The sequence below is a fragment of the Haladaptatus sp. HS23 genome (assembly GCF_056892285.1).
In genome coordinates this window covers 56,658-112,116 of sequence record NZ_JBXGLH010000012.1, presented here as the reverse complement: position 1 = coordinate 112,116, position 55,459 = coordinate 56,658, and the positions used below count along the sequence as shown (strand labels likewise).

The window sequence follows — 55,459 nt, the reverse complement described above, 5'->3', positions numbered from 1 at the left end:
AGAGCGCATTGGTCGTGGAGTGGTTCGTCGTATGGAAATCGTTGCAGGAGTTTTTTGATATTCCCATTTCTCACGACCCAGATATCATGCCGAAGTCGATGATCAAGAAGTCCTTGTCCAACGCGATACTCCATCCCATCCTGTTCTAGGAAATGCGTGTTTTGGAGCTTGATGTCCTCCGGATTGAGAAAGGAGAGATCCTCGATCTTAGCCGGGGAGTTATCGGGGGACACAAGCTGTCTTTTGTTGGTATTGGGTCAAAGAGTTTTCCCAGTGGCGATAGAGATCAGGAGTTTCGAGCCATCTCTTCTACCGATAGGTGATCGGTACCATCGTCCCTACTACAAACTCGAAAGAAAAAGGCCTTTGTCGGGTGCGTAGTGATATCAGAGTGCCTTGGTAGCTCAGGCTGGCAGAGCAACTCCTTTGTAAGGAGTCGGTCGAGAGTTCAAATCTCTCCTGAGGCTTCTAACGAGTTCTGGTTGGCTATTGTAGGTGAGAAGTTTCACCGTGGGTGTCTGAAGTTAGTATTGGCTACTAACCAAACTCCATCTGAATTCCGATGCAAACACGATAGAAATGACTCGGACAAGAAGCAATACTTCGCAATAATCTTCCTCGTGTCTAATTCTCTATCGCGGAGATTGTCCATTGCTCTCCTCACAAATCACCTACCAGTTCGGCGAAATGAACCGTTTACAGTACTGTGAGGTGTCGAACGTATCCGTCCATCGGGTTAACGTTGTGCCGTGATCTGCGTCGCCGAATTCGTAGTACTACCAGGAAGTTTTGCTGCAATCTTATTACTCCGCAATTGCTTTGAGTAGAATCGGCAAGAAACAGCTCTGCGGCGTGATCGTTACTACTCACAAATTATTTCTGAATGGGGTGTTTATCCAAAAATATCGATGGTAAGCCGTGAAAATTGGATAACAATCGCCTTTGTCGTCGTAGCCCTCCCCGCAGCATACGCAGTCGAATTCTTACTGAAATCAAATGGCATCGCTCAAGATACGGCCTTCATGATCTCGTTTTTCGTACTGCTCGTAGTTGGCGTTGGCCTCCCAAGACTTGCAACACACAGTGGATGATCTCGGTCACGCACTGTCTGTACTTGACGACATCATGTAGTACTGTCTTCGTCGTCAGAATTACGTCGTATCTGTTAGTCGTGCATCCGCGCTTTCTGTGAGCGTTCGCTAGTCAGTAATCTCCGAGAACGTCAATTGGCGTGCCATGGATAAAAACAGCTGAAGTGGTGGGTTAGTTCGGCAGTTCTTTTCGTCCCGTTCTCACGCACGGCCAGCACGGGAAGTCACCGAGGCCATCACAGTCGCAGTCGTCTGGTTCGGTCTCGTTTTCGCCCTCCGAAGGGAAGGCCTCGAGCGCCCCGTCGTCGGTTGCGTGTTCGACGGCGGCCATGTGTTTGCAGTAAGCATTGCGATGGACGTGGTGCGGGCACGTGCAGGCCATCAGTTCCTCGGTCACGTTGCGATGGAGATGGTGTACTGTGGCCAAGGCTATTACCGTTGAGATTCTCGGAGGATAAGCGGGCCAATCGCAAGCGTTCGCTTGGCAACGGGTGCAATGCGAAGGATGTAGGAAGTAAACAAGAGGAAGGGAATGAGTGTCACAGTAAACGCTCCACTCACAACCCATGTGATAGTGGGAATTGCAAGGAATGTACCACTGAACGTCTCAGACCCAACGAAAGTCAGCATGCCGCCAGCTACGATGAGTGCTGGAACAGCCGCGTAGAGAATATATTGAGAGAGATCAACAAGCGCCCACTGGAAGTATAGCGTCTTAATGTGCTCTCGGGCTGGTCCAAACATGGCCAACGCTGTCTCTAGATCATCGAAGGCCATTTGTTGGTCGTCAGTCAGCGAATCAGAAAACTCGTCAACCATTCGTTCGACTTGGTAGATCTTCCATCCATAATTGAAATTTAACGCCGAAAATAGGACATCAAACGTCCCAAACTGGGATCCTTCGAGCTCGTCCTGGACTTCTTTGGCGTTTCCATGCAGACTGTCGACGAATTCGGAAACCTGCTGGATTAGTTCTTCATCGTCGCTTTCGTCGACAAGGCGATCAAGAACCTCTGCTCGCCGTTCAGTTTCATTCACGAGTTCTCCAAGGAATGCCGAGGGATCAGCTGGAACAACAGAGTTGAACAAGTCTTTGGTGTAGGTGCGAAAGTCCATCGCATCACTCATTCGTTTTCGTTGATCACCCAATGGGCCATTTTCCTGGGAGAGAACAAGTTGGCTGATAGTGACGACGAGTGTTGTTCCGGTGACAATGACACCAATCATTGCAGAAAAGATCGTCTCAATCGTGTCTGTCGATTTGATCTCGCTTGGTAGCGACGGGTCGAGCGTGAGACTGAAGACGAGAAATGAGAGCAAGACAAGAAGGGCAAGCAATCCAGTCAGGAGAAATCGATTCATCCGAAAGAGAACCCACATTTTGAGTCGGCTCTCTTCGGACCGTCCTCGCATCGTATTCGCAGTCCCGATGTCGCTTTCGTTGGTACTCATTCAGTCCTCCAGTTCGTTTTCTACGGGTCGTTTCAAAACGAGGTACTTCGTGCCACCGCCCTCGTACTCAATTGTACTGACAAACTCCCATCCATCAGCACCCAGTTCGTTGAGTTTGTCTGTTGGATCACTCGCTTCTTTTTGTGTCTCTTCACGTGGGGGTCTAAGACTGCGGTACTCCCATTGAGTAGCGTTTTGGGCACACATCAGCATACTCTTCGATCTTTTATCATATTAGCTTCATTCGGAAATCCCCATCATGAAGAAGACCATATTCAACAACGTAGGATAATATCATCAGATATATGTTTTATAAATTTCCCAATTTCTATAGTAAAAATGATAAAATTGCAAGAACAATAAAAACGATCACGAGCCATTTTGCCACCTCCATCGACAAGCCAGCAACACCTCTCGCTCCGAGGACACCGGCGATGATTGCGAGGACGAAAAACGCGATTGCGAGTTCTATGATTGCCATAGATAGTATATAAGATATCCAAGTAGTTAAACGTCTTGCCAAGACCGAGAACCAGCACCAATAGACAGTAGAATGTGTATCATTCCAGAGGAGAAAGTGAGGGAGTAACTCGGTGAGTCGGGAGCATAGAAGATAGATGAATACAGCAAGGACACTATGATTAGGTTCATATATTTGGGTTCTGGTAACGCAGGTAAAGCCAGTGAATAGCTTCTAGACGGACGTTATGGGGGAAGAAACAGACGAGTTCAAACCAGAGGGGGAAGAGGAACGCGAGGTGGCTGAAAAAGCTGCATACGATCGCTCTGAGCTGCTTTCGCTGCTCCAGCAGTACTATCGTGGCGAAATGTCTCAGTCAGCAACCTTTCTTGGCCGACTCGATTTGACTGTTGATTGGGCGATTGCGGTTGTGACAGCGATTCTTGCGTTATCATTCGAAAGCAGAGGTTCTTACTTGCTTCTGATTGGAATGGTTGCTCTCACAATGTTTCTGATTTTTGATGTCCGCCGATATCGTATGTACGATGCCTATCGGGCACGGGTCCGTCTGATCGAAGAAAACGTCCTTGCGAACGCATTTGACCCGGAGGAGGTACCACTCTCCAATTGGCGCGAAGAGATCGCTCACGATCTAAAACATCCCACGTATAAAGTATCATATGTAGAAACACTAGCCCGCCGGCTTAAACGGATTTATCTGCCATTGTTGGTACTGCTTGGTCTCGCCTGGCTCTTCCGTATCACCATCTTTGTGCCTGATGAGACCTGGAATGAAACAGCAACAATCCCTGGGATCCCCGGTGAAGTTGTCGTCAGTATCGTCGGAGTTTTTTATGTAGTTTTATTTGTGCTGACGTTCTGGCCACGTGAGCGGAAAGCGAAAGGCGAGTTCCATGGAAAAGCATCAGACACGTGGAAAGAAGCAGACTAACTCTTCTATTTCAGCATTTATATTAAATAGGTATGTGATATACTTTTTCTTGAAGGGAGAAGTCGCGTTCGTTGGTTCTGTATCCCCACGTTCCACGAGCATTGGCTGGTCGGTGATCTCCGAGACCATCAATTGGCGTGCTATGGAGAAAAAAGACTGACGCGGCGGTTAGTTCGGCAGTTCTTTTCGTCCCGTTCGTACGCACGGCCAGCACGGGAAGCCACCGAGGCCATCGCAGCCACAGTCTTCGGGTTCGGTCTCGTTGTCGTCCTCCGATAGGAACGTCTCAAGCGTCCCGTCGTCAGTTGCATGTTCGACGGCGGCCATGTGTTTGCAGTAGGCATTGCGGTGGACGTGGTGCGGACAGGTGCAAGCCATCAGGTCCTCGGTCACGTCGTCGATGGAGACTACAGAGTGGTGGGCTGCGGGGTTCTCGTGGCTTTCGTTGGTGACACCGATGAGTCCGGGGGCATCGACGTCGAAGGAAAATTGGTCGGCCTGTGCGCGTTTCTGTGACGTCTCGTCAGAACGAACAGAGACGACGCCGAGTCACATAAGAACGACAAGACGTTCAACTACGTCGAATCGAGTACTGGCAGACGGGACATTGCTGTTTTTTCCCATCAGTCGTACAATTCGTTGCATTTCCAGTCCATCCACATTCAGGACATTGAGCGATGTCAGTAGTCATCTCAGCTTAGGCTAAACACTCCTCCACCAACTACCTTGGTCTAAAGATACTACTAAGTAGCTGCTCCAGCCACTATTCCACCAATCTCTCGAGTAAACATTGACTGTCAGGACATTACTAGTACACCAATGTCACTATTCGTTGTGAGAATGCCGACATATGGTTACTGCTTGCTACTCTCCTCAACGCGAACCGAGTAGCTCACATTGGCCAGTCAGGGAGTGATGGTTGGCTATCCTGCCAGTGGGTCGATTCTAATGCAGTCGGGAGTTGCTGGAGTCGGTTATCGAGGACAGTAAGAGGATGTGCATCAAGAAACGCAGCCTCATGCCGATCAACCGCTGCCTCTTCGAAATTGAGTTGAATGTGGCATGGACCCAAATCAGGGTGATCTGCATCCTGATGGAATCCAATCATGAGGTTGCGTGTTGGTTCTATCCAGTTGATTCGATAGTACTCATGGTCGACACCGACTGGATACCAAAAGCGAAGTTCCAGCCGTGCGTTCTCAACTTCGTAGGATTCACCAAGGAACACCGCTGTATCAATATCTGCGATTACGTACCGAGGACGACGACCAGATGGCCGATATTGGATATCTTCGCAGCCAGCTTGTTTTGAAAGGCGGTTATGAGTTTCTCTGAGGAGTGTACGTTGGGTGTACCGGTCACGATTAGCGAGGAAGATCATGGATGAGACAGAGAAAGAAATTAGCTTGTCGCTCGATCAACTGCGTCAGTCATCTGTTCGCGAGCCGTTTCAACATCTGAATAGAGCTCCAGTGCGTGCTTGATGAGTTGGCGGTCTTGCTCGTTTTCGCGCCAGAACGCAATCACATCGCGTCGTTCGCGGAGCTCGGCACTCGATAGGTCGCTATCCGCGAGTGACTGTTCGAGTTCCTCCCATGTCTCAACTGCATACATTTCCTGCCACGCCTCAATTTCCTCGGTGATCGCTGTTAGTTCGCTACGGAGTTCCTCGCGAGCGTTCTCTTCGATCAGGGTGCGGATCTCGTCGAAGAGTAGCCGAGTATAGTCCGGTTGATAAAGCGTGGTGTCACCAACCTCAACGCGCCGCAAACGATCCTGGTCAACGAGGTCCTGTAGCTCTTGGTTCGTCGTGCTCCAAGCTGCATCGGCTTGCTCGCTTATCCAGTTAATCGACTGAGGCTCACGAAGCGTTTCAACTACCGAGCGAATACGCTCACGTGCACTCATCGTCTCGCTCCATGACGTGACACCGTCCTGTGGTGGGGTAGCCATCTTCTTCACCTTGCTACAGTATTCGGAGCGCAGTCTCATATATGTTTGTGTGTTCTTGAATAATCGAGAATAGATGAGTGTCGATGTACAAGTGTAACAATAAGCAGAGTGTCGGGCTTCACCCCCGCGTCCGGTGACGCGGGGAACTCGCCCTTGAGACCAGTTTAGAGTAGCTGTGGAGGCGATATGCAACAGAACCAGAGATGACAGAGAGTCATTCAAGCAGATTATCAAACCTCATCGAGAACGTTCGCTAGTTGGTGACAGCCGAGAGATAAAAGGGCTAAAGCGTGGATCAGTTCGGCAGTTCCTTCCGCCCCGTTCGCACGCATGACCAGCACGGGAAGCCACCGAGGCCGTCACAGTCGCACTCTTCTGGTTCGGTCTCGTCTTCACTATCCTTCGATGGGAAGGCATCGAGTGTACCGTCATCGGTTGCATTTTCGACGGCGGCCATGTGTTTGCAGACGGCGTTGCGGTGGACGTGATGCGGACACGTGCAGGCCATCAGTTCCTCAGTCACGTCGATGGAGACGGTGTACTGGTGGTCTGCGGGGTTGTCGTAGCTCTCATTGGTCACTTCAATGAGTCCGGGGGCATTTCGAAGGCGAATTGTTCGGCCTGTGCGCGTTTCTGTGCCGTCTCGTCAGCTTCAAGTTCACTAGGCGATTTCGTTGACATGGTCTTCTTGGCGTCATCACGGAAGACCGGTGCCGGGTGTTAGAGCACCCGGCGCGTTTCTACACACGCCCAAGGGCACCGTTCTTCCTACGCTAAACTATGCATTAATGCATAGTAAAGCTACCGACTTTGTATTAGTGCATAGAATTGAAGTAGGCAGAGGTGCATAGATTGAACTATGTTGAGTCAGAAATCGCTGGCAATGAGTCGATATCGAGCGATCATGACGGAGACCGATCGAGAGCATATTAGTGGTGAGAATGACCCCTCGAACCAACAACGAGATCAGGCCGTTTATCGGGTGAGTAAGCGAATTACCGAGGAACTCCCGAAAGACATTGCTGTGCTTGCCGAGCATCGACCCGACAAACTCGAAGAACTCCGGGAGATCGTTTGTGAGGAAGTCAACGAAGAATAAGTGATCATACTGGTTTGTGGGCCAGGCATACCTGTTACTACATCTGCTATCGTTGAGTTGCCGATTGAGTCCGAAGATACGCGATGACTCGAATCGGGATTGCTGTAATGAATGTTGCAATGGCGACAGCGGCGTCTATTACATACTCTCTCCAGAGACGGGTGCTGAATCATCTACGGTTGGTGTCCCATTCCTGTTACTGGGTGTATTCGGATTTATCGTCTCCTTTGTGAGATTCGTCCGTCACTAGCTGAATCTCTCAGTACAGTGTTCACGATAGATTTTTGCTCATCGTGTGGCATACATTCGAGTAACCCTTCCACGAAGGATAGCCAAAAAGAGTCCACTACAGTGATCGACTTTAAACTACGTGCTGAATCCGGACTAGCGATCATCGATACCACGGAGAACCGACGATACGATTTCGATACAGCGACGTCAGTCACTCCAATACCTGCCGATGAATCTCAGTTTTACTTTCCTGTTGATCGGGCAATCCGAATTTCAACGAATACGGTGACTCTCGATAACCGAGTTGATGTTTTTGTCCGCGATACAACAGGTAAATCTCTTCTCGAAGTTGGTTCTGCTGTCGACGAAGATTTCGGTCCCGGTACATACACTATCGAGCTTAATGCACCGATCAAAGTCTACCTCCGAGTCAACGGCCCACTCTCGGTTACAGCAGACATTAATAACGTGGTCTTTGAATTTGAGTCCCCTACTGTATACATTGGTGCTCGCTCATATCATCGTCATCCATCTGTGACAGTGACTACGACGGAGGAGCCAGAGGATATGATGGCAGCCCTATCCACACTCTCGTCGGCGTTAAAAACCACGACGTGTGAGCGGTCGTATCCAACGCTCAGAGGTCATCCTCCAATGATTGAATATGGTGACAAACTACACATCCCTGATGAAATAGCCCAGCCGGAAACTGGCATCCGACTCGAGTTACCACCATCATTGGAGAACATATACACTGCTGCACCACTGGCGTACTATCTCGGAGCCGAATTCGTTCCGGGCGATGAACCTCGTCTAGTTACAGAAGAGTTCGAACATCTTCTCAACGATCTCCCGCTTGAGCAGGAGATAGAACGGCTTCTCAAACAAATCTTCTTCCTTGATTGTCTCACACGGACTCATGGATACTATCAAATAGACTTGTACGAACGCGAGCAAGTCGATCTTAAGTTAGATTTCGAGGAATTGTATGACAGATCGATCGCCGAGCAACTCCCGGAATATTTATCAATCTCATTTGAGAAGGTCGAGCCCTTCGTGCCACGATGGCCGCTCACTGCACATATTTCACCAACTCCTCACCGAGTTTCCGCAATCCCGTTCGTTCTTCACGATATCGGACTTATCCGAACTGCTCGTGGGTCGCCTGTTCCGGCCGATAGCATCCCATCGTTCCTTTTGGAATCTTTCTTCGAAACGAGAGGGAACTCAGGCCAAGATCGGTCGTTTATCCGGGTGGAACCCAGCAACTCACTCGAACAAGCGTGGTTCGCGGACGGAATACCGGTAAACGCGACAAAGGCGATACCGAAGGCATTCGAAAACAAACTGGAGCAGGAACCCACGACCGATGCTATCGAGATCGCGGTCGTTTGTAACGACCCAAAGATGGGAGCACACGAAAACGTAGAAGAGGTGTATCGATCTCGTGAAGACCTTGCTCTCACCGCAACCACCTATAATGACCTGTCAACGTCTGAGTTGCGCCTTGTTCTCGAATCCAATGTCGATTTTCTCCACTATATCGGGCATATCGACGATGACGGATTCCGGTGTCAGGATGGCTGGCTCGATGCCAAAACACTGGCGGAGGTCTCGGTTCCGATCTTCTTGCTTAACGCGTGCCAATCGTACGACCAGGGAGCCGCACTTATTGAGGCTGGCGCTGTCGGGGGGATCGTAACGTTTAGTGACGTTGTAAATAATGGTGCTGCCCACATTGGATACACTGTCGCACGGTTACTCAATTTGGGATTTTCACTCCGAGCAGCCCTTACGATCACTCAGGGAGAGAGTATCGTTGGCGGTCACTATCTCATAATCGGTGATGGAAGTACGGATGTAGTACAGGTTGAGCAAGGAGTCCCGATGATCTGTGAGATCAAAGCCACTGACGAACCGATTGATGTAGCACTCCATTCGTATCCTTCACGAGAGGGCAAAATCGGGACGATGGTCTATCCGTATGTCGAACCGAACGATCAATATTTCCTCACGCCAGGATTACTCCGAACATTTCATTTGACGACTGAGATGATACAGCAATACCTCCTTTGGCACCAAGTACCCGTAAGAAAAGACGGTAACCTCATCTGGGATGAAATTTCCTTTTGATTACGGTCCGTACACTGCCACTCCACCCGCTGAAACGGCTCCCGTTTCTCCTAAAAGGAGAAGAATCATGAATAAGACGCCGATCATTCGAGGATTCTCTGCCAGATAGGATTGGGGTGTTTTCTCTCTCATCAAAACTTGTAGCGACGGGTAGTACCTTCGGTATGAGCCAGTTGATGCGAGATAATCTGCGCCTACTTCCTATGTCTTGATTAGAGTATTAGACAATTTTTCACGGTCTCCAGTACCTAAAAGCACAATTTGGGATGACTTTTCAATCTACATATTTAGATAAATACTACAAAAATCTTAATACTGGCTGAGTAGAGCTAAAAACTGCTCACGAATAAGAATCCAACGTCCTAATTCATTAAGTAAATATAATAAGTCATCTAGTATCGATGTAAGTGATATTCTTTAACGTTAACTAGATAGTGAATCAAAGGATAGACTAAGCTAATCAAGATGTATTAGAAGAAAAACAGCTGCTATGGATAAATGGGCAAACAATGGAAAGAAGCTACACAAATATACAGATCAGTCAGGGGAGCAACGTTCTCGTCGGTCAACCATCAAGCCAATCGGATGCACGAAATCCAGTATTTGAATTCATTTCTCCTGAGAGTGTAAACTCCGTTATTGCAGTCACATGTGGCCGATCTACAGATTCATTCCTCCAAGGATGGCACAACGAGATTGGCACGATACCGTCATTCGCACGAGTGATTACTGTTGGGCAGTCAATGCGTTCTACGAAGATACAAACAGGCACACAGAACGTCGTGCGACCGATAAAGCGTCCTGACGACTTGACAACAGTGCAATTGGAGATCGCATCCGCACTACAGGATGCGCCCGAAGGGACAGTATTCATATTAGATTCACTCACTCCTTTTTTCGAGCATGCTACACTAAACGAAATCTTATCGTTTGTTGAGACTGTCTCAAAATACATCGTGACGACAAAGGGGATCGGATACTTCTCGATCGACGCATCAGCTCACGACGAGACGACTATCATGGCTCTCCGATCCCGTTTCGAGCTAATGATCGAGCAGGACGAACCAGGATGGCTGATACGATCGTCCCGAGATTGGATCTCGGGAGACGAATCACTTAGTGTGTTGTTCGATATTCTTCGCTCGAGACAACGACGGGAAGTACTTCGATATCTTCTATTTTCTGCGGAGACCACCTCCCTTAGTGAACTCGCGACCGCACTGGCAAAGCGGGAAACACAGGAAAAAGTAGTAACTGACGAAACACGTGAGCAGTACATGGTCCGTCTTTCACAGATACACCTTCCAAAACTCGAAGACAAGAGGTACATTTTGTACGATTCCGATACGCAATCGGTTTCGTGTTGTAAGGCTACACAGCGAGCGAAACCGTTTCTCGCTTTAGCAGAAGAGTAGATGCTCGATTCCAAAAACAGGCATCACGACGGTACTCTTCATCAAATTGTATTAGCAGACTACCCACCCTGCTCAGATTGACGGCTTCGCTGCGGACGGGGCTTTCTGCTTCAAAACGCGTTTGCAGATATAGGTGTATTCACAGGGAGCGCAGTCTTCACGGGCAATGGATCGAAGTGAACCACGATTTCGACGAACGGAGGTGGAATCGAACCACCGGGGCCATAGAGTGGCCGCCATCAATACGGTGTCGATGGTGCTTCTACCAACAAGCAACCCGTTCTCGTGAAATGGTGCGTGGTCGTGCCGGTAGAACCACGCATGGGACGTCAGGCATCAGACGGGGCGTTTATTCGTTGACGATGCTCGAGCGTCGCAGGACATGACGACCTGACTGGTAGAGTGCGACGCTCGCGATTTTTCCTATTGGGTGCTTCGAGTATTGTTATGTGGTGCTTGACAATGGAGAAAGGACTAATGGAACTCAGCAATATTCACAGCTGTCTCAACTATTGAAACTGAAAATGAGCCATCGTGTAGGCAAGCACTGCATGCTGGAAACCTTCATTAGTTTTGAAGTCACCTCTTAATCCATGGGAAAGTTAGTAGCCATAACGACCGATAACAAGGAGATAGAATGTCACGATATAAGAGAAGGAGACAATGGGTTACAACTTCGTAACGAGGAGAAAAATCTTGTTGGATATATCCCCTATAACCGTTTGTGTTACGTCGAAACAACGTAAATAGAATCGGTATATTGCTGTCTCAAAATATAGACTATCACAGTACCTGAGAAGAGCCATCCACTGCGCTGTCGGAGCAAACAGTACAACGACTTCTCACGGCGATACGAGAAACAGATCCCCCGGCAGTGATTATTCAGAGTTGCAAACAATAGCCATTGACATAACAAATTAAAACACTACCTAAGAAAATTCTATCAATTGTTGCTTATAATGACAATCCATCCCATCCGCTATTTTTAGCATCCACTTACGATCAGTAATGCGGATAGAACAAAGAGAATGATTACCGTGTGAACTACTATGCCCACAGATGCTACTATGCTTGAGCAAGACCTTGATGAAACGATCTCCGCTCTTTTCGAAGATGCAGATTCCGTTCTCATTGTGAATCCAGCCCCGGGTGTCTTTCGGACATTGATGTTGACGGCATCGACGTTCGATGATAAACTGCCCGAGTTGCAGGTGCTTGCTACTCCTGATGTGCTGAAGTCTGCGAGCGACGATTTTATCCTTGCAAGTCAAATTTCAGATTTGATCGATCAAGAGACACTGGAACTTCGAACGACGACTGACATTGCGCGAAGCTCCTTTCTTGTTACTGATAATCAGGTCATAACGATCGTATCGTTAGATGACGGGGTGACAGGACTCCACTCGACGGATGGAGAGTTAGTGGATAAGGTACAGTCAACGTTTATGCGCGATTGGGAGGCGGGGGATGCCTTCGGTTTGCGAACGCCGCCTCTCTCACGAGTTCAAGAAACACTCAGGGAGGATTTCGGTGATGAAGTCGCAGACGACTTTATGATGATACTTGAGTCAATGGACACAGTTCCCCGCGAAGACGATGAACTCGACGAAGTTGCAATTGCATTGGTTGTCGCCGCGAACAATGAACTGCTGCTCTATGATATCAGCAAGTGGGGAGAGGATACTGGTGTTGCAAGTAAAGCGACGTTTTCGCGAATCAAAACCCGACTGGAGGATCGTGGTCTGATTGAGACGGAGAAGGTGCCAATCGATGTCGGTCGTCCACGACTTCGGTTGATCTTAGTCGCTGATGACTTAGACGATGTCGACAGTCTGGCCGAGCAGACGACTGTATAGCGTATACCGGACGGAAACCGATCGCGAGTAGATCACCGATGAGAGTGATCCCTCGAACCAACAGCGCGATCAGGCCGTCTATCGGGTGAGTAAGCGAATTACCGAGGGACTTCCAAAGGATATCGCTGTACTCGCCGAACATCGACCCGACAAACTCGAAGAACTCCGGGAGATCGTTTGTGAAGGAATCGACGAAGAGTAAACGATCATATTAGAATCCGAACCAGCATGACGAGCAGGGATATTTCGGGTGTAAGCGAGTGAGAATGAGATTCTCAACAGTAGCGTCAACAATATCATTTTGGACAATTTCCGACGGGAACGCCGTGAGCGTTCCCTCTTCGGTTGCGTTTTCGACGGCGTCCATGTGCTTGCAGAAGGCGTTCCGATGGACGTGATGCGGGCACGTGCAAGCCATCAGTTCGTGCGTCACGTTGTCGATGGAGACTGTGTACTGGTGGTCTGCGGGATTCTCGTGGCTCTCATTGGTGACTTCTATCTGTCCGGGGGCATCGACGTCGAAGGAGAACTGTTCGGCCTGTGCGCGGTTCTGTGCCGTCTCGTCAGCTTCAAGGGCTGCGGATGGGTTTGTACTCGTGGTCTTCCATGGATTGGAAGACCTGTACCGGGTGTTAGAGTACCCGGCGCGCACACAGGACGTGATGCTGCTCACTAGTGTTCCTTCTTGTTGACCTATGTATGCGGTATTGCTAAGGCTACTGCTTTGGGTGATCCTTCACCTGAAAAATGGAATAAAGTCACACAGCGTCGCCTGATGGCGACTACGTGAACCGTGTATTATGCGCGAACGACGTTCGTCGCGCGCGGGCCCTTGGGGGCCTGTTCGATTTCGAAGTCGATCTCCTGTCCCTCTTCGAGGTCAGCACCGCCAACGTCCTCCATGTGGAAGAATACGTCGTCGTCAGAGTCGTCCGTCGTGATAAAACCGTAGCCGCCAGTGTTGTTGAAGAAATCAACCTTACCGTTTGCCATTACAACTAAATACAGACCCAACACACGGTTAAGACTTGCGCATTCAATTTTTAATCTGAGGAAAATTTAGACATATATCCATAAAAGACAGAGTTCATTATTTACTCGACCAATTGAGTGCTTCTGCGGAGAAGACGTACCGGATTCACAAGAACGAACCGTTCCTTCTACCGAAGCCATACTTCTCGCTTTGCCGAAGTCGTTGTCTCCGGCCGCTCGGAGCCACAGCCCCCGTCCAACTGTAGCTCCTGTTGGTGTCGCTATCTGTGGTGATCCGAACACTGGTGACATTCTATGGCAACTCCCAGAAAACGATCAGTCGTTTTTGGTCAGTGATTATCGCCCTCCTCAACGTGAATTGACCCACCACATTTGCTACAGCGATACTGGTCAGGGTTACGTACCGTCTTCGAGCGTCGATACCGGGCAACCCGTCCGCCGCAGTCCTCGCAGACGAGCCACTACTTTGGCGCGGTGAAGCGTTCGCAATGCCGCGAGGTGTCGAGGCGATCCGTCCAGCGAGTGAACGTTGCGCCGTAATCCGCGTCACCGAACTCGTGGTACTGCCACGCGTGAATGAGTTCATGGCGGACAGTTTCGCTGAATTGCTCCCAGCCGTGTTGTTGGTAAGCCGTCCAGGTCAACGCAATCGTGATTGCCTCTGTTGTCGGGTCGTACTTCGTGACGCCTGCCTGTCGCTGAGTATGCTTTGAGGGGAAATTGGATTCTGGATCGAGGCCATAGTGTATGCCATGGGACGTTCCATTCGCCAAGCCGCGGAAGAGACGGATCGGGTCATAACACTAAGTGATGGGGTCATTGCAATCGCAATCACATTGTTAGTGCTCGAGATTACAGTCCCAACCGTTCCCGCAGGCAGTTCAGTTTCGGTACTCCCCAAGCTACTCCTTGAAGAGTGGCACGAATTCTTTGCCTATGTGCTGAGCTTCTTGATAATCGGGTTGTACTGGATACTTCATCGCCGTATATTCATTCATGTCGAACAGCACACTCGTGGGGTAATCTGGCTCAATCTCCTTTTCTTACTTATGGTCGCATTCGTCCCGTTCGCCACGAGTCTGTTCAGCACCTATCCCGGCCAGTTCGGAATTATGTTCTATGCGGGTGTGCTGGCGCTCACTGGGTTCAGTCTTGCACTCCTCTGGAGCTACGCCTCACGTGAAGATCTCATCGAAGAGGGTGTTACGTCACGCACCGCGTTAGTTCAGGCAACTCGATTTTTCGCGTCTCCACTGGTGTTTGTCTTCTCGATTATCGTTGCAATCTTCGATCCGACGTGGGCCATCCTCACTTGGTTACTTCTGATTCCGATAAATGCCGTTCTACAGTCGCGAGTCGTCGAGAGTCTAGAGGAATCGTAGTTACAGTACAGTGTTTCGTACTCTCAGCGAGTGTTCGCTGGGCGGTGAGATTCGAGACCGTCACTTGGCGAGACATGGATAAAAACAGCTGAAGTAGTGGTTAGTTCGGCAGTTCCTTCCGTCCTGTTCGCACGCACGGCCAGCACGGGAAGTCACCGAGACCAGCGCAATCACAGCCTATATTTTGAGTGGAGAACTTGCTACTAGGCAGGGTAGTTCCCGCAGCCCTATGATTTGAAATTGCCGAGTCGCAAATTTTTTCGAACGTACTGTAGCATTGAAACCATGGACTCATCAGAGACTGCTGCAGTAAATGAACTTGAAGAACAAGAGCTCTATGAGTTGGTTCACAGAGCAGTTGAAGATGCCATTTTAGGAATGGTTGGGACGCTCCTCTTAGTTGGAGTTGCTATAGTTCTGGTATGGACTGGAGTAACCATTGCCTTGTATGGTACCTCACTTGTTGGACTCGTGGCAGGGATTGCTGCCATTGTTTTCGGCCTCTATCTGGGATTAGCAACCCTAGAGATTATACCATCGGTACGGGAATGGTTTTGAGCAAAGTACTCAAAGCCCCTCCTTTTTCTGCAACTGTGAATACGAACACGGGATACAGATTCTACATGAGAAGAAACGTAGGCAACAAGAACATCAATCGCGGTACCACGGATAAAAACAGCTGAAGTGGTGGTTAATCCGGTAGTTCTTTCCGTCCCGTTCGCACACACGGCCAACACGGGAAGCCACCGAGACCGTCGCAGTCACAGTCTTCGGGTTCGGCATCGTTGTCGTCCTCCGAGGAGAAGGCGTCGAGCGTCCCGTCGTCGGTTGCGGTTTCGACGGCGGCCATGTGTTTGCAGACGGCGTTGCGGTGGACGTGGTGCGGGCACGTGCAGGCCATCAGTTCCTCAGTCACGTCGTTGATGGCAACTGTGTACTGGTGGTCTGCGGGGTTGTCGTGGCTCTCGTTGGTCACTTCGACCATTCCGGGGGCATCGACGTCGAAGGAAAATTGGTCGGCCTGTGCGCGTTTCTGTGCCGTCTCGTCAGCTTCAAGGGCTGCGGATAGGTGTGTCCTCGTTATCGATTCAGTTATTTATGAACTTGTGCACACCCCCGAGTCGGTATTGGAATTGCGATGGATAAGATAGCAATGGGGATCGTAATTGGGCTGGTTCGGGGAGTTGCAATGAGATCGGCATGGCGGTGAAATTGACCTCTGTTCAGCGAAGTGAAAACGGAAGGCTGAAAAGCTGATTAGCGGAAACAAACAACTAAGCTGTGCGCCCATTTCGAGCAGAAGAGTCGACCTACGAGCGATCCATTGTGATCGATGCGAGTACCGTAGGAAACGTTACAGTCACAGTTGCTGCGTATGCAGAACGAACGGACGAAATTGCGGTTCTCGATAGTCTGTATACCGCTGCTGATGGACACTCCTTCTTCCCGTTCCGAGACAAATCCCACAATCTCAACCACGAAGACAGTATCGACCTTTTTGAAAACGCTATCGTTGCTAATGGGCATCGATTGAAGGCAACAGCTCATCTGGGACATGACGGCTCAGATCAGGAGCGAGTAGAAGCCGTCCAATCGGCAATTCTCGTCACAGAACTGCAAACACCAGAAGCGATAGTGATTCTCGATGGCAACGAAGATAAAGCGAATCGATTTGGTAACGCCATTCGCGGGATCTCATCTACCATACCACCGATTGCCACCTGCATTCAATCTGAACTCTACTATCCGACAGCCCTCCTTGCTGATCTGTGTGCCAGCCATCTCGCACACACAATTGAACACCCCCGTCATTGCGTTACTGTAGAACCACCTGCACCAATCTCGAAAGAAGTGTATCACAACTACTGGGGCAAAGCATACAACTCGATGGTGAACTCATCACATCGGGTTACGACAGAATGTCTTGAACAGCGTCGCGCAGATACCGTTAGTCAACGCGTTCGTTGCTGGTTTGAAGGCTACATGGGTGGCGGAGAGCCATATTCGTTTGAGCAATCGCTACAACCGATTATTCGGTATGTGCGCGAGAACGGGTATGAAGAGCTGGCGATGCAACTCTCTGAAATTTAGAGACAGGTGCATTTCCTGTGCCCACGTCCGTCGTCAACGCCCATCGGCTTGCGCCTCCGGGCTTCCGGGGCATGGTCACACAGGCTCCACGCAGCACCTCCGCGCTCGTATATACACAGGAACTGATGGCATATAGACGTTTGGATGAACGACGGTATGATCGTGGACTCAAACGAGAGACGAGCCGAGCGGGGTTAGTTCGGTAGTTCTTTTCGTCCCGTTCGCACACATGACCAGCACGGGAAACTACTGAGGCCGTCACAATCGCAGTCTTCTGATTCGGCATTTTCGTCCTCGGACGGGAAGGTGTCGAGCGTCCCGTCGTCGATTGCGTTTTCGACGGCGGTCATGTGCTTGCAGTAGGCATTGCGGTGGACGTGATGCGGGCACGTGCAAGCCATCAGTTCGTGAGTCACGTCGTTGATGGAGACGGTGTACTGGTGGGCTGCGGGGTTCTCGTGGCTCTCGTTGGTGACGTCGACCATTCCGGGGGCATCGACGTCAAAGGAAAATTGACCCCATTGTGCGCGTTTCTGTGCCGTCTCGATACTATTGGCTACCAAAGCAGATCATCCTCTTATCGTCCAGCGTCGCTTGCCAGAAATTTCATCGTCGCAGTTAGATTGCAGCACAGTGACGAGCCCATCAAACTTGCACGTGATCGCTCGACCGAGGCTCCGAACGACAAGACGATGAAGCAGCGACTGCGGTTGGTCAACGAGAAAGAGGTGGCCACAATCATACTGCTGAGCAGCGGTGAGTAGGCGATCAGTTTCGCGACCAACCATCCCAACGGCTGTGTAGTCGATGCCAAGCGGTTCGAGCGCTTGTCGCCCAAGCTTGAGGGCGTTTTGTCGGCATGATTCTTCTGCCTGGCGTATACTGTACGTCGGAAGATGAGCGATCGGAGCGTACGCTCGCTGTCGCTCCATAAATTCACCCGTGGCCATTATGCTCACCAGTACGAGTTTACCACCCGTGCCGACGACGTACGTTCCTGCTTCACGAATGAGGCGCTGATCGATCCCGGTATCAGTGAGATGTACTATTACATTTCGTGAACGATCGTCGATCGTAACTGTGTCGTCAAACGCCTCGACAGTGACTGTTGCCGGTGATTTGGCCATATACCATAATCACTTGGAAGCTCCATAATCGCGAGCCATACCCAGAGTGAAAGTGGTTTCGTCTCTCTTCAAGAGACAGTATATCGAACGGCAGAGCAGCTGATGAGCCACTTTCACTGACGGTTTTCGGGAGTGTGCTCCGAATATACTTCAACCCAACAAGGATCCTTCTGGAACTAGCGTGTTTCGACACGTCCGAGGGTACTGTTCTCCCTTCCACGTACTATGTGATACTTGGCAATAAAGCTACCGAGGTACTACGTAGTGTATGGGATTAAGATGGTGGAAAATGAACTGACGGCTACGATGACAGACGAGAGAGAGCACGATACTCGTGGTCAATTTACAGAGGAAACGGCTGACGACGATATTCTGACGGCAATGCGCGAGTCAGAGTTTCCGGCAGTGACCGCTCGGTGGGTGGCCGATACGCTTGAGATCGAGCGGCCGTCCGCGCATCGACGGCTTGAGGGGTTACATGAGGATGGGAAGGTAGAGCGTGGGAAGTTGAGTCCGCGGGTTGTTATCTGGTGGATTCCGGAGAAGTAGGATGTAGTAGGAGATAGTCGTCGTACACTTCACAACCAATTCGTTTGTGAAATGGAGGTCAATCACGTTTGCGATCAATGTCAAACATAATCTCTTCCGAATTGTTTTTCTACCAATAGATGAAAGAAAGATATATGGTGACCATTCTCAGCTATACTCTGGGTATCGCAATTGTGCTTGCCTGCATGTTTGCCGTGACCTTCGTTGCGGACAAACTGTTCACTGATATCGGGATCGTTCACTCAACACCAGCACGCATCGCGACAGATTTGATCGGAGGCGGTGTTGGTTTTGTTATAGGTGTCTCGCTTATGACTGTTGTTTCGATATAAGTTCGGCTGAAACAAGAAAGTCAATAAGGCACGTGCTATTCCAATTATTTGGTCACAATTGGAGTCTACTATAATTCTTCACTTCTGGATTCTAATATAGAGTATATTGAACCGAGAACTCTATTCGACCTTCTCCCTGTCCGGTAGTATTTTCAACATCTGCAGAGAACTAGTGAGTATGGCGACACGTACTGAATCTCGGGGTGGCCATTCAAATGGCGAACGCCCCGATACGCTCTATGCGTTCGTCGCTGGTCTCTACGTTGCCATCCTCCTTACTCCGATAGCCATTTTCGGGATTTCAACAGTTAGTACGGATGGTGCCACCCTGTACATCAGTTTTCTTGTTTCTATTACTCTCTTAGGGATCATTGCTGGGTGGCTTATTTCTCACACATCTGGACTCGCAGTTCGGCTTGGTCGCCACGACCTGATTTGGCTACTCGTCGCCATTCCGTTTGTCCCATTCGTCGGTGTTTTTGCAGCATCAGGAATCGGAATTTCACCACCCGGTATTGCAGTTGTACTTGCTATGGTGACGATGATCAGTGGGATGTTTACGGGTCTTCCTCTTGTCACGATGAGCCGGAATAGATACACCACTGCTGCGCTTGCAGGAACAACTGAAATTACAGAATGGGAGGGACGGTGGCCACAACGATGGCGATGGATCTCGTATGGCGCGATGATAATCGCAATGGTCGGTGGCGCTGTTGGAATGGTCGCTCAAGTTGTGTTTGGAGTTGACTGGGCGGGAGACCTCTACTTGCTGCTTTTTGTCTGGGCACCGCTTGCAGGCGCAGCGAACCCACGGACGTTTCGCGTTACCGAGGCTGGTCTCGTTGTTGATCGACCGATGCTGCATCGATTCCGATCGTGGACAGCGTTCACAGGCTATTCACTCCGTGACGATGCGCTGGTGATTCACCGAAAAAGATGGTGGCGTCAGAACCTCCGATGTGATCGAGACGATATCGAGGATGTTGATGCAGTCACAGCAGCACTCGAGACGGTGATGGCTGACCGCACTGGTTCATTCTCAAAAAATATGTGACTGTCTTATTTTTTAACAATAACACAAAGCATTTACCGAACCCCGCAAAGGATCAGTTGTGATGTGGTTGCCTCTGACACCCTGAATGGGTCCACACTGTGGGTCTGGCGCCATCACTCCTGATCCACACGTCCTTTCCCTCACCACCCCCTCCTCCCTGCTCGCACGCGTGCCATGGCGTGCCTCCGAGGATATACAACTGATCCAGTCATGTCTCTATTACCCAGTTCGACGCCGGAGATTGATACTGAGCAAGCTGGTGATATCCAAATTCTTGGTATTGATGAGAAGGATACAGATGCGGTCTTTGAGACGCTGTCGTCTGCCACGGCTCGTAACCTTCTCGTGACAATCAATGACGAGCCAGGAACACCGTCTGAACTCGCCGATCGCCTTGATGCATCGATTCAAACCATTTCCTATCATCTTGATGCACTCCTCGAGGCGGAGTTGATCCGAGTCGCGGATACACGATACTCCGAGAAAGGTCGTGAGATGAAGATCTATGCACCTGGCGAGAATCCGGTCGTGCTTGTCGTTGGGACTGAAGAACGCACGCAAGGGATTCGATCGTTACTCAAACGATTTCTTGGCGCAATTGGTGCCCTTGCACTCCTCAGTCTTATCGTTCAAATTTACGTGGAGGGGTTCCCGTTTACGGCTTTGACTGCAGGCGGTGGCCAACCAGGGCCAACCGGGTGGCCGACAGGAATGGCGTTCTTTGTCGGTGGTCTTGTGGTCCTATTACTCGTCTTTTGGTGGCAAGCATCCAGATACTGAGCAATCTTCGGTGCAGTACTTTGGATGGTAAGCGATGCGGCTAGATCTGGTCACGATACTATATGTGGAGTCGTTGTATTCCACGGCCAAGGACAAACCCGAGCCCAGCAGCGAGCCCGATAGTGATTGCCATGAACGGGAGTGTTGTATGGAGGAGCATGGTAGTAGTTGGTTGAAATATGGGTGACGTATACAGCGAACTCCCAAGAAACGCACCAACGAGTGGACTCGCAGCGAGGACAATGCTAATGAGAAGACCGTCGTTCACAGACGCATTGAGTGCTGCGGGGATAAGCATGAAGACAAAGAGGATTGGAAAATTAACGCCGAATCCAGTGGGAATTCCATACGAGGCGAGTTCGCTGGCAGTGGGTGGTGCATGGAGGACAAAGAGACAGACGAAAAGGACGACCGCAAGGACAAGAAACCACAGTGATCTATGGGAGGATTGGCCGAGCCAGAGCGACAATCGGCGGTGATGGAATGTCATAGTCAAGTAGTTGAAAGAGAAGTAGTAATCCGTTTGGATGGTTCAAAATTGATTTTGAGTCTCCGCTATCGCTTTATGATGAACCAAGAATAACCTCTGTATGTCACCTCTTTCGAGGCGTCTCACCGGTCTCTTACTTGTCCCTATTGGAGTGGGACTGATGCCATTGACGTTGTTTGCTGGAGCGAGTACAGTACGAGGGTGTGAGGGTTTCAGTCCGGATTTTTTAGGCGTTGAGTTCAGTCGTGCCGAGATTACAGGCATTGATTTGCAAGCGATGACGGTCTCGTGGTACGACGGATGTAACTGGCACAATGGCTCTTTGCTTCTATTTGCGATTACGCTTTGTCTAGTTGTTGTAGGGTTGCTTCTGGTTGTTGAGCCAATGGTACGCCAGACGAAGTGAGAAGATCAAAGAGACGTTCAAGATCAGGAGGCTAATCGAAGTTAGTATTATATACTAATCTCGGCATCAATACCGTGGTTAGAGGAGTCACCAAGAACGGGATGAAGATTATTTGAAGACATCAATGAGTGGGTGCGAGGAAAGATCTTAACAGTATTCTCTTTGTCGCACACAGGATTATCTCCGTGTTAAATAGAAAGGAGAATACAACGAGAAGGCCAGATCTCAAGGATCTTCTAGGCGATATTCTACTTCGACACCAACCGAGACTTCGATCGGGCCACTTTCAGGACTTCCCGAGGCACCGGTATCCATCGCCAATGCCTGACCGGCCCGCAAATGATGAGGACGCGAGCCGGAATCAGTCACGATCGATTGCACACTCCCAACGTTCAGAATCTCAGCGGCGGCTGCAGCAGTGGCGTTCTTTCGCGCTGTGTTGACTGCGTCCGCGATTGCTTCCTGCTGGAGGTCTCGTTGGGTTTCTGATTGGAACGTAAACGCAACCTCGTTGATCTCGACGCCAGCGTCGTCAACAGCAGCCGAGAGTACATTGCTGAGACGATCAAGCTCGAAGAGAACGACAGTGATGATCTCGGTTGCTCGATACGGTTGGGCCTCTGGATCGGACTCTGATGGTCTCCTATGATCTGGTGGACGCTGGCGGATTCGGAACTGACTCGTCCGGATTCGCTCGTCGGGAATCCCCATGGCTTCGAGTTCCTGTCGAAGCGCTAGTGCTTGATCTGCCACTGCGCGACGAGCAGTCGTGACATCCGGGTCGGTAGCACGGGCTTCAAACTGGAGGTCAACTTCATCAGGTGAGGCACTTGTTCGGCCAGTGGCAGTGATTGTAATTGTCTGGTCGGTCATACTCGCATATTGGATTACGGTTGTGAAATCTGTTATCGTGGTTGTTGCAGAAGGGGTGTTGACCCATTCTCGCGATCATACCCGGAGAGTTTGAGTTATTGGAGAGTCTGGGAACCCATCACTACTGACCGGACACAACTAACAAGGCGTCTTCGAACTTGCCACATTCTGTACCGATTGTCAGCGGCGCTATCTTTTTCACAGCACATGAATTAAATGAAAATATGATTGCACCAGACGATGCGTTCAGAGAATTTGCAGAAGAATTCTTCGAGAAAGAATACAAGGATGTGGTGATCTACGGCGATTTTGACGAAGACGAAGTACTCCACGAAGGGCCGATACGCATCCAGGCAAACGGCTGGATTGAACTACCGGCAGGTCGGCTCATATCGCCAACGGCAATTCACCATCTGAATATTATCGAGAAGTGAGTTAGCAACCAATCAGTGGTTTGAAGACGTGAGATCGGAAGAACAGATTCAGTATGTTCTCCAACTGAAAACGAGACTGGACGACGAGCAGGGACGATATGGTGAGAAAGCAAGTAATGATGGAGCTCTCAACAGTCGCATCAAAACATCATTCGGGGCAATTTGTCGTAGAGAAAATCGCAAGGTGAGGGTTTTCTAAATCACTACCGGGATCACCGATTTGAACGTCTAGACCAACACATTCGGCATCCTGTTCAGAGAAATCAAAACTTCGTGCATCCTCCTGTGCTTGGTTATCTTTCCAGGCATGGACGAGATACGGAGCCGGTTTCAACGGATAGCCTTCGAACATGATTCCAGTTGCACCATTTGAGGGAGCAGCTTTCATTTGCTTTGAGGCTTGCCAGACTGCTTTTCCATCTTTTTCAATCAGTACATGGACTGTATGTGGTTTGTCGTCGAGATTCAGTGCTTTGAGTTCGCCAAGTCGCGGGAGAGTCGCCTGGGATTGTTGTCCAAAGCTTGCACAGCCAGCAAGACCAGTGAGACAAAGCGTACTAGTGTACTTAAGAAATACTCGTCGTGTTCGGGAACTCATCTTCAGTGGGTTACATAGAGTACAGTGAGCATATCCTTTCTGTACTCTTAGGGATGAAAGTCAGCTCTCTTCGGTGGTTTTCTCTATTTTCTCGAATCGATACGGTCGAGGTTGACATAGAAGAGGTAGATGATAACAGACTGAGCGATGAGCAGGGATGATTTGTGGAGCAAACGAGTGATGGCGATATCTGTGGGATGATCTATATCCCAATGAGCTGGGAGTTGGCTCTGAGGGTCGAAACATAGAGGAGAGCGAGTAGAGAGTCAACCAATCGCGAAAGACTGTTTTTTGAGCAACTGTAAATCTAAATTTCTTACATCATCAAACATTTTATACTCTTGCAAAGAGAATGATGATTATGGCTACTAGAAATCAGAGATCACCGTACAAAATTGGTCTTATCGTGGTTGCTCTCGTCACACTCCTGTACAGCGTATTTCTGCTCGGTGCACCACTACTTTGGGCGGGAGTAGCCACGTTAGTATTCACGTTCTATCTCGTCTGGCGGGCAGTCCGTGCGCTGGAACGGATTGCGTCGGCAACAGAACGGCTTGATGCACAACTCGGTGATGTTGGCGGTAGAAGGGAACGATAACTCCACGTAGACAGAGAACGAAAGTGAGCGCGACGAGCAGGGACGATTTGCGGAGCAAACAAGTGATGACGATATTCTTCGAGTAGTTCGTGAGTCAGAGTTTCCGGCAGTGACCGCTCGGTGGGTCGCAGATACGGTCGAGATGGAACGGCGGCCAGTGCATCAGCGGCTCGAGGAGTTGTACGAGCGAGGTGAGTTAGAACGTGGGAAATTGAGTCCACGGGTGGTTATCTGGTGGATTCCCAAAAGCGAAAGAACTGCTTGCGGAGATTGAGACTAACTATGCCGCCACGGATCGCGGGATGAGCGACAGACACATCCGACAAGTAGAATATTTGTTATTTTGTCTTGAGACCGTGCTAGCCGATATCATTATTATATCCGCCATAAGAGTTGTCCAAGTGGTGTGTGAGGATGTGGGCAACAACGACACTCGAAAGACGTTCCGATGGGGGTATAACACCAGTCCATGAAACCGTCATCAAAGCCCTCGAACAACACGACGGAATTGACGTAGACTCGGGAGAGTGGACACTTTACGATTACATCGATCCTGACTCCCTTGACGACCTCTTCAGCAAGGAAGGAAATACCGTTACATCAGTGAAATTCACGGTTAAGGGGGCGATCGTTACAGTCTGGCAAGATGGCGAGGTTCACGCGAAGGTGGAGTAGGAGACCCCCTACCGTCTACGATGACAGACGAGAGAGAGCGCGATACTCGCGGGCAGTTTACAGAGGAAACGACTGACGGCAATGCGCGAGTCAGAGTTTCCGGCAGTGACCGCTCGGTGGGTGGCGGATACGCTTGAAATTGAGCGGCCCTCTGCGCATCGACGGCTAGAGGAACTGCACGAGAATGGAGAGGTAAAGCGGGGGAAGTTGAGTCCACGGGTGGTTATCTGATGGCTTCCGGAGAAAGAGTGAATAGATTCCCCGATTCACGAATTACGTCGAAATACGTAGTGGCAGACAGGACACTGTCGTTCGAGTTCATCGATCACGCAATCACGTGTCTTCCCGGTCCATCCACAGTCAGGACATTGAGTGAGGCCAGTACTCATTTCATTTCACAAGGGCCCCCTGTACCAACTACTTTGGGAACGCAAGAGATGTCATGATTCGACGACCGGATCGACGGGTATGTCCCCGAAGGCACAAGTATGTGATAGTATATTAATAGAAGGTTAATAATTGAGATCTAAGGCTGGATACAGGTGTTCTATTCCGTGATACTACCTACGTGAGCCCATATCAATCCGCAAACCTAAGGTTGGAATAGTAACATTAATAGAGATAACATGGTAAGTCCAGTTTTCAGTCGTTTGAAGCCGTGAAAAGTTACATTTATGATTTCAATCCAGCCTTAGGATTCTAAGGCTGGATTTTATGGCCGGAAACCAGCCCTAAGAAATTCTATTCAATTTTAAAGCCGTCAAATGCCAATCTGTACCTCCAAATTTGTCCAAAGTAATAGGGGGGTACGAACAAATGGAACGAGGATCGACACTGATGGGAATATCATGAGGGCAAGACCGTTTTGAACAGATGTATTTTCACTATTTGAGAACAGCGACTGGCCAGTAAGTAACTGATGACAATCGTTAGTCGATGTATCTGTATCTTCCCCCCGGCCTCGCTAACATACGGGAATGGGGTGAATCACACCGTATTATCGGAGCTCACTCATATATCCCCTGTTCCAACAGCCCGAAATGTTTTGTCACTAGTATATCAACCCGAGTATGGATGAAGATCTCGATTGAGTTGCAAGACGGTCACGAGTTGGAGCTCACAGATGTGGGAATTGAAACGCACGAACAATCCAATACAATAGCGCTGAGCGTCGATGCCCTCATTAAAGGACTTGACGATGAAACGCTCGGCGCATTCGAAGACCAGAAACTCCATCCACTCTCCCTGGTCTTCGTGAGCGAGGACGAACTCCCAATTGATGACGATGATCGCCCCGGTAGAAAATAAAGCACACCAGAACCCTTCCTTGCGAGTTCGATGGTGGGCATCATTTGATCGCTTTACAGTCAATTCCGTCAGCGTTCATTGATTGTAGAGGTCGAGAGTGTCGCGGCCAGACATCGATACCGAGTAAACAAGTATGATATATGCATATAAACTCTATTTTAATTGCACAAATATACAGCCAAAAAACTGATTCAAGCGGGAGGAATAGCACCGTTTGTCGGACCCTTCATCCCATGGGTGTGATTGAAGTGGTTAGCTCCTTTCCGACACCCGTGAGAAGCCTTCCTGTGCACCCAATGGCTCCTCATGGTTTTCGATACTGACATCCTCTATGACGAGTGAAATCGCGGAGGAAGTCGGGTGGTCACGGCGGAAGACGTATATGGTTTTGAACGGGCTTGCAGAAGAGGTCGAGATTCGCAAGAAGAAGCCAAAAGCGCGTCATGTAATCTGGATTCGACCAGAATAGCACTCGTTCGTTGGTACAGGTGATCGTGATATAGCGGGAGGGTAGCACTCTTAAACACAAGAAGCATTCAGAGCGTGATCTGCGTACGCGCTCGATTGAGTAACGTCATTCGAACTCATCGTTGAGACGCGCATAGAGCAATTCGCTCACAGGTCCACCGATACTGCCGACTGTCAGAACCGCCGTGCAAGATGTAGAGGATGAGGTCAGCACACCACTAACTACTGGACATCCTTATCGTGGTGTGGTACCTCATTAGGGTATGGTTTATTCGCTCCAACGAGCGGTGGTCGGGGACTACAAGAAATGGAAAGCAGTTGTGGAGGAGTTAGAGGATCTGCGTGCTGAACACGGATCTCAGGGGGGGCGTGTCTTTAGATCACCAGCGAATCAGAACGAGGTCGTCGTTCTCTTTAAGTGGAACTCTGAAGAGGAGGCTCGTGAGTTTATGGATGAGGTCATCCCTGCGAAACAATGGGACAGCGCTCGTATCTACTCGTATGAAATGCAGTTCCTAGAGCACGTCGAGGACCTTGATGCCTGAGTAGCAGTCTCCCTCACTCCACAACTCGGATATGATTGTCACCGGTTTCCCTGGAGGCGAGAGCGCAAGATACGCGCCCTGTATTCATCACGCAGATTCATTCGAGTCCGAGAGCTGGTACGATGGAAAGTGCAAAGACTTCCGCAAATTACTATGAGAAGACGATCCTCGTTGACTTCGAGTGCATCTCTGATCTGTGGCCACGTTGGTTTGCGTTCGTTATCGCCCATTGCAGTGGAGTATCGGTGATTAGTTACTGTGATACCGGTACCAAGTCACGATGCCGGAACCAGACATCGATTTCCTCACCATCGGTTTCGATGCGGTAGCTGTAGGAGTCTAGTTCGCGCCCAGTCTCGTCTCCGAGAGTGTCCTGCAGGACGTCCGTGATGGTGCCTTCTTTCCCGTGGTGTTAAAGAGTATGTGTGTACTTTCGATCCCCCTCTTGGAACGTACAAGGAATGACGGCGTCTAACTGTTCTTTGAGTGTGATGTCGTCGTCCTCGGGTAAGAAACTCGGACGTAACAGGAGTGATGACATATATTATAATTTTTAATTAGGATGAAAAAGTATTTCTTTCACGCTCACGCACAACATGAAGCGTTCTCCAAAGGGGTACGATCTACAGTCGCTCTGGTTAGCTAGAATTTATAACATTCTCAGATAGAGATTCATGTTATGCCGTTCATCGCTCGGAAAGGGAACACGATCGTCATTCCAGAGGGAGTGAGCGATGGCGTTTCAGTCGAATGTACCTCTTGTGGGGAGGAGATGCGTGCCCGCGGACCATTCAAAGATGGTCGAGCGCGACACTTCTACCATATCTCCACAAACAGAGCGGGTCAGAACTGTGGCGGGACCGGGGAATCTGACGCCCACCGAAAGATGAAATCGATGGCGGTGTCAGGACTCAGCCAACTGTCCAACTCGTACAAACAGTGTGAGCCCGAGGTAACACTTGATGTCACCCAGACAGAAACCGCCCCAGACGTCCGAAGGGCCGACGCTCTCATAGAGTTCGAAGGGTCGGATGCCAACTACGGGAAAGGCATTATCGTCGAGGCCCAGTACCGGAATGAGAATAAAGATATTCGAGCGACAACTCACGACTATCTCAAACTGGGCTACAGCGTATATTGGGCCACTGAAGACGATTTTACGACCGACCGCTTCTTGATCGACCGTCTCACGAAAGCTTTTCGCGAACAGAACGAACCAATCGCGTACTCGCCATCGTATTCACGTCCTCCAGCCTTAGCGCCGTGGACTACACCTCGGGAGACACCATCAGACCCAAAGGGTCGTTGGACACCGATTGATCCGGCTCCAGCGTGCCCCCATGAGTTCATTCATCGAGAGGAGGGCGGGAATCGGTGTCTTCGATGTGGTTTGCGTGCTGAAAGTCTCCTTTATGATGAAGAACAGAACCGATACCGCCCTTCGAGTCCACTTGTTAGGTCGCCGGAGTGGAAGTCACACTTCGTTTTCGAACGGGCATCTCTCGCTGAGCCACACAAACATCGTGAATTTAGCGAGAAAGGACACACAAACCACCTCCATAGCTGGAGAGGGAAGAACCAGATATTTGGTGGAACCAAATACTCGTGTCGTTCTTGTGGCGCGATGATGACCGTCATGAATGAAGAAGTGTATATCGACCATGACGCTGGCGATGAGTCAGATAATCAACCTAAGTGGCGACCAGTCAGTTCTTCAAATCAAGGTGAGGACGGCTGTCATCACGACTGGGAGAAACGTGGATTCACAAAGGTATGCACCAAGTGTGGAAAAGAAATCAAGCCGTGGAATGAGTAAAACGCCTTAACTCACGCGAAGGTGATTGGTCCAGGGCTCATATGCTTCACCTTTCTGTTTCAGCTTGTCGATTTCGTGTTCCATCTTCGACGGGTCTATACCAATTTCGTCAGCGCGGTCGATTACTACTTCAATCGGTGCTCCTTTCGAGTACTCTTTTTCGATATCAGAGATGAGCTGTTTAACGTTTTTAATTCGATCTCTTGCCGATTTCGACGTACCTGTCTCGACGACATCAGCATCGAATTTTTCATCCTCTAAATCTATCCCCCTATCCCCTAAAGTGTCCTCAAACAGTGAAATTACCCGGTCCGCATCTCCAGATGATACCGATTTACTGAGTCGAAGACGTGCGTGTGCTTGTGCAAACCGACTCAACGACTCCTTCAACCGAGTTGATCCCACCGTTTGATATTCTTCTTCCGAGATGAAGTCCTCAATACGCTCGATAAAGTCCTCAATCGTGCGTTCGGCTTCGCTACTCAACGACGGTTGTTTTGACCGAGCAAGGTGAAGATACTCACGAGCGAGCTCAGGGGCGAGGGGTTCTACCCGCCCATGGATAGCCTCGTTGAATGAGGTTGATCGGTCGGTAATATTGGTCGTAACGAGATCAATGCTACTGCTCACTTCGGGTCCGAGATTGAGTTGATCCCCTATTGCTTCATACTGATCCCATTCACCATATCTCGGATTTACCGCAATTGTTACAGACCCACTTGCTGGCACCGTCTCTCGATAATTTGACTTCGCGAATGAATACGAGTTTGCATCGAAAATCTGTTGGAGTGCTCCACGGGTGTCATTATCGGTTGCGTCCAATTGCTCAATGAATGTGAACTCAACAGAGTGGTCAAGAAGGGGGCCTGGAGTTAATTCACCACCTCTTACCGTGCCAATAGCTCCAGCGAGCGTTGTACTGGTCCCGTTCAAATGGGTTGATTGGGGTGCAAGATCAGCAACGGCGGAGATGAACCGAGACAAGTTTGCTGAGGAGCCAGAGACGATAGCGATGTGGATTGAACCACGGGTGTCCGCACCGAAGTCGTTGGATTCGCCGGTGCCACCAGTTAATTGGAGTACGCTCGCTTCTACAACTGACTTATCGATATCTGGTTGAGAGAGGGTCAAACAGAGCCGTTCAAACATATCTTGGTTGTTTCCCATCGTTTTTAGTTCGTTCTCATTCATAATCATGAAATTGAAATGTGGAAAATTATAGCTTTGGGAAGCAAACCCACTAAATCACTTTTTTACTGACTTTGTCACCTCTGGGTTGGATAATTCGACGTCTATATTCATTTACATCCCGAAACCAGCTTGTAATTGCCAGTCACACTTCATCAGTATTAGCGGACGATGTCTTTGAGATACCAGCTAATCGATGCGGGTGGTTCGGTAGCTCTTCTAATCCTACGTCCAATATGGTCTCCTCTGCTGGCTCCTCACTGTCTGGATCACTACGGAGCAGGATATACCGCTCGCCATTCGTGACGAGCCCCCAATCCGTACCGATGAGACGCATATACCGCTTCGTCTGCTGAATTCCGTCCTGCAACGAGCGACCGGCCCGTTTCGCCTCCACGATCACCGCGGGACTGCCATCACGGAATAGAACGTAATCCGCTCGATCATCAATTGTGTCATCGTTCCGTGGATACTCCATTTGAACCTCCGGTGCGTACACGTTCCAACCCAACACATTGAGAAATGGCGTGATGATTTTGGTCTGTGTACCGAACTCGTCCAGCATTGGTCCTTCATCCAGGATTTGCCGACTACGAGTGACGAATGTCTCCAGAGAATCCGACTCAAGTGGCTCAATGGGACGTTCCACGTCCAAGTATTCGCCCCACTGTGCCCACTCAGCGGTATCCTGGGTCGAAACGGAAATAGCATCAAGATAGGTATCGAACCGAGAGCTATTCTCTTCTTGCTGCAGATGCAGTATACCAACCACCGTTACCCGATCCTGATCAATGACCAGACCAGTGATATCATCTTCAAGACGAACAGGAAGCTCGGTCAATTCCCTATCATCTGTGCCTGGTAGGTCATGCAAGACCAGTTCTTGAGCATCGATTAACTCGGATTGGTCAAAGTTGATCCTGAACGACCCCCGCCGTTCGCATCCTTGACATTCGTGGGGTTTCTGAATGTCGTTTCCACCCTGTGGAATATACGTCAGAGTACCACATCGCTGGCATTCAAACGCGGCTTCTTGGATTTTGGGCTGGACATCGGACGCGTCCACAACGACGCCTTCTACCGCGACTAGTGTATTCACATGCCGAGCGCGGAGCGAATTGATACCAGTCGTCTCGGGGAGGTTTCGAATCCGAACGTGTACTTGTCCGAGACTGATGTCCACTGGAAGGTCGTACAAGCGGAGTGCTTCTTCGGCGTACTCCTGTATCTGCTGTGGTTGTGCGAGGTAGTCATCCGCGATATCCGCGTCGTATCGATACAGGTCCTCCCAGTCGATGTACAGCGAGCGCTTTTCGTTCGGGTACTGTTGGGCGAGTTCTCCAATCATCTCTGCATAGTAGTCGCGGTACAACTGTTCGAATCGGTTGATGAGTTCCGTATTCTCCGCACGTGCCATACAGGACTGTACAATAGCGAGTCCCTTAGTCTACTGAAAGAACATCGAATACTTTTGCTAATGTACTCTGAATTTGACTCAATGACCGCTGATGAACACGAGACAGTGCAACTGAGATTCGAGGATGGGGATCTTATCAAGCAGTCGACGGAGTGTAAGCCATCGATCGACGACCACACCGTTGACCCAATCATACCGTGTGAGCAGACTGGATTCGTTGTCGAAGTGGGGGCGGGTACCATCGATGTGAACAGCACGCTTCCTGACGTCATCGAAGCTTACAGTCGGACGTTCGAATTCGGGTCGAGATCACACGCCGAGACCTACGCGAGCCAACTGTCGGCACTCGATGGTTCACTCAAGATTCAAGCCGCACCGGAGAACGAACCCGATGATATCGATGCCTATCTTCTTGCCGACCACACGCCGTCAATTACGGAGCCTGCTAACATCGATGGACAGACGTGGACGTTCGACGTCGGTGCGAATCTCTTTGGAGCACTTGGAGAGGCGATTCTATTATCTGCTCCGAAACCCCACGCGCTCTACTACTTCGTTCGACAAGATTTGGCAATCGACGACGATAAGCTAGAGTCGAGACTGATCCTTGAGGTCGATACTAGTTCGCCGGTCTCGGTTGATCTTCCAAACGGCACGAAACGGTGGACGCCCGACTGTATTGTACAGGCCAGGGATGGGTGGAGTGGGAGCCTACTGGCGAGGTACTACTGTGAGATCAAGACTGGAAACGCGTCATTCGAGCGGTCACAGGTTGCGGTGATGGGGGAGTTAGCAAAGCAAGAACGAGTGTTAAAAATACGGATTAACATCGACCATCTCCCAGAGCAGTACTCGCTCCAAATCCACGAGATCGTGCCATCAGACTGATGTTTGGACGCGGCGATGGATTTCATCCGCCGGTGTTCCGTCGATTCCCCGCTTGACCTATCCTGACACCCACTCGGCGGAATTGTCGGATATCAGAAGCACGGACGGCGAACGAGCCGTTTTGGTGATGGGAATCGCGGATGCTAAGTCGGTTGTATCAGCCTCGAACGGAGTACAGTGCTCACCTTCGATACGTACGATGAACGGCATGTTTAGAGGTCATTCCCCGATATCGTTCGCGGTTTGGAACTCGGTGTCGGGTACCTCGGCTTCGTCAAGATGGGTTGCTGCGGCGGACTCTTGGATGTCAGTAGCGCGTTCCCGGGTAGTCTCGGTGGCATCCTCGAAGCAGTTCTCGATCTGTGTTTCAAGCTTGACGAGACGATTCGATACGTCGTCGCGATAGTCCTTGAGAGCGTTGCGTTCGTTTGTGATACGTTCTTCTTGAGAATCAGCTTCCTCACGGATGGCTGCGAGTTCGGTCTCTAAATCGGCGTCAAGTCGGTCGAGAGCTTTGATGTGATATGCGAGGTAGCCAAGGTGGTCTCCGAGGGCGCGTTCGTTGCTCATCAACTTGGAGTATATGTTGACAGTATAAAACTATGTATCTCTGATGGCCATTTTTTGTCTAACTCTACTGTATCTTCCATTGCCGGTATTTGGTTCTACGGAGTGGCCAAGTGGGCAGCGGCGAAATCTCATTATGTCTGAAGAGTTCTTTGTGGAGTTTCGATTTTACAGATACAGTTCAATGAATCCCCTTCTTGACAACCCCGTTAATGATCCCCGATAACGTGAACGCAATGAAGAGAACAGCCCCAAGGGACCCAGATCCTGTTCCATCACCTCATCCATGAGTTCTTTTGCCAGCTCGTAACCAAATGGGGAGAATCGGTAGAGCAAACTAACCGCCAAGACACGGGCTTGGTTTTGTCGGTTTGACAATATTGCCCTGTTCCATCCTTCTGGAACTGACGAATTTCGGTAAGAGTGCAGTCTTTTCACCTTGAAGGCGATATTCTGCTGTGATCTATTGGCGTGTTCTTTTTGCGCCTCCGAGATTGATAGATTTCAGGAATCGTACCGAATACAAGGCGTGAATTCAGTACTCGCCCTCTTACTATACATATATGATCATAGTGTACAGATCCCTCAACTATTCACAACGGGAAGTTAATCGTCGATAGCCCTTTAAGTATTCCTAGCTACAACACAGGTAAATGAAGGGAGGAACGCTATCGCGTTCCCAGTATTTTACTGCGCGCAACGCTCATACTGAGGCGACTCTTTCATTCCGAGCTTCTGCCTCGCTTGAAAACGCTACTTCGACATCAAGCCATGTGTGTAGCGATATCGCGCGTATCCCTGCAAATGTGAAATTCAACCTTAGTTACAACTATGGAACCAAATGATGACCCCAATTATGGGCATGATAGCGACGTACAACCGATTCCAGAAGAATTGCAAGACATCTCGACCGAGGAGATTGTGGAAGCAGACTACGAAGTTGTCTCACAAACAAGTACGGAGGATGGTAGAGATAGTGGACAAAGGTACCACGATGTACCTATAGTTCATCCACCAGGGCGAACTCACCACTACGACAGTATCAATGCCTCGTCCGATGAGCCTGGCGGGAGTCCCCATAAAGACGCATACAGCGCTGGATACGTCAGTCCGATGGCAACACGCATCGGAAAGGAAAACGATGGTGATAGCGATGCCGAGCGCCTTCGGGAACTGCACGACGGACGACACCATTCTGATGGCAACCTCAGTACCCGACAGAGCCAGTGGGACAAAACGCGTATTGCGGAGGCCATCTGCTCTGCACTGCCCTTAGCGCAACATGAGCGAGAAAAGGTTCTCGGTGTCGTCGAGAGCCTCGATTTCTCGAAATTCGGCCAGCAAAAGGGTATTGAACGAGTCACCCTTGGAGTTGTTACAGTCGTGGTTGACGAGAGGCACCGCCAACGAGACGGTGTAGACGGGGAAATCATCTCGTTCACCGACAAATACAGAGAGATATGAAACTCCCTTGATGTATCGATGAGCGACCTGGGTACCATTAAAGAAATCGTCCGCGAAGCGCTTGACGAAGGTGATACAACAGTGTGGCGACAAGAGCCTTCCCGCGACCCTCTTCTACCGGACCCGACTCCAATAGATGAATATCCTAACGACTACTGGGACAACATCACCCCCGAGTATTGGGTTCATTTCGCGAGGACTTGGTCAAGCCTTCCCGATGAGCTTAAGGAAGCTATCCCTGAGAAGTATCGTAATATCATCGAAAACCTTCGCCAGTGGGTGCCATGGGTAGACATGGAGGACTCTGGCGATTCCAATGAAAATGTCGAGTTAGTTTCCGAGAAACCGACGGACACAGACGAGATCGGCGGTTTTCCGACGAGATGAGTGGCAGATCGACTGAGTAATTATAGTAGAGTGAACAATGATTCTGACAGCAATCTCACCTTCGGCAGCCGTGCTTGTAGCGTTCGGGGTGTTTGCCCTTTTCATATTGTTGGCGTTCACCTTGGCCTACGCGAAACGAGATGTCCACATCTCGATCACCTTCCTTGAGGTTCGCCAATAGAGGTACACACCATTTGAAGTAGCCTGAGCGCAGGGCCGAAGTTGGGCTATAGAGACATCTATAGCGATTCAGCGAGTGTCTATTTATGGGAGGCGTGGGGGTGGCGATAGTTCAGTATAACAAGAGAAAAGTGTTGTGCAGACATAATATAAATCGATAGAAATGGAGAACTTAGTTCTCATCGGAGCTGGTGCAAGTACGGGAGTAGATAAGAACACAGGAAGAATTTATCCCGAACAACCTCCTTTGGGATGGGAGCTATTTGACCGGCTATCATCGAAATATCCGCAGACTTGGGGTACTTTACCTGACAGCGTCCGGGAGGAATTCATCAGTGATTTTGAGCAGGGGATGGAAAAACTAGGCGAAGATCACTCACACCTGTATGCACCCTTGTACAGGGCGATGGGAGACTATTTCGCAAAGTTTCGAATCCTGTCACCCCCGACTTGGTACGACCGTTTAATATCCGAACTGGGAGGCTCGATCTCAAGCGGCGAAACAGCATTTGTCTCGTTGAACTACGAATGTCTACTAGAGCTAGCCCTTGTCCAAAATGGATTCGGTGTCAATTACTTTCCTGATCAATTGTCTGACCCAGTCGTCGTACTTAAACCGCATGGTTCGTGCAACTTCATCTCAAAGTCAATTCAGGCTCAAGGAAACGTCTCATTTACAGAGGGAGTCACGTTTTCAGGCGGTATTCGAGCTGTAAACCTAGACGAAGCAATTCAATATTGCCGAAACGATACAGCTCTATATCCCGCTATGTCGCTCTTCCGTCCGGACAAACATATTCAGATCGGTCACGGCGCTGTACATAGCCTTCAAGAAAAATGGGCCAACGCAGTACAAGAAACGAGCAAAATTGCGATAATTGGTGTGAAACCCAGGGAAAGTGACGAACACATCTGGGGAAAGCTATCTGAGACCGATGCAGAGATCTATTATATCGGTGGAGAAGAGCCATTTTCTGATTGGCTAGAAGACAACAGGGAGGATTCACAAGATGAATTCATATCGGATAGATTCCATACTGGATTTGCAGATCTCACCGATCGACTCTAATTTACCAACCAAAAGATGATTTTATCAACTGATGAAGTCCACTGATCGAACGTAACGAAGTGGAGTGAGAGAAGTGGGCTCGCCGGGATTTGGACCGGCAGTCTCCCTCATTCCAAAGAGGTGATTCATAATTATCACACTGGTGCCTATCAGAAAGATATATTTCCTGAACCTATCGTCGTTCAGTATTTTCACGAGGGTCGGTAACGAATCTGTAACTTCCTGAGTCATATTTGTTTTCGAGATGTGTGGCTAGTGCAAGACGTTGGATACGATTCTGAACTGTTTGGCGTACAGGATTTCCCAACTTTTCCAGAGTTCCCTGTTCATCAAGCGCACGATAAACTTCAGTTGGTGTTGCTTTTCCCCACGGGTCACCTGTGTCGCGACCTTCTAAAAAGTAATCGAGAATGGCGGTATCAAGCTCATCGATATCGTCGGATGACAGTGGCACGGGTCTTGAGTAGTTTTTGCTCATGATGTTGTTAATAGCTATCGCATTAGCATTACTAATTACTTTGGTAATAGGCTATGTTTTGACCTTGCTAATAGCAATTACTAAGTGGGTAGACGATATAGTATGAACTAGAAGCGCGGAGTGCCTTCGCAGAAAGGCCGGTGGTAGGACACCGACCGCGCTTCGGAGCCTACCGAAGCATGACTAGCAATACCCTTTCCGTAGAAAAACGCATCGACTACCAACCACCCCTTTTCGGAGGACAGGACTAATGGCGTCCTTCGACGAGAAACCCAACGGCGGGCTCCTCTCCCTCGAGGCCCAATTCGGCCAGAAAACCTTCCACCCCGTCAAACGCCTCGAACCCACACCCGACACCGCCGCCCAGGACCCCGACCAACCCACGCCCACTACCGACGAGCCAATCACCCGCGCGTACCTCGTCGAACTCCGTGTGGGCTTTCAAACCCGCACCAAGACCACCAGCCAAGAACCCTACCTGTACTGCATCTACGCCACGCCGGACTGCCAGCAATTCTTCGAACGGCGGCTCTCGATCGACTACGGCGAAGAGGGCTTCCAAATTCCCGAGGACACCGACACCTACCGCTCAGTCACCACCACCAAGACGGGCAATCCAAACCTTCCCTCGACACCACCGGGCGAAACCCACGCGGAAACCCGCGCACACTACCAGCACATCCTCGCACGGTGCTACGACATCGACGCCACCACTCACACCACCACAACCGAGGTGCACGCCTAAATGGCCTCCACAGAATGCCCTTCTCAGAGAGCGACAGCCATCGGCGGTGCTGGGCGATGACCCGCACGTCCACCTCGATCACCCCCGAGGAGATCGAGAACACATTCGAACGCTGTCCGGACTGTGGCACCTACGCGGTGCAGATCACCGACTCCCATTACTGTGACACCCAGTTCACAAGCAACCTCACCGATGCCGAACGCGACCAGCGCATCGCTGGCGACCCGTATCCTGCCGATGAGACGGTCGCTATCGTTGATCAGCTTGCAGGCGACGCTTTCGCCTATCACGAACTCGACGCGGACGACGAGCCACACTGTACGCTGCAGACCGACAATCCACTCGCCTATTGCACTCGAGAGGAGGCACAAGACGATCAGTATGCACCCTGCCAGCTTTGTCAGCGCCTTCGCGAAAAACGGGAGGCTGATCGATGACCGACCAGCGAACGGTCCTCGCGCTAGAGTGTACAGACCCGATTCAGATCCACACGCAGACACGCACGCTCACGGGCATCATCTATCAGTGTGAGCATTCGGAACCCCAACTCTCCTGTCGTGGTCCCGAGCCCGGTGAGCACGTCCTGTACGTCGCCACACCGTCGAACGATCTGTATCGGCTGCAGTACTGCTACTACGATGAGTACGAGCACGCCGACACTGAACTTGATCAGTACGGTCGCACTCCTTCGGGTAAGTACGCTTGGTTGCGTACGTATGCCACTGTCGAGTGCATCGTCAATCCCACGGGAGGTGAACAGGCGTGAGTGGGTATGTTCCGACGCCGTTGAATCCACGCGATGCCGACACGCTCGTTACACACCTCTCGTCAGGTGATTGCGTTCGTATCACCACGACGAAGTCGCCACGAACGATTTGCACGGTCAAAGCAACGAACGCACCGACACGCTGTGGACCGCATCTCGTTCTGACGGCTCCACCGATTACGACGACCGCACAGGACGACGTTCAGCAAGCCACCTTCCACTGCACCAGTCAGCCCGATTCTGCCATGACTGTTCTCGAGTACACTTACACCGCCAGCGACACGACTGCCCGTTGTATCGGTTCGCTCACCACCATCGCCCACCTGCCGCGCCTCTCCACGCCAGCAGAGGACACTGCGGTCCCAGTGGAGGTGCCCGCCAATGAGTAACACCACCACGTCCGGAGCGTCCAGTGTTCTCAATGACGGCGCTTCGGTCAGCGACCTCACCAAGCACGTTCAGTCGCTCACCGACCGCATCGATGACCTTGAGCAGGAAGTCGCCGAGAAAGACAACCGAATCGACGAACTCGAATCACAACAAGACCAGCAATCGGCCATCGAATTGCGAGGTGCAGAGTCACCCTCAGACGCCGAGATCGAAGACATCTGGATTGCCGGCCATCCCATCGGGATCATGCTCCAGAACGCAAAAAATCGCGATAAGCTGTTTCGCAACGCGCTGCTCTTGCTCGCGGGTTGGGATCGGGAGATCGTCGACGAGCACACCGGCACTGATCTTCCTGACGGCGCACTCGACGATTGTGAAAATGCCGCCAATGGGAGTACAACAAGCGGCACCGTCACAGCTGACCCAGAGCAACTCGTTCCAATTCATCGCAAGACGAAAGCACGGAAAACCGAGACCCACGACCTTTCGGGGAACAAGTATCGAGCGACCTTCGTGTGGGAAGCATTCCACGCACGAGCGGTGAAAGAACAGGGCAAGTGGAAACTCTCGTCCGCACAGGTGCGGAACATCCTCGATGAACACGGGCTCAATACGAATCGGAACACAGTGCGCCGAACGATGAAATTCGTCGCGAAGCTCTCGAGTGAGAAGCCCCAAGCCGAGCGAGATCCACACGACCAGGACAATCTGATTACGCTCTCAACGGGCGGGTCGAAGCTCACGCTCGTCGCCGACCAAGACGAGTGGGAAACGTACATGAGTCGAGTCAGCGACCATCTCGAGAACAAGAAACGTACCCAGAAAGACGATCGATTAGACGCGGTTACAGCCGAGGACGACGCTCTCTGGGACGCAACCCCAGTCACGAGCGCAACGGACGACACGGTCGGAATGTCAGAGGATGCCACAGATACGGAGGTCGTTACACTGTCGTAACGCCCTCCCACAAACGGGCGTAACACCACCGCCCCCACAGCACCAGCGGAGATGAGGACCGGACGCAAATTGCGTCCGTTCTGATGCGTAATTTCCACTTGGTTACTGTGGGGTGTAACGAATCCTTCTTTTCTCCTCGCGTTCGCGAGACGAAAGAAGGACTCATTGTGCGTTACACTGGCCGTTCGGGGTGCGTTACGACAGTGTAACGCGAGAACTGTTCACCGAGTACGAGTATGATGGGTATGAGGGTAGAAGAGGACGGTTGCGTACCACCGCAAGAAATCCGCTTTTGAGGAGTGGAACGCGTCTATGTTAGTAGCTAATACTAACCACTAATTGGCGCCAACGATCGTCGAAAACCATCGCAATCCACGGCCATATGAATGAACAACCAAATCATCTCTGAGTCTCAACTACCAGTGTAATGTCTCGGAACGGTGAGCCAAACGACGCAATGCTTAGAGAAGAGCTAGGCGAGTTCGGATTCTCTGACAAGGAGATCGATGTCTATCTCACTCTCTTAGAACTAGGTGAAGCAACCACAGGTACCATTTCGGATGACGCTAACGTCACACAGCAAGCAGTGTACACCATCACCGATCGGTTGGAAGATCGTGGCTTAGTTCGTGTTAACGATCACGCGTCGCCGAAGACAATTCGTGCCATACCCCCGGAAGAATCGATGACAACCCTCACAAGTCGAATAGATTCAATTACACCGGTTCTCAAAGAACGGTTTAACGACACAGAACCTCGGACTCCCGAACTGAAGATGGTAAAGTCTCAAAAGACCGCAATCAAACGACTGCGAGACGCCATCTCGAAAGCCCAAAGAGAAGTCATCGTTGCAATTCCGGAACAGATATACCCAGAAATTGAATCAGAACTAAAAGATGCAGTCGGACGAAACCTTCTTGTTTTCCTCCTCGTCCAAGACGTGGGTGACCTTGAGGAAGCACAAAATCGATATACAGGTGCCGCAGATGTTGTTCGGTGTTGGAGCGAAAATGTCCTATTTCTGTTTGCGACAGATACCCAGTCAAGAAAGCATCAGTCAACACAGTCGGTTTTGATAGGTGATGCTCAATTATTGTCTGGAACTCACGATCGCGGCGACGGTGTCGCAGTCTCGGAACAACACTTAGCAGGCTCTGTTCGCGGAATGTTCTTTAGCGCCTATTGGCTGGCAGGGGAGGAAGTCTTCGTCACTGAACCAGATTCGCTCCCGAAAACGTACGAGTGGTTTTGGCAGGCAGTCCTTCATGCACGGCTTCATCAAAAGTCAGGAGTGGACCTCTGGGCGGACATCGAAACGACCGATGGACAGATGCTCTCCGGGACAGTGAGCCAAATCCGTCAGGCACTCATCGAACCACCGACGAACGAACATACATTGGAAACAAGTCTCTACATTGAGACCGATGCAGGCGAGGTCAGCGTTGGAGGACAAAATACGATTTTGGAAGATTATGAAGCGACGTCGGTCACTCTTCGACCTGATTAAACAGTTGACTTATTCACGGGACAAAGTACCCTCCAAGTCGCTTCAAGTTCTCGGCGCGCTACGGATGTGTCGCATTTTACTGATATTTATCATTCACTAGCCACGTTAGAGTGACAGGTGATATCAGAGATTCACGAATTGTATTAGCGAGTTACGACCTTAGTAAATATGTTAGATAGCATTCGTAAGCATCGTTATCTCTATAATCAAAATTCTCGCCAGAAACTTATTCAAGTGATAGATTAAAGATTTGGTTGCGATGGTAAACGAGAACGACTCTCCGAAAACGAATCGCCGAAGTTTCATGCAAACAGCCGCTGGTCTTGGTGTTGCCAGTCTGAGTCTCTCATCGATGAGTGGCTCTGCAACTGCTGTTGAAATAGGGAATACCGACCAATGGACACGCACAGAAGCAGAGCAGATCGAGCTAACTGATGCTACCACTGCACCGATAATCAGCGACAATCCAAACTCGATTTCCGATCAATATTGGATTTGGGACACGTGGCCGCTTCGGACTCGTGATGGATCCATTGTGAAGATTGACGGGTGGCAAATCGTCTTCTCACTTACAGCACCCAACGACCTCGTCCCAGGTGCCCGTCACAATGCAGCCACCATCCGGTACTTCTACTCACGGAACGGTAAGAATTGGCAAGAAGGTGGGGAGGTATTCGATGCTCCACTTGGCCATCATCAATGGGCTGGCTCTGCGATGTATGATCAGACCGAAGAGCGGATTTATCACTTCTACACGGCAGTGAGCCCAGAACCCGAGTTCCGACAGCGGCCCGCAGTGGGCATTGGGGCTTCCATCGAAACGAATCCCAAGGGTGTCGAACTGACGGGCGACCAAGAACACGTCATCATGGGAACGCCCGACGGAGAGATGTACCAGACACTCGAGCAGTCTCGGGAACAAGGTATCGTCTATGCATTCCGTGACCCATGGTATTTCGAGCATCCTAAAACAGGTGAAGACCTTGTCGTGTTCGAGGCGAACACGCCAACTGGAAGTAAGGATCCAAACGACCCAGAAAGTTTCAATGGAAACATCGGCGTCATGCGAGCGACGAATGATGAGTTGACTGAGTGGGAACTATTGCCGCCGGTAATGGAAGCAGTTGGGACCAACCAGCAGCTTGAGCGTCCTCATTTCGTGTTTAACGACGGGAAATGGTATCTGTTCACCATTAGCCACAAATTCACCTTCGCACCTGGTCTGAGTGGTCCTGACGCACTATACGGGTTCGTGGGCGATTCACTGTACGGCGACTACGAACCACTTAACGAGAGCGGACTAGTTATTGCGAATCCAGAAGAAGCACCGTTCCAAGCGTATTCGTGGCTTGCGATGCCGCAGGGTGACAACATTTTGGTTGAGAGCTTCGAGAACTTCCGGGGGTTAGACGATACCTCGCACGGTTCGATCAGTCTCGACGAAGTCGGAAACCTCCCACCAGAAGAACAAAAGGAGCTTTTTGGCGGAACGCTTGCTCCCAGCCTGAAGGTCCAACTCAACGGTACAGAGACAGAGATTGTCGCCGAGCTAAACGACGGTCACTTCCTACCGTCAGTCGGTCAATCGAACTGAGACCCCACTAAGGGATCAACCTACAGAATTCGGAATTTTTCAGTCACACTGCGCCACAAGCCCATCGAGAGGCGATTACTCGCAAGACTTAACCGTCTGATGACGCTTCGACGAGCTCCAAGCACGAGAATTCGCTCGGGACCACAATATCGAAGTTCACGGATCGATTGGCGTGATTGCATTTTCGTGTAATTGGGATGCAGTATCAAGTGATGATGTGCCTTGCTCATGCAGGCGATTCAAATTTACTCAAGATATCAGCATTAGACGGAAGCGCGTTGTTTGGTGTCCAGACCCATATTGAGAAATGTCAAGAGAAACTCAGCCCGAATCAATACGAGAATTTTAAACTATATTTTAATATTAGTAAGTACTAAATATATTGACCAGAATGGTAGATTTGCATATGTCACGAAAGTTCAGCCGACGATCAATCGTCAAGTCACTCGGAGTCACAGCTACAGGGCTCACTGGAATGGCAGCACTGAGCGGATCTGCAAGTGCATTCTCCGATGGAGAACGGGTCGCCGCCACGACAGGATTGAACACACGAGAACAGCCCGGACTCGAATCCCCAGTGGTTGCCACGGTATCCAATGGCGAGGTTGGCGAAATCATGAACGGCCCGACGACCGAAGATGGCTATACGTGGTGGGGTGTCCACTGGCTCGACCGAAACGTGTGGGGTTGGTCTGTCGAACGATACCTTCAGTCCACATCCGGTGGCGGCAGTGGGTCGGATTTCGATTGGCCGATTTCAGGCTACATCACATCGCCATACGGTGCACGTCCCGGCCATTATGCAGTGGACATTGGCGCCAACGGCAACATTGGGGAGCCAATTTATGCAGCTCACAGCGGTACCGTCGACGTCCGAGCATTCGAAGCAGGAGGTTGTGGTAATTACCTCAAAATAGGCCATGGAAACGGCTATCAGACAATGTACTGCCACCTAAATAGCTTCGATGTGGTCGAAGGTGAGAGCGTCTCGCGTGGTCAATTGATTGGTGGAATGGGTACCACTGGAAATTCGACTGGCCCACACCTCCATTTTACCGTCGAGCAAAACGGCAATCACCTCTCAATTCCCGGCGCTGACGGCGAGACTGTCACAGCAGGAACGAAGATTCCAAAAGATTACTCTGGCATCTGAATCTACATCCGCCACAGCAGTCGAATTTTTTCATCCATTCTCTTGATCATTCGATAAAGACACTATGAGAGGTATATTCTAAAAGGCCCGGTTGAAGTATCTATGCGTAGTTAAGATAGCGTTCAACCGACCAGCCCCACACGTTCCGATCGAGCCAGTGAACACCCCACCACGTATAGCCACCCTTGTCGATTGGGCCGTTCATGATTTCGCCGACTTCGCCTGGTGAAATCGTAGCCACAATGGGCTGATCAGTTCCAGGCTGTTCCCGTGTATTCAGATTGGTGGTCGGCGTAACGCGGTCACCGTCAGCGAACTTGTTACCGCCGCCGCCATTGCTGCCGCCGACAAGGTCCATGAAGTAATTCCAATCCCACGTCGAACCAGGGTCAGTGTGGTCATTGTAATTGCAGTCAGATTCAGGCACCTGGTGGTGCCCGATGATACCGCCACCGTTGCGGGCGTCACACGGCGCAACGCCAGTGGGGCGCTGTTTGGGAATGCCGTAGGTGTCGCAAGCCCAACTGACAATGTTGGCGGATTTCTGGTACAGTGCGTCGGTGAAGTTCGTCTCGCCGACGAAACCCTCATGTTCGATACCAATCGAGTGGAAACTGTAGTTCTGGCCACCGCCATGCCATGCACTGTCTTCGTTGTGGACCATCTGGGTAGCATGGCCATCGGAGTTGCGAATCACATATTGAGTACTCACGTCGGAGTCGGGATTCTGAAACCAACTGACGGTCCCTCCGTAGCTTCCCTCCGTGACATGGATAATTATCCAGTTGATTTCGCTCGCGCTCTTGTTGTCGTTGGTGTAGTTGCTAGAGTCCGCTGCAATCCATCTGTCGGCGTAGGGATCTTGTACATGTGCGCTCGCCGTTCCAGTCAGCCCGACACTCCCAAGTCCGGCTGCGCCGATCGTTCCGAGTTGCTTCAGTACGTCGCGCCTATTTGTGGGCATCACGATAATATTACGGACAAAATATTATAAAAGTTTCTACTATATGTAAGTAATAATATATTGTACTATGTTGAATTGCCCGCTCTTGAGACGGTAGACATTGCGTTGTTGAGCGATGATCTCACCAAGTTGCCGTATCTCGCTGGATTGTATCAAACAGCAACGTCGGTGATTCGCCAGAACATCGGGACAAGTCTCGGTATCAAAACGCTGCTGGCAATTGGGATGCCGTTTGGCCTCGTGAACGTCATCGTGGCAGTCGTTGTCGGCGACATGGGGATGAGCATTAGTGCGAGGGCAAATGCGATGCGACTCTCGCGGCTCAAACCCAGCCGGTTCTTCTGAGGATATTCAAGTCGGGTCACAAATCTCACCCGAACGATTGTAAACTTGATTCAGTATACTGGCCTAACTCCTGTTCAATATCCAATTCACACCACCCTAAAGGCGACAACACACTTGCTGCCGTACGAACCAACAATCCCCGATAGAACCCGGTATCATACTCGTCTAATCTCTCACTCGCTAACATCACCCGCTCACGCGACTGCTTTGCATCATCCATCACCATATACGACACACTCTGACCAGGCGCACGCCCCACCCCAAATCCGCCGCCCGCTCTAGGCACTCACCGCCATTGAAGGCGAGAAACCACATGGTACCACTGTCACCCGCGTCTGGGAGAAGCTTGTCGAGCTTGGTGGGCACGATGTTACCGAAGCGACTCGCCAGGTCAGTCGCCGACAGGAGAAAAAAGAGATCATCGCGATGGAACAGAACGCAGCAGAACGACTGCTCGAAAGTCGGTACGTTGGTCTCGATTTGGTTGAGACCACAGACGAGAAAACGATCACGGTGGAGATTACGGTGTCGTAATCACCACCGAGCCACCGACCGTAATCGACGACCCCCAAGAGATGAAGAGGGGGTGCAAGTTGCACCCCCTCTAAGGGCGGAATGAACGGTTGGCTACTGGAGGGTGTAATTGCTTCTTCTTCTCTTCGCGATCCGAAGAGAAGGAATGAAGCAGTGCAGCTGATTACACTGGTTGGCTGAAGGAGATTACGACAGTGTAATCAGTTCGCGATCACCGGTCGAGAATCGAATCTTTAAGCGCGACAATCTCAGCCATGATCGTGTCGACGTTTCCCTCGTCACTGCTGCTCGTTGCTGCTACCAGTAGCGATTTTCTCTGAGCGACGATTTCTCCAGAGTTCACCAATAGAACGAGGTCATAATGTGAGAGTTTAATACTCTTAGTCTACAGTTCAAATTAAACATGTATCCACAGCATGAATGGTTGTAATGATGTGTCATTTTGTATGGAAAAATAATAAATAATTCCCTACTCAACAGGACTTTGGATTGTTAAACAATGACAAAGATCAACCGACGGACTACCCTCAAGTTACTGGGTAGTACAGCCGTGGTGGGCAGCACAGGACTCGTGAACGCAAAACACAAACGAGGAAAACCCAACAAAGGACGGATTCGCAAGCTGGGCCACTCGTTGCTGTCGGATCCGCCAGGGGAATTTGCAGAAGAGGACATCCGAAATGATGGGATGTACGGCGTCGTCGGAAGTTTCTTCGGCGAAGGTGGTAGCTTCCTGGTCGATCTCCGAAACCCAACCAACCCAACGGAAGTCCACCGACTACCGTCTTCAGCAGATACGCGCAACGCCGACGTGGCGTTTGATCCACGTGACGGACTCTACTATCGATCCCAAGAACCGAACAACGAAAACGGGGTCGGTGGAGTCGAAGTCATCGACTACGGCTATGGCGACGCAACAGCTGAAGAACCAGAGATCATCAGTCGGCTCGATACCGGGCACACCCATAACATCTTCCCGCATCCGAATGAGCCGGTTCTGTACGCAACAAACGAAGAAGCAGGTGATCCAGGTCTCGACATCTGGGACGTCAGCGACCCATCAGAGCCAGAGTTCCTTGGTCAGGGTGGGCTCCAAGGTGGATTGCACGACATGGTGGTCGATCCGGACACTAACCTGATGCATTGTGCATACATCTTTGCGGACGAGGATGGCTTCGAGGGATATGCTATCCACGATGTAAGTGATCCGGCGAACGTTCAACCTGTTGGCGCGTTCGATTACTCCACCGCACCCGATTATTCCGCAGTCGGCGAAGAAGGCTTCGAGTTGTGTCACTACGCCGATTACGATCCTGAACGAGGACTAGCGGTTGTTGGTGACGAAAAAGGAAGCGGCATACCGGGCGGCAAACATATCTTCGACATCGGGTACGAAGAAGGCTCACCCGAAAATCCGATTCCCATCGGGTTTGCAGTATCACCGAACGCTGAATTGATGGACGAGTCGGGCGAGACCTACGACTGGACGACACACAATCACGATGTCATTCCAAAAGGAGACACCACCCTTCTTGTAAGCGGAGACTATCACGAAGGAACTGTCGTCTACGATATTTCTGATCCACGCGATCCAACGCCAACCGATCAGTACCGAACGGACGACGATTTGGACGAAGTCAGTGAGATTCTGTTCCCACTTGGAGATCCTGCAGCGCCGATGGCGTGGGGAGCCAACTACAGCGAAGAGCGGGATCTCGTGTTCACGAGCGACATGGTTACTGGAGTGTACACGTTCAAAGTAACGCCTGGACGTGCAAAATGAAGATGAGAACAAAGGGTGACATCGATGTCTAGTCCCCGGCGACAGTTCCTGAAGGTTGTCGGGACAACTGCTGTTGGTCTCGGAACTTTGGGGATGGCGAGCGCGCGGAAGCAGACTCACAAGTCGGACACGTTGCGCTTGGTCAGTGAGGTCGCTGTCGAGGGTGCCGAAGAAGTCGTTGCCCAGAACAAGTGGGCGTATGTTGCAACCGGTGATGGCTTCGCCGTCGTCGACTGGCGAAATCCGAATCGACCTGAAAAAGTCGTAGACATGCATGCACCAGGTGTCGGTATCGCCGATGTCAAGGTCGAAGGCGATGTCCTCGCAGTCAGTAGCCAAGGAAGCGAGGAGCACGACCATAGCGGTGGAGATGGTGGAAACACAGTCCCCGACGAGGAAATCGGGACCCACTTCTACGACATCAGTGACCCAACTGACCCACAGTATCAAGGGACCTTTCAGGTGCTCCCGAATGGCGTCCACAACTCACACTTGGACGGCGACATCGCCTACATCTGTAAGGAATCACCATTCGATGACAGTGCGCTGTTTATCGTCGATATCAGTGATCCGTCGGATCCGACCGAGCTTGCTGAATGGCGGGTTGAAGATGCCCATCCCGAGCTTGACTCTCCGACGAACTTTGTCCACGACGTATACGCACAAGATGGGTATGCGTATCTCGCTTACTGGGACGCTGGAACGCGAATCCTTGACGTGAGCGATCCTGCGAATCCGGTAGAGGTCAGTGCATTCGGTGAAGCACCCGGTGCCGATCAGGGGACTAGTGGAAACGTCAATAGCCGAATCTATGGGCCACCTGGGAACGCACACTACGTCCAACCATCGCCCGATGGTAACCACGTCTATGTCGGTGCTGAGACGTATACGACCTATTCAGGCGGCATCAAGGTCTTCGATGTGACTGACTTCGACGCACCAGAACAGGTTGCTCGTATCGATCCCCCAGATGTTGACGAAGGAATCTTCGGGGAGACGTCGCACAACTTCGACGTGACCCGAAACCGTCTCTACACGTCGTGGTATGATGGCGGTGCGACGGTTTTCGACATCACTGACCCATCCAATCCAGAGCAAACGTATCGATACGATCCGCCAGGATCGTCGTTCTGGACGGCCATCCGTCAGCGTGGATTCGTTATCGTGAGTGACATCGGGAGTGGAATCAAAGTCCTCAAAGCAGACCACGGCCAATAGAAAGGCCGTAATCGCAGCCGGGGGCTGAATCGTCTCTCTCGAGACGATTCGAACTACTGTATATTGACAATGCCATAATGGAAAAACTGACAAGAAGACGATTGTTGAAAGCAAGCATAGCCATAGGAGTGACAGGGGGAGTATCTCAGAGTATCGGACAGGTTTCCGCAGAATCCTCACCTACTCTTGCAAAATACGTACAGCCATTACCGGTCCCAGCAGTACGAGAACCGGATGGGAAACGAAAGGGAGCAGAGTATCACGAGGTATCGGTATCGGAGATCACACAGAGCCTTCATCCTGAACTTCCAGATACGACACTCTGGGGGTTCGACGGTGTTTTCCCCGGTCCCGTCATCGAAGGACAACAGAATCAACGGCTGAAAGTTCGCTTCGATAACAGTCAACTGCCGACGGAACATCTTTTCGGTGTAGATAGGCGGATTCACGGAACCGAACCGGAGGACTATCCTGAATACGATGGTCCCGTTCCAGAAGTCCGAACGGTGACGCACTTTCACGGACTCAATGTTGCGCCTGAAAGCGACGGGCAAGCCGAGATGTGGAAATCACCCGACGGGATCACGGGCCCTCGATTCGTCAAACACGTACATGACATACCGAACCGCCAAGCAAAACTGACGTCGACCTATCACGACCACACACTCGGTATCAGCCGTCTCAATGTCTATGCAGGGCTCGCAGGATTCTACTTTATCCGGAGTCACACAGAAGAAAAACTCAACTTACCTACCGGCGAGTACGAGATCCCGCTGATGCTCCAGGACCGGACGTTTAACGAAGACGGGTCGCTGTACTATCCGGAGTCCTTCGTGCCGAATTTCGCTGGCGATACTGCCGTCGTCAACGGAGCCGTTTGGCCGTATCTGGACGTCGAACCACGTCGATACCGGTTCCGGTGTATTAACCAATCGAACGGTCGCACGTTCAATTTCCGACTGAGTAATGAATCCGGTACGACCGTCCCGACTCTGTACCAGACCGGGGCCGGCCATGGATTCTTCGAGTCGGTGGTTCCGATCGGGCCCGACAGAGACCTCGATTCCCTTCTACTCTCGCCGTTCGAACGTGCCGACATCGTCGTCGATTTCTCTCAGCACGCAGGCGAGACGTTCACAGTCACGAACGATGCTGAATTCCCATTCGAAGGAGAGAACGAGGGGAGCGAACTCGGTGAACTCCTACAGATTCGGGTATCGGAGACGAACAAGGGAGAGACTGACACTAGCGCGGGTCCCACGGATCTAAAACTCCCAAACACCTCTGGACTCAACGACCAGCCTGTAAAGGAGACCCGGCATATGTCCCTGAACATGACGGTCGACAAATATGGACTCCACAAACACCTGCTAAACAACTCGGGGTTCTTCGACGAAACGCGTGTGAAACCGCAGCTCGGAACAACCGAAATCTGGGAGTTCAAAAACAAAACACATCACACGCACCCGATGCATCTCCACTTAGTCGACTTCCGCGTTATCGGTCGTGGACCAAATGGAACCGAAGAGCCTGCTCCGAACGAGCGAGTGGGAAAGGACGTCGTGCGAGTCAATCCGGGAGAAACGGTACGTATTCTCGTTCGGTTCAGCGATTTTACGGGACAATATCCATGGCATTGTCATATCCTTGAGCATGAAGATCATGCCATGATGCGTCCGTTCGAAGTCGTAACGGGAAAAGCCGACGAGAAACATGGGAACAACCATACCGATCGCGGAAAAGGAGATCAAGAGAAATCCCAGTAGTGCAGTAACACTCCTAATCAGTTGCTATCACCTCGGGAATCCCGTTTTGTCGACATTGATTGTGTACGAGTTATCGTGAACCGCTTCAGGGTCACGCCCCGGGCATTCGCCTCGGTCGTCTGTAAAAACGAGATGACAATGGTCCTACTGTGCTGTACTACTGATCGACAGCACCCATTCCTGGATTCTTGGGATGATCTGATCCACTGAATGCGGGTGGTTGTTGTTTTCCGTGATCAGCATGGAGGAACACAAGTCCACCACCGATGTCGCTACCTACCGTGAATCCACGGCCAGAAACGGCAGTCCAAAATGATGTTTCCTCTGTCGCATAGTGACCAAGCTGTTCTGGGTTTGCTGGATCTGTGATGTCGAAGATAGCGATGCCACCGTTGTACCACGATGTGTGAAGTCGATTATTCGTTACGTCGAAATTATGTGACGTTCGGAATGCATCGATATTTGGCGGGGAAATACGAGCGACTTGTCGTGGATTATCATAGTCCGAAACATCAAAGACCTTGATTCCACCATAATCGTGGTCATCGGGATTTTCGACGAAGTCACCTGGAAACGTCTCTGCACCCACATAGACATGCTGGCCATCTGGCGATGGCTGCACATAGTGAGCATTTCCAGGGAGCGTCAGATATCGCTCTGTCCGCGAGTCGCTTGGATACGGCATATCACCGTTCGGTGCGGCACCGAAGTGCGACAAAGTCGTTGGGTTTTGGGGATCGCTCACGTCGGCAATGATCGTCCCAGCGTCCCAATATGCCTGATACAGCAGTTTGTCCTGAACGTAGACATCGTGACACGGATTAACACCCGAAGCAGCATATTCAGGGAAGTGGTCTTTGAGACGATATTCACCGACTTTTGCCGGCGCAGTGGGGTCACTCACATCAACGATTTCACAGCGCGCTTCGCTGAACGGGGTATCACCAGATTCGTTGACAGTGAGATAAGCGAAGTCACCAACTAGGAAGTGATTGTGTATCGAATCACCCGCGTTGTAGAAGCTAAGTTCGGTCGGATTTTCGGGATCGCTGACATCGATAAAGGTAGCACCAGGGCCACCATTACTTGCAAGGCCCGCAAGATTACCATTGACCTTCACGTCGAGAATCCCACCGGCAGGATCGGAGGCATCGAGGCGAGCTACCTCTTTGGGGCGGCCAGGATTCCGCCAGTCAACTACCGCCAAACCAGACCCAGTTGCAACATACGCATACTTGCCTTGCGTGACGGCTTCAAGCGCCCCATCTACAGCTACATCACTGAAGAGCCGAAGTTGACCTGAATGGGCATCATCTCCTTCCCCATCACCAGGTGGATGAGCACCAACGATGTCAGTAAGGCCTGCCGCTGCCAATGAGGTCGATCCAACTAGCTGCAAGGTTTTACGTCTACTAAATTTACTCATTTTTCATCACAGCATATATCAATAATATCTAATCAATTAAAAGTATATTGTATTTAAATATACTAATTAAATATGAATCTGACTGAAGAGAAAGTACAGAATAATGGGATGTCGGTAGGTGAAGTGAACGACGGCAGAAAACCGAGAACGTGTCAATCAGGAGTGAAAATTCAAACTCTCCTGTCGTGGTTCCCGAGCCCGGTGAGCACGTCCTGTACGTCGCCACACCGTCGAACGATCTGTACCGGTTGCAGTACCGGTACTACGACGCAATCGAACACACCGAGGCCGACCTCGATCGGTATGGTCGCACACCTTCGGGCAAGTATGCCTGGTTGCGAACGTACGCGACGGTCGAGTGCATCGTCAATCCGACGGGAGGTGAGCAAGCGTGAGTGGGTACGCTCCGAAGCCGTTGAGCCCACCCGATGCCGACGCACTCGTTCAACACCTCTCGCCCGGTGATTGCGTTCGCATTACGACCACGAAGTCGCCACGGATGATCCTCACAGTCAAAGCAACGAACCCACCAACACGCTGCGGACCGCATCTCGTTCTGACGGCTCCGCCAATCACCACGACTTCACAGCCCGAAATCCAGCAAGCCACCTTTCACTGCACCAGTCAGCCCGATTCTGCCATGACTGTTCTTGAGTACACTCACACCGCCACAGATACGATTACCCGTTGTATCGGTTCGCTCACCACCATCGCTTACCTGCCGCGCCTCTCCACGCCAGCAGAGGACACAGCGGCCACAGTGGAGGTGCCCGTCAATGAGTAACACCACCACGTCCGGAGCGTCCAGTGTTCTCGATGACAACGACTTCTCGGTCAGCGACCTCGCCAGGCACGTCCAATCGCTCAGTGACCGTGTTGACGATCTCGAACAGGACGTCGCCGAGAAAGAGGAGCGAATCAATGAACTCGAACAACGAGTTGATGCCAGAGAAGACAAGGCAGCCAAAGCGAAAGCCCACAGAAAGGCACTGGCCCGCAAAACGCAGTCCGCTGGCGAACGTATCGACGAGTTGCAAGCTCGCGAGTTCGAGAAAGGTGCCCACTTGCTTGTCGACAACGTCGACAAAGAGCGGATCACTGTCGAAGGCAACAAACTCGAACGGATCACGAAAGACGATGGCAACACCTACTTCCGACTCCCCGGTGAGGAAGACGCGCTCGGTCGCGGTGGTGCCGTCGCTCATTCGACGGCGGATCTCCTGCCAATCCAGCGATTTGCTCGGTATGACGACGAGATGCTTGCCTCCGTCACCAATCGCAAACCCGACGAACTCGCAAGCAAGGCGTGGCGTGAACGCGATGAGGCCGGTCGCTACTCACTCTGGTCGAAGGGAAGTGGCGAGATCCGAGCCTACCTCGATGCGTCAGAGCTAGCTGATTGGATTCGCCTGAAAGAGTCCGGTGTGAGCAAGAAGTACAGCCAGGAACTCGCTCGCCGGACGATGGACGCAATGCACGAACTCTCGAATGGCCGACTCGGGAAAATCAAACGTCAACGGTCCAAAGACGGACTAAGCTACCAAGAGACGCGTCTCGTGCTCAAGTCGGACGTTGAGCTACCTGGAGAGGTCATGAACAAGAACACGGACGATAGTCCGACCACAGACGGGGTTGCTGGAGAGTAGCGTGGTCGGGACGATAACACGCCCGAGAGGGACACGAATCTAACACGAACACCAACGCAAACGCGGTCGTGGACGTCCCGAATTGACACAGTTCGGGACAGACGCCGTACGGCTACTCGTAAGTACGGTAGTTGTATCGGCATCTATCGGCTCAAAGCCAGCGGGAGGGGGAGAGCTGATACCGGCCACCGCGTTTGTGGTCGGAGCGGAACACCGAAATCCCGTGATTGCTTGAGTGCTACGCCTGATTCGCAAATACGGGGGAAGGTTTCTTAGCCTGGCACACAAATGGCTATGTAATGAGTATCTTAGCGAGCGACTTCACGGAGCTGACGAAAACCACCGATGAAAAAGAGCGATTAGGTGACGCGCTTGCTGGCGAAGCAAGCGAACTGGACGTGGATTCTGTTGCTGCGGTTCGAGAGCTACGGGAACGCGAATGAGGTACTTTGTCGATACGAATATTTTCATTGCGGCACTCACCGACGAACCCAACCGAGGAGATGTTGCAGTCGACTTCTTGAACCACGAGGCAGACCTCTATACCTCGCTGCTGAATGTGATGGAGTTGCGGAGTGTTCTTGGCAAAAAGAAGCAGCTCAAACAAGAGCGTGTGGCCGAATTGGAGCGACGGGTTACATCCCAGGTTGAAATTGTCGTTCCGGATGCATCCGACATGCTTGCCGCAAATAAACGACATCAGGAGACATTGCTCTATCCGATGGACTGTCTTATTTTAGCTTGTGCCGAAAGCCAAGACACGACATTAATCTCGTTCGATAAGGAGCTCATTGAAGCAGGAGCGCGCTCACCGGAAGAAATCATCGACGATTCATAGACAACGTTATCGAACCTGTAAGCATCGGCGTTTGCTTCATTTTAACGCAGATAAATACCCAGCACGTCGAGGACAAGTACTTGAACGTCCTCGAGCACGCGAAGAACGTCGCCAAGACGAATGATGCAATGGTTGCACGATCAGGCTATCGAGAAGTCGCGACACACTATGGCTGTGCGTACAAGAACGACGGTTATCGTGTGATGGAGGAGATGGCCGAACGGGTGCCCGGCGTAGCCTACAAGGAACCTCGAACGTTGTCGATCTGTTCGTTGATGGTGATTAATTGACCTCAGGTAGACTTATAAACCCCATTTGTCGATTAAACTCCAGAATATGGTTGTTTAGTGAATAACACGGTGAAAATCAACAGCATGTCTAATTTCGCTTGCCTTCACACGACCATGGGCCAAAAATGGTGCAATCACATCAGTTTGATATCGTAGCTTTGATTTTGCTTCCTTCTCCCAATCAGCAGTTGAAAGGATTGCGAGGAGCATACCTGCAGAATTTCGATACTCGATCGAGTTATCCACTCGCTTTGAGCGAAGACCATTGACTGAGTTTATGATGAGTTCGTGTGCTTCTTCTTTTTCGATATCAAGATAGATCGTAACAAAGGTCATTCCCAACATAGAGATCAGATTTGGAGTCGTATAACTCGTCGGGGTCGAAAATGTCGATAGATCATATAATAAGCTCGTAGTTTGTGAAATATATCGGAAAACCCCAAAGCGAAGGTTATCAATCTCCAACAGAGATGCACACTGTATGACGGTCTACGAAACTGAAGTTCCGGGTGTCGGAATGAAATATGAGGTCGACACTGATGAACAGACACGGTTAGTAGTACTTGTACACCATGATGGTCGACGAGAAGTGTATCTCCGCCCTGATGAAGACGCTGATAGTGAAAAGCTGTTCTCTCTCACTGGAAAGCAGGCACGACAGGTCGGATCGATCCTTGAAGGAACGTACTTCCAGCCAGTTGAACTCGATGAAGTCACTGTTCCTCTTGGGGATGCAAT

64 protein-coding genes, 1 tRNA gene and 4 pseudogenes (2 of these 69 only partly in view) are annotated in these 55,459 nt (G+C 50.7%); 42 read left to right on the top strand and 27 right to left on the bottom strand.

Features of this window, described 5'->3' with window-relative positions; all coding sequences use genetic code 11:
* Positions 1–233 carry the beginning of a hypothetical protein gene (locus AC1XDK_RS24655; RefSeq protein WP_483352670.1) on the bottom strand. It extends 265 nt beyond the left edge of the window, so 233 of the gene's 498 nt are visible here — the first part of the coding sequence; it begins with the start codon at positions 231–233; its stop codon lies off the left edge, out of view.
* A gap of 160 nt (positions 234–393) precedes the next feature.
* Here AC1XDK_RS24655 and AC1XDK_RS24650 point away from each other — a divergent pair.
* Both AC1XDK_RS24650 and AC1XDK_RS24645 read left to right on the top strand, forming a co-directional pair.
* Positions 394–467 (top strand) — tRNA-Thr (locus AC1XDK_RS24650).
* Between the two features lie 441 nt (positions 468–908).
* Positions 909–1,091, top strand: coding sequence for a DUF7987 family protein (locus tag AC1XDK_RS24645; protein WP_483352669.1), 183 nt, complete (start codon positions 909–911; stop codon positions 1,089–1,091).
* Between the two features lie 172 nt (positions 1,092–1,263).
* Here AC1XDK_RS24645 and AC1XDK_RS24640 read toward each other — a convergent pair whose 3' ends face one another.
* The 4 genes from AC1XDK_RS24640 to AC1XDK_RS24625 form a co-directional block, all read right to left on the bottom strand.
* Entirely contained in the window at positions 1,264–1,518 is a 255-nt protein-coding gene (locus tag AC1XDK_RS24640) for an SWIM zinc finger family protein (RefSeq protein ID WP_483352668.1), read from the bottom strand.
* Positions 1,519–1,523: 5 nt separating this feature from the next.
* Positions 1,524–2,543 carry a DUF7972 family membrane protein gene (locus AC1XDK_RS24635; RefSeq protein ID WP_483352667.1) on the bottom strand — a complete coding sequence of 340 codons (1,020 nt, stop codon included), beginning with the start codon at positions 2,541–2,543 and terminating at the stop codon, positions 1,524–1,526.
* Positions 2,544–2,750, bottom strand: coding sequence for a Sp36 family protein (gene sp36, locus AC1XDK_RS24630; protein WP_483352666.1), 207 nt, complete (start codon positions 2,748–2,750; stop codon positions 2,544–2,546). It abuts the gene before it with no gap.
* Positions 2,751–2,871: 121 nt separating this feature from the next.
* A complete protein-coding gene (locus AC1XDK_RS24625; protein ID WP_483352695.1) occupies positions 2,872–3,018 on the bottom strand; it encodes a DUF1328 domain-containing protein in 147 nt (48 codons plus the stop codon).
* A 232-nt stretch (positions 3,019–3,250) separates the two neighbouring features.
* Between AC1XDK_RS24625 and AC1XDK_RS24620 the strand changes: the two genes are divergently transcribed.
* Positions 3,251–3,955, top strand: coding sequence for a DUF2270 domain-containing protein (locus AC1XDK_RS24620; RefSeq protein ID WP_483352665.1), 705 nt, complete (start codon positions 3,251–3,253; stop codon positions 3,953–3,955).
* A 168-nt stretch (positions 3,956–4,123) separates the two neighbouring features.
* Here AC1XDK_RS24620 and AC1XDK_RS24615 read toward each other — a convergent pair whose 3' ends face one another.
* The 4 genes from AC1XDK_RS24615 to AC1XDK_RS24600 form a co-directional block, all read right to left on the bottom strand.
* Positions 4,124–4,348, bottom strand: a complete 225-nt coding sequence (locus AC1XDK_RS24615) for an SWIM zinc finger family protein (RefSeq protein ID WP_483352664.1) — start codon at positions 4,346–4,348, stop codon at positions 4,124–4,126.
* A 499-nt stretch (positions 4,349–4,847) separates the two neighbouring features.
* Positions 4,848–5,336, bottom strand: coding sequence for a hypothetical protein (locus AC1XDK_RS24610; protein ID WP_483352663.1), 489 nt, complete (start codon positions 5,334–5,336; stop codon positions 4,848–4,850).
* Positions 5,337–5,356: 20 nt separating this feature from the next.
* The gene (locus tag AC1XDK_RS24605) at positions 5,357–5,908 is read right to left on the bottom strand and encodes a DUF7342 family protein (protein ID WP_483352662.1); all 552 of its coding nucleotides are present in this window, start codon (positions 5,906–5,908) and stop codon (positions 5,357–5,359) included.
* 295 nt (positions 5,909–6,203) lie between these two features.
* Positions 6,204–6,488, bottom strand: a complete 285-nt coding sequence (locus AC1XDK_RS24600) for an SWIM zinc finger family protein (protein ID WP_483352661.1) — start codon at positions 6,486–6,488, stop codon at positions 6,204–6,206.
* 324 nt (positions 6,489–6,812) lie between these two features.
* Between AC1XDK_RS24600 and AC1XDK_RS24595 the strand changes: the two genes are divergently transcribed.
* Both AC1XDK_RS24595 and AC1XDK_RS24590 read left to right on the top strand, forming a co-directional pair.
* Positions 6,813–7,007: a hypothetical protein gene (locus tag AC1XDK_RS24595; protein ID WP_483352660.1), complete on the top strand. Its 195-nt coding sequence runs from the start codon at positions 6,813–6,815 to the stop codon at positions 7,005–7,007.
* Positions 7,008–7,358: 351 nt separating this feature from the next.
* Positions 7,359–9,371 carry a hypothetical protein gene (locus AC1XDK_RS24590; RefSeq protein ID WP_483352659.1) on the top strand — a complete coding sequence of 671 codons (2,013 nt, stop codon included), beginning with the start codon at positions 7,359–7,361 and terminating at the stop codon, positions 9,369–9,371.
* On the opposite strand, the gene AC1XDK_RS24585 is transcribed toward AC1XDK_RS24590, so the two are convergent.
* Positions 9,372–9,503, bottom strand: coding sequence for a DUF7503 family protein (locus AC1XDK_RS24585; protein WP_483352658.1), 132 nt, complete (start codon positions 9,501–9,503; stop codon positions 9,372–9,374).
* Positions 9,504–9,880: 377 nt separating this feature from the next.
* Here AC1XDK_RS24585 and AC1XDK_RS24580 point away from each other — a divergent pair, with 377 nt between their 5' ends.
* Together AC1XDK_RS24580 and tbsP are read left to right on the top strand one after the other, a co-directional pair.
* Complete coding sequence (locus AC1XDK_RS24580) at positions 9,881–10,786, top strand: DUF7504 family protein (protein ID WP_483352657.1); 906 nt, start codon at positions 9,881–9,883, stop codon at positions 10,784–10,786.
* Between the two features lie 1,067 nt (positions 10,787–11,853).
* Positions 11,854–12,642 (top strand): transcriptional regulator TbsP, encoded by a 789-nt coding sequence (gene tbsP, locus AC1XDK_RS24575; RefSeq protein WP_483352656.1) that lies wholly within the window; start codon positions 11,854–11,856, stop codon positions 12,640–12,642.
* Positions 12,643–12,853: 211 nt separating this feature from the next.
* Here the strand turns inward: tbsP and AC1XDK_RS24570 are convergent, their stop codons facing one another.
* From AC1XDK_RS24570 to AC1XDK_RS24560, 3 genes are all read right to left on the bottom strand, one after another.
* Positions 12,854–13,315, bottom strand: coding sequence for an SWIM zinc finger family protein (locus AC1XDK_RS24570; protein ID WP_483352655.1), 462 nt, complete (start codon positions 13,313–13,315; stop codon positions 12,854–12,856).
* Positions 13,316–13,440: 125 nt separating this feature from the next.
* The gene (locus AC1XDK_RS24565; protein WP_483352654.1) at positions 13,441–13,635 is read right to left on the bottom strand and encodes a cold-shock protein; all 195 of its coding nucleotides are present in this window, start codon (positions 13,633–13,635) and stop codon (positions 13,441–13,443) included.
* Between the two features lie 461 nt (positions 13,636–14,096).
* Entirely contained in the window at positions 14,097–14,408 is a 312-nt protein-coding gene (locus AC1XDK_RS24560) for a SprT-like domain-containing protein (RefSeq protein WP_483352653.1), read from the bottom strand.
* Between AC1XDK_RS24560 and AC1XDK_RS24555 the strand changes: the two genes are divergently transcribed.
* A complete protein-coding gene (locus AC1XDK_RS24555) occupies positions 14,388–15,017 on the top strand; it encodes a TMEM175 family protein (protein WP_483352652.1) in 630 nt (209 codons plus the stop codon). The genes AC1XDK_RS24560 and AC1XDK_RS24555 overlap by 21 nt on opposite strands.
* Before the next feature lie 285 nt (positions 15,018–15,302).
* Positions 15,303–15,575 carry a hypothetical protein gene (locus tag AC1XDK_RS24550; protein ID WP_483352651.1) on the top strand — a complete coding sequence of 91 codons (273 nt, stop codon included), beginning with the start codon at positions 15,303–15,305 and terminating at the stop codon, positions 15,573–15,575.
* 133 nt (positions 15,576–15,708) lie between these two features.
* Here the strand turns inward: AC1XDK_RS24550 and AC1XDK_RS24545 are convergent, their stop codons facing one another.
* Positions 15,709–16,002 (bottom strand): SWIM zinc finger family protein, encoded by a 294-nt coding sequence (locus AC1XDK_RS24545; protein ID WP_483352650.1) that lies wholly within the window; start codon positions 16,000–16,002, stop codon positions 15,709–15,711.
* 341 nt (positions 16,003–16,343) lie between these two features.
* Here AC1XDK_RS24545 and AC1XDK_RS24540 point away from each other — a divergent pair, with 341 nt between their 5' ends.
* Positions 16,344–17,108: a hypothetical protein gene (locus AC1XDK_RS24540; RefSeq protein WP_483352649.1), complete on the top strand. Its 765-nt coding sequence runs from the start codon at positions 16,344–16,346 to the stop codon at positions 17,106–17,108.
* 194 nt (positions 17,109–17,302) lie between these two features.
* Here AC1XDK_RS24540 and AC1XDK_RS24535 read toward each other — a convergent pair whose 3' ends face one another.
* Entirely contained in the window at positions 17,303–17,671 is a 369-nt protein-coding gene (locus tag AC1XDK_RS24535) for an SWIM zinc finger family protein (RefSeq protein WP_483352648.1), read from the bottom strand.
* Positions 17,672–17,677: 6 nt separating this feature from the next.
* On the bottom strand, positions 17,678–18,235 hold the full coding sequence (locus AC1XDK_RS24530; protein ID WP_483352647.1) for a hypothetical protein: 558 nt from the start codon (positions 18,233–18,235) through the stop codon (positions 17,678–17,680).
* A 234-nt stretch (positions 18,236–18,469) separates the two neighbouring features.
* On the opposite strand from AC1XDK_RS24530, the gene AC1XDK_RS24525 reads away from it, so the two are divergent.
* The 4 genes from AC1XDK_RS24525 to AC1XDK_RS24510 all read left to right on the top strand — a co-directional run bounded on the left by AC1XDK_RS24525 (position 18,470) and on the right by AC1XDK_RS24510 (position 20,950).
* The gene (locus AC1XDK_RS24525) at positions 18,470–18,784 is read left to right on the top strand and encodes a hypothetical protein (RefSeq protein WP_483352646.1); all 315 of its coding nucleotides are present in this window, start codon (positions 18,470–18,472) and stop codon (positions 18,782–18,784) included.
* Positions 18,785–18,918: 134 nt separating this feature from the next.
* Positions 18,919–19,116, top strand: coding sequence for a hypothetical protein (locus AC1XDK_RS24520; RefSeq protein WP_483352645.1), 198 nt, complete (start codon positions 18,919–18,921; stop codon positions 19,114–19,116).
* A gap of 178 nt (positions 19,117–19,294) precedes the next feature.
* Positions 19,295–20,170: a hypothetical protein gene (locus tag AC1XDK_RS24515; protein WP_483352644.1), complete on the top strand. Its 876-nt coding sequence runs from the start codon at positions 19,295–19,297 to the stop codon at positions 20,168–20,170.
* Positions 20,171–20,380: 210 nt separating this feature from the next.
* Entirely contained in the window at positions 20,381–20,950 is a 570-nt protein-coding gene (locus tag AC1XDK_RS24510; protein WP_483352643.1) for an ArsR/SmtB family transcription factor, read from the top strand.
* Between the two features lie 1,121 nt (positions 20,951–22,071).
* Here AC1XDK_RS24510 and AC1XDK_RS24505 read toward each other — a convergent pair.
* On the bottom strand, positions 22,072–22,719 hold the full coding sequence (locus AC1XDK_RS24505; RefSeq protein ID WP_483352642.1) for an SIMPL domain-containing protein: 648 nt from the start codon (positions 22,717–22,719) through the stop codon (positions 22,072–22,074).
* A gap of 224 nt (positions 22,720–22,943) precedes the next feature.
* Between AC1XDK_RS24505 and AC1XDK_RS24500 the strand changes: the two genes are divergently transcribed.
* Positions 22,944–23,153, top strand: a complete 210-nt coding sequence (locus AC1XDK_RS24500; RefSeq protein ID WP_483352641.1) for a hypothetical protein — start codon at positions 22,944–22,946, stop codon at positions 23,151–23,153.
* A gap of 148 nt (positions 23,154–23,301) precedes the next feature.
* Here AC1XDK_RS24500 and AC1XDK_RS24495 read toward each other — a convergent pair whose 3' ends face one another.
* Positions 23,302–23,751: a hypothetical protein gene (locus AC1XDK_RS24495; protein ID WP_483352640.1), complete on the bottom strand. Its 450-nt coding sequence runs from the start codon at positions 23,749–23,751 to the stop codon at positions 23,302–23,304.
* Positions 23,752–24,103: 352 nt separating this feature from the next.
* Between AC1XDK_RS24495 and AC1XDK_RS24490 the strand changes: the two genes are divergently transcribed.
* The 4 genes from AC1XDK_RS24490 (at position 24,104) to AC1XDK_RS24475 (ending at position 27,345) form a co-directional block, all read left to right on the top strand.
* A complete protein-coding gene (locus AC1XDK_RS24490; protein WP_483352639.1) occupies positions 24,104–24,349 on the top strand; it encodes a DUF8066 domain-containing protein in 246 nt (81 codons plus the stop codon).
* A gap of 414 nt (positions 24,350–24,763) precedes the next feature.
* Positions 24,764–25,024: a HalOD1 output domain-containing protein gene (locus AC1XDK_RS24485; RefSeq protein WP_483352638.1), complete on the top strand. Its 261-nt coding sequence runs from the start codon at positions 24,764–24,766 to the stop codon at positions 25,022–25,024.
* Positions 25,025–26,098: 1,074 nt separating this feature from the next.
* Positions 26,099–26,332: a hypothetical protein gene (locus AC1XDK_RS24480; RefSeq protein WP_483352637.1), complete on the top strand. Its 234-nt coding sequence runs from the start codon at positions 26,099–26,101 to the stop codon at positions 26,330–26,332.
* A gap of 731 nt (positions 26,333–27,063) precedes the next feature.
* Positions 27,064–27,345 carry a hypothetical protein gene (locus AC1XDK_RS24475; protein WP_483352636.1) on the top strand — a complete coding sequence of 94 codons (282 nt, stop codon included), beginning with the start codon at positions 27,064–27,066 and terminating at the stop codon, positions 27,343–27,345.
* A 253-nt stretch (positions 27,346–27,598) separates the two neighbouring features.
* On the opposite strand, the pseudogene AC1XDK_RS24470 reads toward AC1XDK_RS24475, so the two are convergent.
* The 4 genes and pseudogenes from AC1XDK_RS24470 to AC1XDK_RS24455 all read right to left on the bottom strand — a co-directional run.
* Positions 27,599–27,745 (bottom strand): annotated as a pseudogene (locus AC1XDK_RS24470) (DUF8139 family protein); the annotation flags it as partial.
* Positions 27,746–29,167: 1,422 nt separating this feature from the next.
* Positions 29,168–30,352, bottom strand: coding sequence for a minichromosome maintenance protein MCM (locus AC1XDK_RS24465; RefSeq protein ID WP_483352635.1), 1,185 nt, complete (start codon positions 30,350–30,352; stop codon positions 29,168–29,170).
* Positions 30,353–30,494: 142 nt separating this feature from the next.
* Positions 30,495–30,824: pseudogene (locus AC1XDK_RS24460) on the bottom strand (type I restriction enzyme HsdR N-terminal domain-containing protein); the annotation flags it as partial.
* A 210-nt stretch (positions 30,825–31,034) separates the two neighbouring features.
* Positions 31,035–31,766: pseudogene (locus AC1XDK_RS24455) on the bottom strand (minichromosome maintenance protein MCM); the annotation flags it as partial.
* Between the two features lie 81 nt (positions 31,767–31,847).
* Here AC1XDK_RS24455 and AC1XDK_RS24450 point away from each other — a divergent pair.
* Positions 31,848–32,654, top strand: a complete 807-nt coding sequence (locus AC1XDK_RS24450) for a DUF8081 domain-containing protein (RefSeq protein ID WP_483352634.1) — start codon at positions 31,848–31,850, stop codon at positions 32,652–32,654.
* A gap of 219 nt (positions 32,655–32,873) precedes the next feature.
* Here the strand turns inward: AC1XDK_RS24450 and AC1XDK_RS24445 are convergent, their stop codons facing one another.
* Complete coding sequence (locus tag AC1XDK_RS24445) at positions 32,874–33,224, bottom strand: hypothetical protein (protein ID WP_483352633.1); 351 nt, start codon at positions 33,222–33,224, stop codon at positions 32,874–32,876.
* 828 nt (positions 33,225–34,052) lie between these two features.
* Here AC1XDK_RS24445 and AC1XDK_RS24440 point away from each other — a divergent pair.
* The 3 genes from AC1XDK_RS24440 (at position 34,053) to AC1XDK_RS24430 (ending at position 36,321) form a co-directional block, all read left to right on the top strand.
* Positions 34,053–34,685: a hypothetical protein gene (locus tag AC1XDK_RS24440; protein ID WP_483352632.1), complete on the top strand. Its 633-nt coding sequence runs from the start codon at positions 34,053–34,055 to the stop codon at positions 34,683–34,685.
* 18 nt (positions 34,686–34,703) lie between these two features.
* Positions 34,704–35,072: a hypothetical protein gene (locus tag AC1XDK_RS24435; protein ID WP_483352631.1), complete on the top strand. Its 369-nt coding sequence runs from the start codon at positions 34,704–34,706 to the stop codon at positions 35,070–35,072.
* 343 nt (positions 35,073–35,415) lie between these two features.
* The gene (locus AC1XDK_RS24430) at positions 35,416–36,321 is read left to right on the top strand and encodes a hypothetical protein (RefSeq protein ID WP_483352630.1); all 906 of its coding nucleotides are present in this window, start codon (positions 35,416–35,418) and stop codon (positions 36,319–36,321) included.
* 172 nt (positions 36,322–36,493) lie between these two features.
* Here AC1XDK_RS24430 and AC1XDK_RS24425 read toward each other — a convergent pair whose 3' ends face one another.
* A complete protein-coding gene (locus AC1XDK_RS24425) occupies positions 36,494–36,799 on the bottom strand; it encodes a hypothetical protein (protein WP_483352629.1) in 306 nt (101 codons plus the stop codon).
* A 250-nt stretch (positions 36,800–37,049) separates the two neighbouring features.
* On the opposite strand from AC1XDK_RS24425, the gene AC1XDK_RS24420 reads away from it, so the two are divergent.
* From AC1XDK_RS24420 to AC1XDK_RS24385, 8 genes are all read left to right on the top strand, one after another.
* Entirely contained in the window at positions 37,050–37,544 is a 495-nt protein-coding gene (locus AC1XDK_RS24420; RefSeq protein ID WP_483352628.1) for a hypothetical protein, read from the top strand.
* Positions 37,545–37,558: 14 nt separating this feature from the next.
* A complete protein-coding gene (locus AC1XDK_RS24415; RefSeq protein ID WP_483352627.1) occupies positions 37,559–37,981 on the top strand; it encodes a hypothetical protein in 423 nt (140 codons plus the stop codon).
* Positions 37,978–38,310 carry a hypothetical protein gene (locus tag AC1XDK_RS24410; protein WP_483352626.1) on the top strand — a complete coding sequence of 111 codons (333 nt, stop codon included), beginning with the start codon at positions 37,978–37,980 and terminating at the stop codon, positions 38,308–38,310. The genes AC1XDK_RS24415 and AC1XDK_RS24410 overlap by 4 nt, the downstream gene beginning before the upstream one ends.
* A complete protein-coding gene (locus AC1XDK_RS24405) occupies positions 38,307–38,699 on the top strand; it encodes a hypothetical protein (protein ID WP_483352625.1) in 393 nt (130 codons plus the stop codon). Before AC1XDK_RS24410 ends, AC1XDK_RS24405 begins: the two co-directional genes overlap by 4 nt.
* Positions 38,692–39,657, top strand: a complete 966-nt coding sequence (locus tag AC1XDK_RS24400) for a hypothetical protein (RefSeq protein ID WP_483352624.1) — start codon at positions 38,692–38,694, stop codon at positions 39,655–39,657. The genes AC1XDK_RS24405 and AC1XDK_RS24400 overlap by 8 nt, the downstream gene beginning before the upstream one ends.
* A gap of 457 nt (positions 39,658–40,114) precedes the next feature.
* Complete coding sequence (locus tag AC1XDK_RS24395; RefSeq protein ID WP_483352623.1) at positions 40,115–41,164, top strand: TrmB family transcriptional regulator; 1,050 nt, start codon at positions 40,115–40,117, stop codon at positions 41,162–41,164.
* A gap of 304 nt (positions 41,165–41,468) precedes the next feature.
* Positions 41,469–42,758: a glycoside hydrolase family 68 protein gene (locus tag AC1XDK_RS24390; protein WP_483352622.1), complete on the top strand. Its 1,290-nt coding sequence runs from the start codon at positions 41,469–41,471 to the stop codon at positions 42,756–42,758.
* Between the two features lie 616 nt (positions 42,759–43,374).
* Positions 43,375–43,911: a M23 family metallopeptidase gene (locus AC1XDK_RS24385; RefSeq protein WP_483352621.1), complete on the top strand. Its 537-nt coding sequence runs from the start codon at positions 43,375–43,377 to the stop codon at positions 43,909–43,911.
* A 100-nt stretch (positions 43,912–44,011) separates the two neighbouring features.
* Here the strand turns inward: AC1XDK_RS24385 and AC1XDK_RS24380 are convergent, their stop codons facing one another.
* On the bottom strand, positions 44,012–44,875 hold the full coding sequence (locus AC1XDK_RS24380) for an N-acetylmuramoyl-L-alanine amidase (RefSeq protein WP_483352620.1): 864 nt from the start codon (positions 44,873–44,875) through the stop codon (positions 44,012–44,014).
* A gap of 81 nt (positions 44,876–44,956) precedes the next feature.
* Here AC1XDK_RS24380 and AC1XDK_RS24375 point away from each other — a divergent pair.
* The 4 genes and pseudogenes from AC1XDK_RS24375 to AC1XDK_RS24360 form a co-directional block, all read left to right on the top strand.
* Positions 44,957–45,220: pseudogene (locus AC1XDK_RS24375) on the top strand (ATPase P); the annotation flags it as partial.
* 1,033 nt (positions 45,221–46,253) lie between these two features.
* Positions 46,254–47,537 (top strand): LVIVD repeat-containing protein, encoded by a 1,284-nt coding sequence (locus AC1XDK_RS24370; protein WP_483352619.1) that lies wholly within the window; start codon positions 46,254–46,256, stop codon positions 47,535–47,537.
* Positions 47,538–47,561: 24 nt separating this feature from the next.
* Complete coding sequence (locus AC1XDK_RS24365; protein WP_483352618.1) at positions 47,562–48,755, top strand: LVIVD repeat-containing protein; 1,194 nt, start codon at positions 47,562–47,564, stop codon at positions 48,753–48,755.
* A 776-nt stretch (positions 48,756–49,531) separates the two neighbouring features.
* Positions 49,532–50,521, top strand: a complete 990-nt coding sequence (locus AC1XDK_RS24360; RefSeq protein WP_483352617.1) for a multicopper oxidase family protein — start codon at positions 49,532–49,534, stop codon at positions 50,519–50,521.
* A gap of 157 nt (positions 50,522–50,678) precedes the next feature.
* Here the strand turns inward: AC1XDK_RS24360 and AC1XDK_RS24355 are convergent, their stop codons facing one another.
* Positions 50,679–51,947 carry an LVIVD repeat-containing protein gene (locus tag AC1XDK_RS24355; RefSeq protein ID WP_483352616.1) on the bottom strand — a complete coding sequence of 423 codons (1,269 nt, stop codon included), beginning with the start codon at positions 51,945–51,947 and terminating at the stop codon, positions 50,679–50,681.
* A gap of 185 nt (positions 51,948–52,132) precedes the next feature.
* On the opposite strand from AC1XDK_RS24355, the gene AC1XDK_RS24350 reads away from it, so the two are divergent.
* From AC1XDK_RS24350 to AC1XDK_RS24325, 6 genes are all read left to right on the top strand, one after another.
* The gene (locus AC1XDK_RS24350) at positions 52,133–52,342 is read left to right on the top strand and encodes a hypothetical protein (protein ID WP_483352615.1); all 210 of its coding nucleotides are present in this window, start codon (positions 52,133–52,135) and stop codon (positions 52,340–52,342) included.
* Complete coding sequence (locus AC1XDK_RS24345; RefSeq protein WP_483352614.1) at positions 52,339–52,731, top strand: hypothetical protein; 393 nt, start codon at positions 52,339–52,341, stop codon at positions 52,729–52,731. The genes AC1XDK_RS24350 and AC1XDK_RS24345 overlap by 4 nt, the downstream gene beginning before the upstream one ends.
* A complete protein-coding gene (locus AC1XDK_RS24340; protein WP_483352613.1) occupies positions 52,724–53,593 on the top strand; it encodes a DUF8008 family protein in 870 nt (289 codons plus the stop codon). The genes AC1XDK_RS24345 and AC1XDK_RS24340 overlap by 8 nt, the downstream gene beginning before the upstream one ends.
* Positions 53,594–53,892: 299 nt before the next feature.
* Positions 53,893–54,036, top strand: coding sequence for a hypothetical protein (locus tag AC1XDK_RS24335; RefSeq protein WP_423746975.1), 144 nt, complete (start codon positions 53,893–53,895; stop codon positions 54,034–54,036).
* A complete protein-coding gene (locus AC1XDK_RS24330) occupies positions 54,033–54,431 on the top strand; it encodes a type II toxin-antitoxin system VapC family toxin (RefSeq protein ID WP_483352612.1) in 399 nt (132 codons plus the stop codon). The genes AC1XDK_RS24335 and AC1XDK_RS24330 overlap by 4 nt, the downstream gene beginning before the upstream one ends.
* 80 nt (positions 54,432–54,511) lie before the next feature.
* Positions 54,512–54,721 (top strand): hypothetical protein, encoded by a 210-nt coding sequence (locus tag AC1XDK_RS24325; RefSeq protein ID WP_483352611.1) that lies wholly within the window; start codon positions 54,512–54,514, stop codon positions 54,719–54,721.
* Between the two features lie 54 nt (positions 54,722–54,775).
* Here AC1XDK_RS24325 and AC1XDK_RS24320 read toward each other — a convergent pair whose 3' ends face one another.
* Positions 54,776–55,057, bottom strand: coding sequence for a hypothetical protein (locus AC1XDK_RS24320; protein ID WP_483352610.1), 282 nt, complete (start codon positions 55,055–55,057; stop codon positions 54,776–54,778).
* Between the two features lie 145 nt (positions 55,058–55,202).
* Here AC1XDK_RS24320 and AC1XDK_RS24315 point away from each other — a divergent pair, with 145 nt between their 5' ends.
* A protein-coding gene (locus AC1XDK_RS24315; RefSeq protein WP_483352609.1) for a cation:proton antiporter regulatory subunit crosses the window boundary here: on the top strand, positions 55,203–55,459 show its 5' portion. 226 nt of this gene lie beyond the right edge of the window; 257 of the gene's 483 nt are visible here — the first part of the coding sequence; its start codon is at positions 55,203–55,205; its stop codon lies beyond the right edge, outside the window.

Bases quoted from the DNA above. Each gene is read 5' to 3' on its own strand.
- AC1XDK_RS24645 (WP_483352669.1), top strand. From the start codon at position 909: ATGGTAAGCCGTGAAAATTGGATAACAATCGCCTTTGTCGTCGTAGCC.
- AC1XDK_RS24635 (WP_483352667.1), bottom strand. From the start codon at position 2,543: ATGAGTACCAACGAAAGCGACATCGGGACTGCGAATACGATGCGAGGA.
- sp36 (WP_483352666.1), bottom strand. From the start codon at position 2,750: ATGTGTGCCCAAAACGCTACTCAATGGGAGTACCGCAGTCTTAGACCC.
- AC1XDK_RS24620 (WP_483352665.1), top strand. From the start codon at position 3,251: ATGGGGGAAGAAACAGACGAGTTCAAACCAGAGGGGGAAGAGGAACGC.
- AC1XDK_RS24610 (WP_483352663.1), bottom strand. From the start codon at position 5,336: ATGATCTTCCTCGCTAATCGTGACCGGTACACCCAACGTACACTCCTC.
- AC1XDK_RS24605 (WP_483352662.1), bottom strand. From the start codon at position 5,908: ATGGCTACCCCACCACAGGACGGTGTCACGTCATGGAGCGAGACGATG.
- AC1XDK_RS24595 (WP_483352660.1), top strand. From the start codon at position 6,813: ATGACGGAGACCGATCGAGAGCATATTAGTGGTGAGAATGACCCCTCG.
- AC1XDK_RS24585 (WP_483352658.1), bottom strand. From the start codon at position 9,503: ATGAGAGAGAAAACACCCCAATCCTATCTGGCAGAGAATCCTCGAATG.
- AC1XDK_RS24580 (WP_483352657.1), top strand. From the start codon at position 9,881: ATGGAAAGAAGCTACACAAATATACAGATCAGTCAGGGGAGCAACGTT.
- tbsP (WP_483352656.1), top strand. From the start codon at position 11,854: ATGCTTGAGCAAGACCTTGATGAAACGATCTCCGCTCTTTTCGAAGAT.
- AC1XDK_RS24565 (WP_483352654.1), bottom strand. From the start codon at position 13,635: ATGGCAAACGGTAAGGTTGATTTCTTCAACAACACTGGCGGCTACGGT.
- AC1XDK_RS24555 (WP_483352652.1), top strand. From the start codon at position 14,388: ATGGGACGTTCCATTCGCCAAGCCGCGGAAGAGACGGATCGGGTCATA.
- AC1XDK_RS24550 (WP_483352651.1), top strand. From the start codon at position 15,303: ATGGACTCATCAGAGACTGCTGCAGTAAATGAACTTGAAGAACAAGAG.
- AC1XDK_RS24545 (WP_483352650.1), bottom strand. From the start codon at position 16,002: ATGGTCGAAGTGACCAACGAGAGCCACGACAACCCCGCAGACCACCAG.
- AC1XDK_RS24530 (WP_483352647.1), bottom strand. From the start codon at position 18,235: ATGGCCAAATCACCGGCAACAGTCACTGTCGAGGCGTTTGACGACACA.
- AC1XDK_RS24520 (WP_483352645.1), top strand. From the start codon at position 18,919: ATGGTGACCATTCTCAGCTATACTCTGGGTATCGCAATTGTGCTTGCC.
- AC1XDK_RS24515 (WP_483352644.1), top strand. From the start codon at position 19,295: ATGGCGACACGTACTGAATCTCGGGGTGGCCATTCAAATGGCGAACGC.
- AC1XDK_RS24510 (WP_483352643.1), top strand. From the start codon at position 20,381: ATGTCTCTATTACCCAGTTCGACGCCGGAGATTGATACTGAGCAAGCT.
- AC1XDK_RS24505 (WP_483352642.1), bottom strand. From the start codon at position 22,719: ATGACCGACCAGACAATTACAATCACTGCCACTGGCCGAACAAGTGCC.
- AC1XDK_RS24500 (WP_483352641.1), top strand. From the start codon at position 22,944: ATGATTGCACCAGACGATGCGTTCAGAGAATTTGCAGAAGAATTCTTC.
- AC1XDK_RS24495 (WP_483352640.1), bottom strand. From the start codon at position 23,751: ATGAGTTCCCGAACACGACGAGTATTTCTTAAGTACACTAGTACGCTT.
- AC1XDK_RS24490 (WP_483352639.1), top strand. From the start codon at position 24,104: ATGATGATTATGGCTACTAGAAATCAGAGATCACCGTACAAAATTGGT.
- AC1XDK_RS24485 (WP_483352638.1), top strand. From the start codon at position 24,764: ATGTGGGCAACAACGACACTCGAAAGACGTTCCGATGGGGGTATAACA.
- AC1XDK_RS24480 (WP_483352637.1), top strand. From the start codon at position 26,099: ATGAAGATCTCGATTGAGTTGCAAGACGGTCACGAGTTGGAGCTCACA.
- AC1XDK_RS24475 (WP_483352636.1), top strand. From the start codon at position 27,064: ATGGTTTATTCGCTCCAACGAGCGGTGGTCGGGGACTACAAGAAATGG.
- AC1XDK_RS24465 (WP_483352635.1), bottom strand. From the start codon at position 30,352: ATGAATGAGAACGAACTAAAAACGATGGGAAACAACCAAGATATGTTT.
- AC1XDK_RS24450 (WP_483352634.1), top strand. From the start codon at position 31,848: ATGACCGCTGATGAACACGAGACAGTGCAACTGAGATTCGAGGATGGG.
- AC1XDK_RS24445 (WP_483352633.1), bottom strand. From the start codon at position 33,224: ATGAGCAACGAACGCGCCCTCGGAGACCACCTTGGCTACCTCGCATAT.
- AC1XDK_RS24440 (WP_483352632.1), top strand. From the start codon at position 34,053: ATGGAACCAAATGATGACCCCAATTATGGGCATGATAGCGACGTACAA.
- AC1XDK_RS24435 (WP_483352631.1), top strand. From the start codon at position 34,704: ATGAGCGACCTGGGTACCATTAAAGAAATCGTCCGCGAAGCGCTTGAC.
- AC1XDK_RS24430 (WP_483352630.1), top strand. From the start codon at position 35,416: ATGGAGAACTTAGTTCTCATCGGAGCTGGTGCAAGTACGGGAGTAGAT.
- AC1XDK_RS24425 (WP_483352629.1), bottom strand. From the start codon at position 36,799: ATGAGCAAAAACTACTCAAGACCCGTGCCACTGTCATCCGACGATATC.
- AC1XDK_RS24420 (WP_483352628.1), top strand. From the start codon at position 37,050: ATGGCGTCCTTCGACGAGAAACCCAACGGCGGGCTCCTCTCCCTCGAG.
- AC1XDK_RS24415 (WP_483352627.1), top strand. From the start codon at position 37,559: ATGCCCTTCTCAGAGAGCGACAGCCATCGGCGGTGCTGGGCGATGACC.
- AC1XDK_RS24410 (WP_483352626.1), top strand. From the start codon at position 37,978: ATGACCGACCAGCGAACGGTCCTCGCGCTAGAGTGTACAGACCCGATT.
- AC1XDK_RS24400 (WP_483352624.1), top strand. From the start codon at position 38,692: ATGAGTAACACCACCACGTCCGGAGCGTCCAGTGTTCTCAATGACGGC.
- AC1XDK_RS24395 (WP_483352623.1), top strand. From the start codon at position 40,115: ATGCTTAGAGAAGAGCTAGGCGAGTTCGGATTCTCTGACAAGGAGATC.
- AC1XDK_RS24390 (WP_483352622.1), top strand. From the start codon at position 41,469: ATGCAAACAGCCGCTGGTCTTGGTGTTGCCAGTCTGAGTCTCTCATCG.
- AC1XDK_RS24385 (WP_483352621.1), top strand. From the start codon at position 43,375: ATGAACGGCCCGACGACCGAAGATGGCTATACGTGGTGGGGTGTCCAC.
- AC1XDK_RS24380 (WP_483352620.1), bottom strand. From the start codon at position 44,875: ATGCCCACAAATAGGCGCGACGTACTGAAGCAACTCGGAACGATCGGC.
- AC1XDK_RS24370 (WP_483352619.1), top strand. From the start codon at position 46,254: ATGACAAAGATCAACCGACGGACTACCCTCAAGTTACTGGGTAGTACA.
- AC1XDK_RS24365 (WP_483352618.1), top strand. From the start codon at position 47,562: ATGTCTAGTCCCCGGCGACAGTTCCTGAAGGTTGTCGGGACAACTGCT.
- AC1XDK_RS24360 (WP_483352617.1), top strand. From the start codon at position 49,532: ATGCTCCAGGACCGGACGTTTAACGAAGACGGGTCGCTGTACTATCCG.
- AC1XDK_RS24355 (WP_483352616.1), bottom strand. From the start codon at position 51,947: ATGAGTAAATTTAGTAGACGTAAAACCTTGCAGCTAGTTGGATCGACC.
- AC1XDK_RS24340 (WP_483352613.1), top strand. From the start codon at position 52,724: ATGAGTAACACCACCACGTCCGGAGCGTCCAGTGTTCTCGATGACAAC.
- AC1XDK_RS24335 (WP_423746975.1), top strand. From the start codon at position 53,893: ATGAGTATCTTAGCGAGCGACTTCACGGAGCTGACGAAAACCACCGAT.
- AC1XDK_RS24330 (WP_483352612.1), top strand. From the start codon at position 54,033: ATGAGGTACTTTGTCGATACGAATATTTTCATTGCGGCACTCACCGAC.
- AC1XDK_RS24320 (WP_483352610.1), bottom strand. From the start codon at position 55,057: ATGACCTTTGTTACGATCTATCTTGATATCGAAAAAGAAGAAGCACAC.